The sequence below is a fragment of the Paraburkholderia phymatum genome (genome assembly GCF_040965635.1).
Lineage (GTDB): Bacteria > Pseudomonadota > Gammaproteobacteria > Burkholderiales > Burkholderiaceae > Paraburkholderia > Paraburkholderia phymatum_B.
Genome location: NZ_JBFRCH010000045.1, coordinates 1 through 52,246 on the forward strand (window position 1 = coordinate 1; position 52,246 = coordinate 52,246).

General features: G+C 64.0%; 46 protein-coding genes and 3 pseudogenes. 35 read left to right on the forward strand and 14 right to left on the reverse strand.

What is annotated here, in order from left to right; all coding sequences use genetic code 11:
- The first annotated feature begins 39 nt into the window (after positions 1-39).
- Positions 40-225, forward strand: coding sequence for a hypothetical protein (locus AB4Y32_RS36265; protein WP_368725893.1), 186 nt, complete (start codon positions 40-42; stop codon positions 223-225).
- 712 nt (positions 226-937) lie between these two features.
- Here AB4Y32_RS36265 and AB4Y32_RS36270 read toward each other — a convergent pair.
- Positions 938-1,342, reverse strand: a complete 405-nt coding sequence (locus AB4Y32_RS36270) for a hypothetical protein (RefSeq protein WP_368725894.1) — start codon at positions 1,340-1,342, stop codon at positions 938-940.
- 361 nt (positions 1,343-1,703) lie between these two features.
- Here AB4Y32_RS36270 and AB4Y32_RS36275 point away from each other — a divergent pair, with 361 nt between their 5' ends.
- The 3 genes from AB4Y32_RS36275 (at position 1,704) to acs (ending at position 4,870) form a co-directional block, all read left to right on the forward strand.
- Positions 1,704-2,165 (forward strand): universal stress protein, encoded by a 462-nt coding sequence (locus AB4Y32_RS36275; RefSeq protein WP_368725895.1) that lies wholly within the window; start codon positions 1,704-1,706, stop codon positions 2,163-2,165.
- Between the two features lie 107 nt (positions 2,166-2,272).
- On the forward strand, positions 2,273-2,851 hold the full coding sequence (locus tag AB4Y32_RS36280) for an acetate uptake transporter (protein ID WP_368725896.1): 579 nt from the start codon (positions 2,273-2,275) through the stop codon (positions 2,849-2,851).
- Between the two features lie 78 nt (positions 2,852-2,929).
- Positions 2,930-4,870, forward strand: coding sequence for an acetate--CoA ligase (gene acs, locus AB4Y32_RS36285; RefSeq protein ID WP_368725897.1), 1,941 nt, complete (start codon positions 2,930-2,932; stop codon positions 4,868-4,870).
- A 270-nt stretch (positions 4,871-5,140) separates the two neighbouring features.
- Here the strand turns inward: acs and AB4Y32_RS36290 are convergent, their stop codons facing one another.
- Positions 5,141-5,452, reverse strand: coding sequence for a high-potential iron-sulfur protein (locus tag AB4Y32_RS36290; RefSeq protein WP_342938591.1), 312 nt, complete (start codon positions 5,450-5,452; stop codon positions 5,141-5,143).
- A gap of 454 nt (positions 5,453-5,906) precedes the next feature.
- On the opposite strand from AB4Y32_RS36290, the gene AB4Y32_RS36295 reads away from it, so the two are divergent.
- Positions 5,907-7,727, forward strand: coding sequence for a chloride channel protein (locus tag AB4Y32_RS36295; RefSeq protein ID WP_368725898.1), 1,821 nt, complete (start codon positions 5,907-5,909; stop codon positions 7,725-7,727).
- A 46-nt stretch (positions 7,728-7,773) separates the two neighbouring features.
- Here the strand turns inward: AB4Y32_RS36295 and AB4Y32_RS36300 are convergent, their stop codons facing one another.
- A complete protein-coding gene (locus AB4Y32_RS36300) occupies positions 7,774-8,088 on the reverse strand; it encodes a hypothetical protein (protein ID WP_368725899.1) in 315 nt (104 codons plus the stop codon).
- Between the two features lie 244 nt (positions 8,089-8,332).
- Positions 8,333-9,148, reverse strand: a complete 816-nt coding sequence (locus tag AB4Y32_RS36305; RefSeq protein ID WP_368725900.1) for a DNA-binding transcriptional regulator — start codon at positions 9,146-9,148, stop codon at positions 8,333-8,335.
- Between the two features lie 216 nt (positions 9,149-9,364).
- Here AB4Y32_RS36305 and AB4Y32_RS36310 point away from each other — a divergent pair, with 216 nt between their 5' ends.
- The 10 genes from AB4Y32_RS36310 to AB4Y32_RS36355 all read left to right on the forward strand — a co-directional run bounded on the left by AB4Y32_RS36310 (position 9,365) and on the right by AB4Y32_RS36355 (position 21,404).
- Entirely contained in the window at positions 9,365-11,212 is a 1,848-nt protein-coding gene (locus tag AB4Y32_RS36310) for a bifunctional 3-(3-hydroxy-phenyl)propionate/3-hydroxycinnamic acid hydroxylase (RefSeq protein ID WP_368725901.1), read from the forward strand.
- Between the two features lies 1 nt (position 11,213).
- Positions 11,214-12,209, forward strand: coding sequence for a 3-carboxyethylcatechol 2,3-dioxygenase (locus AB4Y32_RS36315; protein WP_368725902.1), 996 nt, complete (start codon positions 11,214-11,216; stop codon positions 12,207-12,209).
- A gap of 30 nt (positions 12,210-12,239) precedes the next feature.
- Positions 12,240-13,025 (forward strand): 2-keto-4-pentenoate hydratase, encoded by a 786-nt coding sequence (mhpD, locus tag AB4Y32_RS36320; RefSeq protein WP_368725903.1) that lies wholly within the window; start codon positions 12,240-12,242, stop codon positions 13,023-13,025.
- Positions 13,026-13,042: 17 nt separating this feature from the next.
- Entirely contained in the window at positions 13,043-14,005 is a 963-nt protein-coding gene (locus AB4Y32_RS36325) for an acetaldehyde dehydrogenase (acetylating) (protein WP_368725904.1), read from the forward strand.
- Between the two features lie 11 nt (positions 14,006-14,016).
- Entirely contained in the window at positions 14,017-15,054 is a 1,038-nt protein-coding gene (gene dmpG, locus AB4Y32_RS36330) for a 4-hydroxy-2-oxovalerate aldolase (RefSeq protein WP_368725905.1), read from the forward strand.
- Between the two features lie 69 nt (positions 15,055-15,123).
- On the forward strand, positions 15,124-16,377 hold the full coding sequence (gene mhpT, locus AB4Y32_RS36335) for a 3-(3-hydroxy-phenyl)propionate transporter MhpT (RefSeq protein ID WP_368725906.1): 1,254 nt from the start codon (positions 15,124-15,126) through the stop codon (positions 16,375-16,377).
- A 16-nt stretch (positions 16,378-16,393) separates the two neighbouring features.
- A complete protein-coding gene (locus AB4Y32_RS36340) occupies positions 16,394-17,260 on the forward strand; it encodes an alpha/beta fold hydrolase (protein WP_368725907.1) in 867 nt (288 codons plus the stop codon).
- Positions 17,261-17,851: 591 nt separating this feature from the next.
- On the forward strand, positions 17,852-19,291 hold the full coding sequence (locus AB4Y32_RS36345) for a spinster family MFS transporter (RefSeq protein WP_368725908.1): 1,440 nt from the start codon (positions 17,852-17,854) through the stop codon (positions 19,289-19,291).
- A gap of 27 nt (positions 19,292-19,318) precedes the next feature.
- Entirely contained in the window at positions 19,319-20,461 is a 1,143-nt protein-coding gene (locus tag AB4Y32_RS36350) for a porin (RefSeq protein ID WP_368725909.1), read from the forward strand.
- 196 nt (positions 20,462-20,657) lie between these two features.
- Positions 20,658-21,404: a GntR family transcriptional regulator gene (locus AB4Y32_RS36355; RefSeq protein WP_368725910.1), complete on the forward strand. Its 747-nt coding sequence runs from the start codon at positions 20,658-20,660 to the stop codon at positions 21,402-21,404.
- 121 nt (positions 21,405-21,525) lie between these two features.
- On the opposite strand, the gene AB4Y32_RS36360 is transcribed toward AB4Y32_RS36355, so the two are convergent.
- The 7 genes from AB4Y32_RS36360 to AB4Y32_RS36390 form a co-directional block, all read right to left on the reverse strand.
- Positions 21,526-22,860: a 3-hydroxyacyl-CoA dehydrogenase gene (locus AB4Y32_RS36360; RefSeq protein WP_368725911.1), complete on the reverse strand. Its 1,335-nt coding sequence runs from the start codon at positions 22,858-22,860 to the stop codon at positions 21,526-21,528.
- A 24-nt stretch (positions 22,861-22,884) separates the two neighbouring features.
- Positions 22,885-23,688, reverse strand: a complete 804-nt coding sequence (locus tag AB4Y32_RS36365) for a crotonase/enoyl-CoA hydratase family protein (RefSeq protein WP_368725912.1) — start codon at positions 23,686-23,688, stop codon at positions 22,885-22,887.
- Between the two features lie 325 nt (positions 23,689-24,013).
- Positions 24,014-25,009 carry a PDR/VanB family oxidoreductase gene (locus AB4Y32_RS36370; RefSeq protein WP_368725913.1) on the reverse strand — a complete coding sequence of 332 codons (996 nt, stop codon included), beginning with the start codon at positions 25,007-25,009 and terminating at the stop codon, positions 24,014-24,016.
- 32 nt (positions 25,010-25,041) lie between these two features.
- A complete protein-coding gene (locus AB4Y32_RS36375) occupies positions 25,042-26,280 on the reverse strand; it encodes a Rieske 2Fe-2S domain-containing protein (protein ID WP_368725914.1) in 1,239 nt (412 codons plus the stop codon).
- A gap of 2 nt (positions 26,281-26,282) precedes the next feature.
- Complete coding sequence (locus tag AB4Y32_RS36380; RefSeq protein WP_368725915.1) at positions 26,283-27,287, reverse strand: amidohydrolase family protein; 1,005 nt, start codon at positions 27,285-27,287, stop codon at positions 26,283-26,285.
- Between the two features lie 54 nt (positions 27,288-27,341).
- The gene (locus tag AB4Y32_RS36385; RefSeq protein ID WP_368725916.1) at positions 27,342-27,719 is read right to left on the reverse strand and encodes a RidA family protein; all 378 of its coding nucleotides are present in this window, start codon (positions 27,717-27,719) and stop codon (positions 27,342-27,344) included.
- Positions 27,720-27,758: 39 nt separating this feature from the next.
- Entirely contained in the window at positions 27,759-28,502 is a 744-nt protein-coding gene (locus tag AB4Y32_RS36390) for a GntR family transcriptional regulator (RefSeq protein ID WP_368725917.1), read from the reverse strand.
- Positions 28,503-28,809: 307 nt separating this feature from the next.
- On the opposite strand from AB4Y32_RS36390, the gene AB4Y32_RS36395 reads away from it, so the two are divergent.
- The 15 genes from AB4Y32_RS36395 to bktB all read left to right on the forward strand — a co-directional run bounded on the left by AB4Y32_RS36395 (position 28,810) and on the right by bktB (position 46,042).
- Positions 28,810-30,963: an acetate--CoA ligase family protein gene (locus AB4Y32_RS36395; protein ID WP_368725918.1), complete on the forward strand. Its 2,154-nt coding sequence runs from the start codon at positions 28,810-28,812 to the stop codon at positions 30,961-30,963.
- A gap of 13 nt (positions 30,964-30,976) precedes the next feature.
- Positions 30,977-32,170: an acyl-CoA dehydrogenase family protein gene (locus AB4Y32_RS36400; RefSeq protein WP_368725919.1), complete on the forward strand. Its 1,194-nt coding sequence runs from the start codon at positions 30,977-30,979 to the stop codon at positions 32,168-32,170.
- Positions 32,171-32,188: 18 nt separating this feature from the next.
- Positions 32,189-33,334 carry an acyl-CoA dehydrogenase family protein gene (locus AB4Y32_RS36405; protein WP_368725920.1) on the forward strand — a complete coding sequence of 382 codons (1,146 nt, stop codon included), beginning with the start codon at positions 32,189-32,191 and terminating at the stop codon, positions 33,332-33,334.
- Complete coding sequence (locus AB4Y32_RS36410; RefSeq protein ID WP_368725921.1) at positions 33,331-34,494, forward strand: thiolase domain-containing protein; 1,164 nt, start codon at positions 33,331-33,333, stop codon at positions 34,492-34,494. Before AB4Y32_RS36405 ends, AB4Y32_RS36410 begins: the two co-directional genes overlap by 4 nt.
- A gap of 263 nt (positions 34,495-34,757) precedes the next feature.
- Complete coding sequence (locus AB4Y32_RS36415) at positions 34,758-35,099, forward strand: Zn-ribbon domain-containing OB-fold protein (RefSeq protein WP_368725922.1); 342 nt, start codon at positions 34,758-34,760, stop codon at positions 35,097-35,099.
- 14 nt (positions 35,100-35,113) lie between these two features.
- Entirely contained in the window at positions 35,114-36,379 is a 1,266-nt protein-coding gene (locus AB4Y32_RS36420; protein ID WP_368725923.1) for a CaiB/BaiF CoA transferase family protein, read from the forward strand.
- A gap of 59 nt (positions 36,380-36,438) precedes the next feature.
- Complete coding sequence (locus AB4Y32_RS36425; RefSeq protein WP_368725924.1) at positions 36,439-37,437, forward strand: protocatechuate 3,4-dioxygenase; 999 nt, start codon at positions 36,439-36,441, stop codon at positions 37,435-37,437.
- Between the two features lie 35 nt (positions 37,438-37,472).
- Entirely contained in the window at positions 37,473-38,126 is a 654-nt protein-coding gene (locus AB4Y32_RS36430; RefSeq protein WP_368725925.1) for an RraA family protein, read from the forward strand.
- 32 nt (positions 38,127-38,158) lie between these two features.
- Positions 38,159-38,881: an RraA family protein gene (locus AB4Y32_RS36435; protein WP_368725926.1), complete on the forward strand. Its 723-nt coding sequence runs from the start codon at positions 38,159-38,161 to the stop codon at positions 38,879-38,881.
- Between the two features lie 2 nt (positions 38,882-38,883).
- On the forward strand, positions 38,884-39,546 hold the full coding sequence (locus AB4Y32_RS36440) for a 4-carboxy-4-hydroxy-2-oxoadipate aldolase/oxaloacetate decarboxylase (protein ID WP_368725927.1): 663 nt from the start codon (positions 38,884-38,886) through the stop codon (positions 39,544-39,546).
- Positions 39,547-39,553: 7 nt separating this feature from the next.
- Complete coding sequence (locus AB4Y32_RS36445; RefSeq protein ID WP_368725928.1) at positions 39,554-40,342, forward strand: enoyl-CoA hydratase/isomerase family protein; 789 nt, start codon at positions 39,554-39,556, stop codon at positions 40,340-40,342.
- Between the two features lie 62 nt (positions 40,343-40,404).
- Positions 40,405-40,824 (forward strand): PaaI family thioesterase, encoded by a 420-nt coding sequence (locus AB4Y32_RS36450; RefSeq protein ID WP_368725929.1) that lies wholly within the window; start codon positions 40,405-40,407, stop codon positions 40,822-40,824.
- A gap of 468 nt (positions 40,825-41,292) precedes the next feature.
- Positions 41,293-43,083 carry an acyl-CoA dehydrogenase gene (locus AB4Y32_RS36455; RefSeq protein WP_368725930.1) on the forward strand — a complete coding sequence of 597 codons (1,791 nt, stop codon included), beginning with the start codon at positions 41,293-41,295 and terminating at the stop codon, positions 43,081-43,083.
- Between the two features lie 15 nt (positions 43,084-43,098).
- Entirely contained in the window at positions 43,099-44,793 is a 1,695-nt protein-coding gene (locus AB4Y32_RS36460; RefSeq protein WP_368725931.1) for an electron transfer flavoprotein-ubiquinone oxidoreductase, read from the forward strand.
- A 61-nt stretch (positions 44,794-44,854) separates the two neighbouring features.
- On the forward strand, positions 44,855-46,042 hold the full coding sequence (gene bktB / locus AB4Y32_RS36465) for a beta-ketothiolase BktB (RefSeq protein WP_368725932.1): 1,188 nt from the start codon (positions 44,855-44,857) through the stop codon (positions 46,040-46,042).
- A gap of 932 nt (positions 46,043-46,974) precedes the next feature.
- Here bktB and AB4Y32_RS36470 read toward each other — a convergent pair.
- Positions 46,975-47,156, reverse strand: a pseudogene (locus tag AB4Y32_RS36470) (alcohol dehydrogenase catalytic domain-containing protein); the annotation flags it as partial.
- A 143-nt stretch (positions 47,157-47,299) separates the two neighbouring features.
- Here AB4Y32_RS36470 and AB4Y32_RS36475 point away from each other — a divergent pair.
- The 4 genes from AB4Y32_RS36475 to AB4Y32_RS36490 all read left to right on the forward strand — a co-directional run bounded on the left by AB4Y32_RS36475 (position 47,300) and on the right by AB4Y32_RS36490 (position 50,191).
- Positions 47,300-47,551 (forward strand): DUF1275 family protein, encoded by a 252-nt coding sequence (locus AB4Y32_RS36475; protein WP_368725933.1) that lies wholly within the window; start codon positions 47,300-47,302, stop codon positions 47,549-47,551.
- 39 nt (positions 47,552-47,590) lie between these two features.
- Positions 47,591-47,872 (forward strand): CsbD family protein, encoded by a 282-nt coding sequence (locus AB4Y32_RS36480; protein ID WP_368725934.1) that lies wholly within the window; start codon positions 47,591-47,593, stop codon positions 47,870-47,872.
- Positions 47,873-48,306: 434 nt separating this feature from the next.
- Positions 48,307-48,879, forward strand: coding sequence for a DUF2231 domain-containing protein (locus AB4Y32_RS36485; RefSeq protein WP_368725935.1), 573 nt, complete (start codon positions 48,307-48,309; stop codon positions 48,877-48,879).
- A gap of 25 nt (positions 48,880-48,904) precedes the next feature.
- Positions 48,905-50,191, forward strand: a complete 1,287-nt coding sequence (locus tag AB4Y32_RS36490) for a sorbosone dehydrogenase family protein (RefSeq protein ID WP_368725939.1) — start codon at positions 48,905-48,907, stop codon at positions 50,189-50,191.
- Positions 50,192-50,411: 220 nt separating this feature from the next.
- Here the strand turns inward: AB4Y32_RS36490 and AB4Y32_RS36495 are convergent.
- Both AB4Y32_RS36495 and AB4Y32_RS36500 read right to left on the reverse strand, forming a co-directional pair.
- Positions 50,412-50,603, reverse strand: a pseudogene (locus AB4Y32_RS36495) (HlyD family efflux transporter periplasmic adaptor subunit); the annotation flags it as partial.
- A gap of 177 nt (positions 50,604-50,780) precedes the next feature.
- Positions 50,781-51,338, reverse strand: coding sequence for a DUF4142 domain-containing protein (locus AB4Y32_RS36500; RefSeq protein WP_368725936.1), 558 nt, complete (start codon positions 51,336-51,338; stop codon positions 50,781-50,783).
- A gap of 466 nt (positions 51,339-51,804) precedes the next feature.
- On the opposite strand from AB4Y32_RS36500, the pseudogene AB4Y32_RS36505 reads away from it, so the two are divergent.
- Positions 51,805-52,126: pseudogene (locus AB4Y32_RS36505) on the forward strand (NADPH-dependent FMN reductase); the annotation flags it as partial.
- Positions 52,127-52,246 lie beyond the last annotated feature (120 nt).

Below are 52,246 nucleotides of genomic sequence, written 5' to 3' on the forward strand. Positions count from 1 at the left end.
CCCGCGCAAAGCGCCTGCGGCGCGACCAAATGAACCGGAATGACCATTTTCATTGGTGATTCGGAAAGTTTACGCATGCGCCATCGCAATCAGTCGCGTTTACTCGGCTTGATCAGCATTGCCCTAAACGAAAAAATGAGGCTTCATTTTTCTTCATTGCCGGTGGAAACCGCGCTATCCGCTGTCTCGAGTGTTGCCCTGGCACCGACATGTCAGCCATTCTGAAAATGGCAATCCATCCGCGCTGCAAGGCGCCGACGGTCGATTCGTGCTAGCCGGGTCGGGCGGCTGCAATTGCAAGGCCCGGGCAGCGTCTCGAAGTGGTCTGTTTCGATAATTCCTGCATCGGCGCGGTCAGCGCGTGCAAGCTTGTCATGCCGCTTCGCCACGCGTGTCAATGGCTCCCGATGACGGAGACCGTGCCAACGAGGGGACTCCATTTTCTACGCCGGGGATATCAATTCAGCGAGATTGTGGCGCAATATGAGTGTGCTGCAACCGTCGTCGAAGGTGGAGGCAGGCGTGGCAAACTTTCCTCGGCTCGAGCTGTTGTGCCGGTTATTCCTCGGTTTATTTGTGGGCTTTTCCTGCGTAACTGCTGCCCTTTTCTCGCGCTACATCACATTGGCGAACCAGCCGTCGCAAGTCACCGTCGTGCAGTCGAAAAGCGCATCGCAAGCCTTGCCGGGAAGTGCTCCCGCAGTCCAACTTTCATCTGCTTCGCAACATCAATCGACAATGCCTTCGCGAGATACTGAGGAAAAGACACTCATCGCGTCGTCGACCTCCACAATCGTCACATTCATCGCGGCTGCCGTGACCAACTTTCTGAACTGGTGGAAGGAAAGGGCGAGGGCCGGGGCGAGGGCGAGCAGATCAAAGCGGGACGCGTCGCGCTAGTTCGGCGAACCGGCAAGTTGCGACTCGATACGCGACGTCAGCTGTGCGACCTCGTCCGCATGCCGCCCACGCCAACTTTGCCACGCCCGATTTTGCGAGGCGCGGGACGGCCAGCGCGCGGTTTCTTCCTGGAGGCGGCTGTGAGCGTCACGTGATCGGCGGGGTAGTAAGTCGCCCTGTGTGCCGCTGAGCGACAGACGGGAGGATGCCGTTTGAGCGCGAGCTTGACGCTCTTCACGCCGTAAAATTTTCCACTGCCCTTGAGCAGGTTCCCAAGCAGAACCGACAACTGATTGTCATGTGGGACAGGGGCGTTCTGCGATCCGCTCTGGTCGAACCAGACGTCCGCACGCACGATCACAAACCGGGCGCCGTTGACGGTGACATATCTTGCCTTCCCGCCGAGCCCGTCGTCGGGATTCTTGGCCACGATCGCCATCATGGACACCTCACGCGTGATTCCAACGCCGATAGTCTAGCCCCGTGCAGCGATCAACGCCGATTGCCACGTACCAACATGTTTTTCGTTACGGGCGAAACGGTTTCTTGTCGGGTCGCACGGGAGAATGCAGCGCCTGTGCCGTCATGGATCGCAAGAAATAGACACCGCATCGATTTGCATGACTGATTATTAAGCATACCTTTGATACCATAGATATATCATGCCGTGACATATTGCCTATAATGGACATAGGCGGGCGATTTTGCGTTCGATACGTCCCTGCATTCGAGCTACATTAAGGTCCAGCGCATCGCGTAGCAGGAAGACGCAGTTGACCGGCGCGTGACAAAGAGGAGCGGCAATGGCCTCGTTCAAGAGAGTGCTGCTGTGCTACGACGCGACTCGTGAGGGGCGCCAGGCGCTGTGCGAAGGAGCGGAACTGGCGCGGCAATCCCGTGCGCAAACGCATCTGCTTGCTGTGCTGGACCGGTTGGATCAGCGGCACGGCGCAGACGCTATCACGGCAGTGCCGCTCGGATCGGCAGAGCAGGCGGCGAAGGACATACTGGATGAAAGCGTGACCCGTCTGCGCGAGTTCGGCCTTGAGGTGACTGGACACTTCGTCGTGGGAAATCCGATCGATGAAATCGCCCGTTGCTGCAACGAACTGAAGCCCGATCTGGTCGTGCTCGGGCATCATCGCAGAGGCATGTTCGCGCGTTGGTGGGACGGGCGCGACGACAAACGGTTGCTTGACCGCCTGTCGCGCGCGGTACTCGTGGTGCACGCGCAGAAGGACATCGAGGCAGCCGCCGTGTCGTGATTACGGCACGCGGCCGGGTACGGCGGCAGCAGAAGCGCTTGCCGCCCCCGCCGCGAAGGTCTTGGCCTTGGTAATGTAATCGGAAACAACGACCATGGAGGCAAATCATGGGTGGCAATCTTTCCAACCCGGCGCCCCTCGGACTCGCCGGATTTGCATTCACGACGTGGATGCTCAGCATGATCAACGCAGGCTGGTTCAATGCCGATTCACTGGGTCTGGTACTGGCACTGGCGTTCGCTTTTGGCGGCACCGCGCAGATGATCGCGGGCGTACTCGAATTTCCGCGCGGCAATACGCTCGGGACGGTCGCGTTCCTCAGCTATGGCGCGTTCTGGTGGTCGTTTGCGCTGTTCGTCGCGTTTCTCGGCACGAAAGTGCCTGAAATGTTCGTCGGCTGGTACCTGCTGGTCTGGGGTGTGTTCACGTTCTACATGTGGATTGGCTCCATGCACACCAGCACGTCCGTGCAACTCGTGTTCCTCGCACTCTGGATTACCTATCTGCTGCTCGCGATTGGCGCGTGGACGGGATCTCTTCTCGCGACCCATCTCGGCGGTTATACCGGCCTGATTACGGCCTTGTTTGCGTTCTATGCATCCGCGGCGATGGTGATCAACGAGAGCTTCGGGCGTACCGTGCTGCCTACACACCCGTACGTAGAACCTCATCCGCACGCAGCATAGCGGATCGGCGCCGGCGGGGCGGTGTGCCCAAGGGCGCCTCCGCCGGCATGGCAGCGCAACGTCCTCGAGGAGGAAGCCATGTCTGAGCATCAACTCTTTCCTGTGCCCGCGGACTGGGCAAAGAATGCGTGGGCCGACAAGGATCGCTATGAAGCGATGTACCGCCGCTCGACTGACGATCCGGAGGGCTTTTGGGGAGAGCACGGCAAACGTCTCGACTGGATCAGGCCATACACGCGCGTGAAGGACGTTTCCTTCGCCAGCGACGACCTGCACATCCGCTGGTTCTACGACGGCACGCTGAACGCGTGCAGCAATTGCCTCGATCGACATTTGCAGACGCGCGGCGATCAGACTGCGATCATCTGGGAAGGCGACGATCCCGCCATCAGCCGAACGCTGACCTATCGCGAACTGCATACGGAAGTCTGCAAGTTCTCGAACGTTTTGAAATCGCTCGGGGTCGCGCGGGGCGACCGTGTGACGATCTATATGCCGATGATCCCTGAAGCGGCCGTGGCGATGCTTGCGTGCGCGCGCATCGGGGCCATTCACTCCGTGGTGTTCGGCGGCTTCTCGCCCGACGCGCTTGCAAACCGCCTTCAGGACTGCGCTTCGAACATTCTGATCACCGCCGATGAAGGCGTGCGAGGCGGTCGCACGATACCTCTGAAAGAAAGCGCCGATGCGGCGATGGACAAATGCCCCGAGGTCAAGACGTGCATCGTGGTGAGGCGAACGGGAGGCAAGACGGGATGGCGCGAAGGCCGTGATCACTGGTACGGGGATCTGATGAATCAGTCGCCGGCCGAGTGTCCGCCGGAGGAAATGAATGCCGAGGACCCGTTGTACATCCTCTACACGTCGGGCTCGACGGGCAAACCGAAAGGCGTCGTGCATACCACGGGCGGCTATCTCACGTATGTCGCGCTCACGCATCAGTACGTGTTCGACTATCACGATGGCGACGTCTACTGGTGCACGGCCGATGTCGGCTGGGTGACGGGACACAGCTATATCGTCTATGGTCCCCTCGCGAACGGTGCGACCACGCTGATGTTCGAAGGCCTGCCGAACTATCCGGACAGTTCGCGATTCTGGCAGGTGTGTGACAAGCATCGGGTACAAATCATCTACACCGCGCCAACCGCAATCCGTGCGCTGATGCGCGACGGAGACGGGCCGGTCAGAAAGACATCGCGCAAGTCGCTGCGGCTGCTCGGCACGGTAGGCGAGCCGATCAATCCGGCAGCATGGCTCTGGTATTACGAAGTCGTCGGCGAAAAGCGGTGCCCCGTGATCGACACATGGTGGCAAACGGAAACCGGCGGCATTCTGATCACGCCGCTGCCCGGCGCGATGATGCTCAAGCCGGGAGCGGCCACGCGGCCATTCTTCGGCGTGCAGCCGGCGCTGGTCGGCGAGAAGGGCGAGGTGATCGAGGGGGCGGGCACCGGCAGCCTGTGCATGCTCGACTCGTGGCCCGGACAGATGCGTTACGTGTACGGCGACCCCGATCGCATGCGACAGCAGTACTTCAGCCAGTTCGAAGGCATGTACTACACCGGGGACGGTTGTTATCGCGACGCGGACGGCGACTACTGGATCACTGGGCGGATCGACGACGTCGTCAACGTTTCGGGGCATCGGCTTGGTACTGCCGAAGTAGAAAGCGCACTGGTGACGCATCCCGATGTCGCCGAGGCAGCGGTAGTGGGTTATCCGCATGCGCTCAAGGGGCAGGGCATCTACGCTTATGTGACGCTCAAGGTCGGAGTCAAGCCGGAGGAGGCATTGCGCAAGACGCTGGTGGCGCTGGTGCGCAAGGAAATTGGCCCGCTCGCCAGCCCGGACTTCATCCAGTGGGCACCCGTGCTGCCGAAGACACGTTCAGGCAAGATCATGCGTCGCATCCTGCGCAAGATCGCAGACGGCGACTACGACAATCTGGGTGACGTCTCGACACTGGCAGATCCGCGCGTCGTCAAGGAACTGATCGACCATCGGATAGCGCATTGAAACGGTGGCGCTATGAGCTTTCTCGAAGTTCAGCGCCGCTCGACAGATCGTGATGGTCTCGCTACGGTCCGTTGCAGTTGACCGGTCTGAGCGCGCAGCGCTGCAGTCCTATCGTGGCCAGAACGCATGCAGCGAAGGCGATCAGATCGGTGATCCGGGCCATCTGCCACGTGGATGGAAAGAGAAGTTGGACGGCATCGGCATGGATGCTGGTGGCGGTGACGTACATGCGAGCGGAAAGCACCCGGCCATGCATCGCCGCCGCCAGACTCAGGCCTTTTTCACGTAAGCGTTACACCATCCCTTTGCATCGACCAGCTTGCCGCCATACGTCGGACAAGGGCCCATGGCCGAGCCGGGCTTGCCCTGATAGAGCTGGCAATTGGCGCAAGTTTGTCCGGTCTGATAGTGAGGGAACTTGGTCTTGTCTACTTTCGCGGCGTCCGTCTTGTAGCCAAGTGCCTGTGCAGTCGGATCGTTCTCGGCAAGCACAGGGGCGTCAGCTCGCGACTCAGTGGAGAGAACCGTCGTCGATGCGACGGATGCGGCAAGTATCATGAAACGCCGGCGGGAGAATGACATGATATGGATTCCTATATGTGGTGAAACAGACATGAGAAGGCGTGTCGCCTTTTCCGGTCACATCGACTCGTCCCCTGTCAGACCATGAAGAAGCACTTAGCATACGCCGTACCTAACCGTCGAAAAAACGAGCGTCGTCCGCGAGCGATAAACCGCGTTCGGCATCCTATCCAAGATGTCTCGAAGAGCGAGCTTGTAACGCTGGCATCAACGAACAAATAAGGCGATGACATCGCAGGCGAAGTGAACGTCATGATCAGCCGATCGATGTCTCTGAATGTGATGATGGCGCGTTCGCTTTCGCCAAATGCCTGAGCGTTTTGCCCCCATTCGGTCGGAGTTGCACTACAGCCCGTTTTAGTAACTGCCGCTCATTGGTTCAGCGTAGTACATCACGATATGATATATATGACGCTTGAACGCTACATTTTTCGGCGATCTGGCAGGGGGAATCATGGGCGAGCAGAGAGAGCACAAGGGCGATTTCGCAACCGATGTCCGACTTCTGCGGATCAGCGCGATCGCTGCCGCGGGTGGCGTACTGAGCACCATAGCCGCCGACTTCCTGTTGCATCTCATCCGCTTCTTCACGAACCTGTTTTTCTTCCAGACGGTATCGACGGCGAACCATTCTCCTTCGCAGAACACGCTCGGGCTGTTCGTTGTCGCGGCACCCGTGATCGGCGGGCTGCTGGTGGGATTGATCGCCCGCTTCGGGTCGGAGCAAATTCGCGGTCACGGCATACCCGAAGCGATCGAGGCGATCCTGTTCGGCAAGAGCAAGATGTCGCCGAAAGTGGCTGTCCTCAAGCCGCTCGCCTCGGCGATCGCCATCGGCAGCGGCGGACCTTTCGGCGCCGAAGGCCCGATCATCATGACGGGCGGCGCGATCGGCTCGCTCGTCGCGCAGTACTTCCATTTGTCGAGCGCGGAGCGCAAGGCGCTGCTGGTGGCGGGCGCGGTGGCGGGGATGACCGCCGTGTTCGGCACGCCCGTTGCAGCCGTACTGCTCGCGATCGAGTTGCTGCTATTTGAGCTGCGCCCTCGCAGCCTCTTGCCCGTCGCCATCGCGTGTGCGGTAGCCGGATTCACGCGGCCGCTGCTGTTGGGAAGCGGCCCACTGTTCCCTCTGCAAACGATGCCGCTCGGGCCGGTCGGCATCGTATCGTCGGCCATCGCGGGATTGATTGCCGGCGCTCTGTCCTGGGGCTTATCCACGTGGCTCTACAAAGTGGAAGATCTGTTCGGCAGGCTGCCTGTTCACTGGATGTGGTGGCCGGCGCTGGGTGCCATCGTCGTCGGCATCGGCGGATATTGTCAGCCGCGCACGCTCGGCGTCGGATACGACGTCATCGGCGATCTGCTGCAAAACCACCTTGCTGTGCAGGCCGTAATCTCAATCGTCCTTGTCAAGGCAGTCATCTGGGTCATTGCGCTGGCATCGGGCACGTCGGGTGGCGTGCTGGCGCCGTTGCTGATGATGGGCGCCGGCGTAGGCGCGCTTGCCGCGCCTTATATGCCCGGTGGCGAACCCGCCGTGTGGCCGCTCATCTTCATGGCGGCCGCGCTTGGCGGCATGATGCGCGCGCCCGTGATGGCGGCCGTGTTCGCGTTCGAACTGACGGGCGACGCCAACGCATTGCTTCCGTTGCTGGCGGCGGCGGCTGTCGCTTACGGATTTACGGTGCTGCTCATGCGGCGCTCGATTCTCACGGAGAAGATTGCCCGCCGTGGTTATCACATCTATCGCGAGTACAGCATCGACCCGCTCGAAAGACATTACGTCGACGAGGTCATGACCCGCGCTGTGCAGACAATCGATGCTGACGCTAGCGTCGCAGATGTACTTCGCGACTATTTCGGCGCGGGCCAGAAGTATCGCGCCTATCCCGTTCTCGCTTCGGGTGTTCTCGTGGGCATGGCGGACCGTGCGCTGCTCGATCGTATTCCGCTGGCAAAAGCCGATAGTCCGCTCGGCTCATTCTTCGCGCACGCACGGCCCGAGATCGCGCTGCCTGGCGAGACGTGCAGGAACGTGGCCGCGCGCCTGGCCATCACGGGACTCGACCGCGTTCCGGTGGTCGAAAGCGAGAACACGTACCGTCTGATCGGCATCGTATCGCGACACGACCTCGTCAAACCGTCACTGTCGGTGTTCGCCGAGGAGCGACAACTCGAGCAATTTCGCCGCGTGTGGATTGCGCGCCGCGAGCGCTTTGCGCCGACCAACAAGCGACAGGATGCGCCCGGCGAGCATGCCGACGTGGAGCGCTAAAGGAAACATTCCAATGGCGATGACCACCTGCGGGTTTCATCCGCGATCAATACCCGTAGCCGCCCTGACAAGGCACATAGGCGCGTTGATAGCTGTCGTAGCAAGCGGCTGGCGGCGGTTGTGTATAAACCGGTTGTGCATAAGCGGGTTGCTGATAGACGGGCTGTCCGTACGTCGGCTGAGCATTCGCGATCGACGTCACGAGCGCGCCGAGCACCGCGCCCCCGATGAGCGCCCCCACAATCGCGCCTCCATCGCCGCCGCCGTGACCATGGCCCCAGCCGCCGCGCCCGTGCGCCGATGCCTGCTGGGCCACCGACAAACTACCGATTACCAACAAGACAAGTGCTGCGCGTTTCATAAGACTCTCCGTTTTCCGTTTGACGGGTTCATGGAGATCATCCTAAGCAGGCGCCAATGAAATAACTTATGCAGTTGGTAACGGCGCATTTCAAATATTACAATGCCGCGTATCGGCCAATTCTGCGGCAACCATAGCATCGGCATAGCTTCGGGGCGGTACCACTCTTACGACCCAGCCAGCGAGTTATGCTGCAGCCGGCTACGATCGTTTCACTAGCTCACCGTCCCGGCCATTTCGGTCTTTACGAACCATCGCCGGCGCGCGACTTTTGCTCGACGGCATCGAGCGCCGTCACCATCTCGGCAGCCGCCTTCTGCAGTTCCGGCACATAACGCCGCGTCGCGTCCGCAAGGCTCAACGCGCGCGACAGAAACACGACATTCAGGCTCGCGAGCACGCGCTCGTGCGACACGATCGCCACCGCGACGGCGCTGATCTTCGCCTGTGCGGCCCAGTCCCCATGATTCGAACCGAAGCCGTCATCGCGCACGCGCTGGACGAGACTGCGCACGAGCGCATCGTTCTTTGCAAGCGCCTGCTGTTCCTCTCCGCCCGCGCCCGAGCGCAACAGGTCGAGAATATCCTCGCGCTCCTCATCGGGGCACATCGCAAAGTACGCGCGTCCCGCCGCCGTCAGAAGAATGGGAAGGCGCCGTCCGACCATCGCGCGATGAAACGAGAGCTGGCTGAAGCGATGCGTCGTCTCGCGGATGATCATCGCGTCGCCATCGGGTGTCGTGAGGTCCGAAGGCCATGCGACGCGTTGGAGCAGTTGACCCATGATCGGCGGCGCGACAGTCGCGATCCGTTCGGTATCCGTGAAGCCTTCGCTCAACGCACGCACGGCGAGCGTCAGCCGAAAGCTGTCGTCGGAATTGCTTCGGCGCACGAAGCCTTCTTCCATCAGCGTTTCGAGCAGGCGACGCACTGTCGTGCGATGCAGGCCCGTGATGTCCGCGATCTGCTGGCTCGTCGCGCGGCCGTTTTCCATCGCGTTCAGCGCCTTCAGCACCTGTAGCCCGCGCGCCAGTCCCCTCACGTTCGCGTACGTCGTCACGTTAAAAACACCTTTGAATTCAGCAATGTGCATTCTATGCACATTTTCGAGATTTTGTTGAGGGCGTAGCGGGGCGGCCCATAGACTGCCATCAAAACCTGAACGGACAACGCGGCGCACCCGCCGATGCTGTTCCGCGCAGTCCCGCATTCGTTACGCACACATGCGTGACGGTGCGCAAGAACATTCAACACCATCGCGTGGATGGAGACAGTCATGAGTTCCGCCTTCGATACGGCGGCCGGCAACGGTCGCGCTCACCTCATCGAAACCGACGTCGCGATCATCGGCGCGGGCCCCGTCGGCCTGATGATCGGCAACCTGCTTGGCTTGCAGGGCGTGCGCGTCGCAATCATCGAAAAGCTCGATCAGATCATCGACTATCCGCGCGCGATCGGCCTCGATGATGAAGCGCTGCGCGTGTTCCAGTCGGTCGGTCTCGCCGACGAACTGCTGCCGCACACGACACCCAATCACTGGATGCGCTTCACGCTGAAAGGCAAATGCTTCGCGTCGATCGAGCCGCGCACCGACGAATTCGGCTGGCCGCGCCGCAACGCCTTCATTCAACCGCTCGCGGATCAGATCCTGTACGGCGGCCTGAAGCGCTTCGAGCACGTGCAGACGCTGCTCGGCCATGCCATCGACAGCTTCGCGCAGGACGACGAAGGCGTGACGATCGAAGCCACCGATTCAAACGGTGAGAGAAAAACGATCCGTGCCGCGTGGATGGTCGGCGCAGACGGCGGCAACAGCTTCGTGCGGCGCACGCTGAACGTGCCGTTCGTAGGACGCACGAAGCCGAACCAGTGGATTGTGATCGACGTGCGCAACGACCCGATCGGCTCGCCGCACATCTATCTGCATTGCGACGCGAAGCGTCCATACGTGTCGGCCGCGCTGCCGCACGGCATCCGCCGTTTCGAGTTCATGGTCATGCCGGGCGAAACGGAAGAGGAACTGTCGAGGCCCGAGAACATGGCGGCGCTGATGCGCGACGTCGTCGCGGAACCGGACAAGGTCGACTACATCCGCAAACGCGTCTATACGCACAACGCGCGGCTGGCGAGCACGTTTCGCATGAAGCGCGTTCTGCTCGCGGGCGATGCTGCGCACATCATGCCCGTGTGGCAAGGGCAGGGCTACAACAGCGGTATCCGCGATGCGAGCAATCTCGGGTGGAAGCTCGCGATGGTCGTCAAGGGACAGGCTCGCGATGCGCTGCTCGACACGTACACGACGGAGCGCCGCGCGCACGCGCGCTCGATGATCCATCTGTCCGAAGTGGCGGGCGATATTTTTGCGCCGACCAGCCGCGTCGGCATGAAGATGCGCGACGCGTTCGTGCGAACCTTCAACGTCTTGCCTTCCGTTAAGCGCTATTTCGTCGAAATGCGTTTCAAGCCGATGCCGCGCTATGAAGAAGGGGGCGTGCTCACGAGCAAACGGGAGCGGCGCGATGGATGGCTCGCACGTGCGCTCGCCAAAGCCGGGCATTCCGCGCCAGGGCGTCTGCTTGGTTTGATGAGCGAGAAGCGCGAGTCGTTCATTGGACGCGTCGTGCATGGGCGCGATCCTTCCGCGGCGACGCCCATCGGCCGCATGTTCATCCAGCCGCTCGTGCGGCTCGAAGACGGCAGCATCGTGCGTCTCGACGATGCGGTCGGCAACCGATTCGCGATGGTCGGCTGGGGCGCGGACCCAACGTTCGGACTGACGCCCGAAGCGCGCCGCATCTGGACATCGATTGGTGGCTGCTTCGTGATCGCGAAGCCCGATCCGCAACTGAAGTTTCATGACGATGTGCCCGAAGGCGTGATTGCAATCGGCGATATCGACGGGCGCATGAAGGACTGGTTTGCACGCGTGCCGGAGTCGGTGGTGCTGTTGCGGCCCGATCGCTTCGTCGCGGGGATGTGCTCGCCGCAGCGCATATCGGAGCATGTCGTGCGGCTCGCCGACAAGCTTTCGTGGCCGGGCGTTGTCGCGAAGTGCGAAAGCGATGAGCGCGCGATGCCGGAAGACACGCTGCCGGCGCGCGAATCCATCGCAGCGGGAGCGTGACATGACGAAGATCCAGCTCGAATGCATGTCGCACACGCCGCTGCACGGCTACTTCGATCCCGCGCCGGAAGTCGTCGCCGAAGTGGAGCATGTGCAGCGCGCAGCGCAGGATCGGGTCGCCGCGTTCGATCCCGAACTGGTGATCGTGTTCGCGCCCGACCACTACAACGGCTTCTTCTACGACGTGATGCCGCAGTTCTGCATCGGCGTGAACGCGACCGCGATCGGCGATTTCAACAGTCCCGCCGGACGGCTGCCCGTTGCGCACGAAGCAGCGCTAGCACTCGCGGACGCCGCGTTGACGAGCGATATCGACGTCGCCGTGTCGTACCGGATGCAGGTCGATCACGGCTGCGCGCAGGCGCTCGACGTGCTGACGGGCGGCATCGATCGCTATCCCGTCGTACCCGTGTTCATCAACTCGGTCGCGCCGCCGATGGCGTCATGCCGGCGCGCGCGGCTTTTCGGCGAGGCGATAGGCCGCTTCGTCGCGCAAATGGACAGGCGCGTGCTGCTGATCGGCTCGGGCGGCATTTCGCACGAGCCGCCCGTGCCGGAGATCGCGGGCGCGGATGCCGTGGTCGCCGAATGCCTGATCGCGGGACGCAATCCGTCACGTGAATCGCGCGATGCGCGCCAGGCTCGAACAGTCGCCGCCGCCACGTCATTCGCTGCCGGCGACAGCCATCTGCACGCACTCAATCCCGCGTGGGACCGCGCGTTCCTCGATCTGCTCAAGAGCGGCGAAGTCGCGGCGGCTGACGGCTTCACCAACGATGCGATCACGCGCGAAGGCGGCAAGTCCGCGCATGAGATCCGCACGTGGGTCGCGGCATTCGGCGCGCTCGCGGCGTGCGGACGGTATGAAGCATCGCTCGATTATTACCGGGCGATTCCCGAGTGGATCGCGGGCTTCGGCGCGATGCACGCGCGCTCGCTCGACGATCAGCACGCGGCGCGGCATGTGTCGATCGCCACGACGCGCGCGATTGCATGACAACAGATAACCGATAACAGGAGACTTCCCATGATGAACCAACAAGCCGCTCAGTCGATTGCTGCGCGCCTGCGAGAAGCGGAAGCGTCGCGCCAGCCCGTTGCGCCCGTGCGCACGGAAATCGCAGCCGACGACGACGCCTTCGCTTACGCGGTCCAGCAAGCCAATGTCGATCTGCGCTGCGCGAACGGCGAGCGGATCGTCGGCAGAAAGATCGGGCTGACGTCACTGGCCGTGCAGCAGCAACTGGGCGTCGATCAGCCCGATTTCGGCACGCTGTTCGCGTCGATGGCTTACGGCGATAACCAGCCGATGCCGCTCTCGACGCTCATTCAACCTAAGGTGGAAGCGGAGATCGCGCTCGTGCTCGAACGCGATCTGACGGCGGACGAGCACACGTTCGCGGACCTGATCGGCGCGACGGCCTATGCACTCGCCGCGATCGAAGTGGTCGACAGCCGCGTGCAGAACTGGGACATCCGCTTCGTCGATACCGTCGCGGACAACGCATCGAGCGCGCTCTTCGTGCTCGGCAGCCGGCCCGTGCCGTTGCGCGACGTCGACCTGACGGCCTGCGCGATGACGCTTGCGCAAGATGGCGAAGTGCTGTCGCGCGGCAACGGCTCGGCGTGCCTCGGCAATCCGCTCAACGCGGCGGCGTGGCTCGCGGACCGCATGGTGCAGCTCGGCACGCCGCTGCGCGCGGGCGACATCGTGCTCACGGGCGCGCTCGGCCCGATGGTGGCCGTCAGGCAGCCGGGCACGTACACGGTGCAGATCGAAGGACTCGGCAGCGTGCGCGCCGCGTTCGCCTGATTCATACGGAGACACAGATGGCAATGGACACATCCAGACGCAAGGCCGCGATCATCGGCTCGGGCAACATCGGCACGGATCTGATGATCAAGATCATGCGCCACGCACAGCATCTCGAGATGGCGGCCATGGTCGGCATCGATCCCGCATCCGATGGCCTCGCGCGCGCCGCGCGCCTGGGCGTTGCGACCACGCACGAGGGCGTCGAAGGGCTGACGCGGCTGCCCGTTTTCGATGAGATCGACTTCGTGTTCGACGCGACCTCGGCGGGCGCGCACGTGAACAACGATGCGTTCCTGCGCAAGCTCAAGCCCGGCATCCGCATGATCGATCTGACGCCCGCCGCGATCGGTCCGTACTGCGTGCCAGTTGTCAATCTCGACGCGCATCTCGATGCGCCGAACGTGAACATGGTCACGTGCGGCGGCCAGGCGACGATTCCAATGGTCGCTGCCGTGTCGCGTGTCGCGAAGGTGCATTACGCGGAAATCGTCGCGTCGATCAGCAGCAAATCGGCGGGACCGGGCACGCGCGCGAATATCGACGAGTTCACCGAGACCACATCGAAGGCGATTGAAGCTGTCGGCGGCGCGGGCAAGGGCAAGGCGATCATCGTGCTGAACCCCGCCGAGCCGCCGCTGATGATGCGCGACACCGTCTACGCGTTGTCGGAGGCGGCGGACCGTGCGCAGATCGAAGCATCCGTCGAGCAGATGGCAGCGGCCGTGAATGCGTACGTGCCCGGCTATCGCCTGAAGCAGAAAGTGCAGTTCGACGACATTCCCGCCGATGCGCCGCTCAACCTTCCGGGCCTTGGACGTTTCAGCGGCCTCAAGACGTCGATCTTCATCGAAGTGGAAGGCGCCGCGCATTATCTCCCCGCCTATGCGGGCAATCTGGACATCATGACTTCCGCTGCGCTCGCGACGGCCGAGCGCATGGCCATGAGTTTCGCCGCGCTCGCGAATGCAGAGGCGTGAGGAGCACACACATGAGCAAAAAACTCTATATCTCCGATGTGACGCTGCGCGATGGCATGCACGCGATCCGTCATCAGTATTCGATCGAGGACGTGCGACGGATCGCTCGCGCGCTGGATGACGCGAAGGTCGACAGCATCGAGGTCGCGCACGGCGACGGCCTGCAAGGATCGAGCTTCAACTATGGCTTTGGCGCGCACAGCGATCTCGAATGGATCGAGGCTGTCGCCGACGTCGTGAAGCACGCGCAGATCGCGACGCTGCTGCTGCCGGGCATCGGCACGATCCACGACCTGAAGGCCGCGTATGACGCCGGTGCGCGCGTCGTGCGCATCGCGACGCACTGCACGGAAGCGGACATTTCGAAGCAGCACATCGAATACGCGCGCGAGCTAGGCATGGACACCGTCGGCTTTCTGATGATGAGCCACATGACCACGCCGGAGAACCTCGCCATCGAAGCGAAGAAGATGGAAAGCTACGGCGCGAACTGCGTGTACGTGGTCGACTCCGGCGGCGCGCTGAACATGAGCGACGTGCGTGAGCGTTTCCGTGCGATCAAGGGCGTGCTGAAACCGGAGACGCAAACGGGCATGCACGCGCATCACAACCTGAGCCTGGGCGTCGCGAATTCGATCGTTGCAGTCGAAGAAGGGTGCGAGCGCATCGATGCGAGTCTCGCGGGCATGGGTGCGGGTGCGGGCAATGCGCCGCTCGAAGTATTTATCGCGGCGGCCGCGCGTCTCGGCTGGAATCACGGCACCGATCTCTACACGCTGATGGATGCCGCCGACGATATTGTGCGTCCGTTGCAGGACCGTCCTGTGCGCGTGGATCGCGAAACGCTCGCGCTCGGTTATGCGGGCGTCTATTCGAGCTTCCTGCGCCACTCGGAAATCGCCGCGAAAAAGTATGGGCTCAAGACGGTCGATATTCTCGTCGAACTGGGCAAGCGTCGCATGGTCGGCGGCCAGGAAGACATGATCGTTGACGTCGCGCTCGATTTGAAGAAGCGCGAACCCGAAGCCCAACACCACGCGCAACCCTAAGCGCTGTTTACACGCGAAACGAAGCAAGGCGTCATCAAGAGCGCCGCTCGACTCACATTGGAGACATGGATGAAAGCGTCAACGAATCGGCCCACGCGCAAGAGCGGCGCACTCACGATCGGCCTTTGCCTTGCGGTCGCACTGCTGGAAGGGCTCGACCTGCAATCGACGGGCATTGCCGCGCCGCGCATGGCGCGCGAATTCCATCTCGCCGTCGCACAGCTTGGCTGGGCGTTCAGCATCGGCGCGCTCGGGCTGCTGCCGGGCGCGGCCATCGGCGGAAGGCTCGCGGACCGTATCGGGCGCAAGCGCGTATTGATGCTGTCCGTCGCGTTGTTCGGCATCTTTTCGATCGCGACGACGCAGGTCTGGGACCTGAACAGCCTGCTTGCCGCGCGCTTTCTCACCGGCCTTGGGCTCGGCGCGGCGATGCCGAACCTGATCGCGCTATGCGCCGAAGCCGCGCATCCCGATCATCGCAGCACGGCCGTTGGCGCGATGTACTGCGGCATGCCGTTCGGTGCGGCGCTCGCGGCCGTGATCGGCATCGTCAGTCCCGGCGACGATAGCTGGCGGCACATCTTCTATGTCGGCGGCGTCGGGCCGTTGCTGACCTTGCCGCTGCTCGCGTGCTTCATGAAGGAGTCGGCGCACTTCGTCGCGCTCGGCCAGAACGCGCATCGCGCAACGTCGTCGGGCGTCGCGCAGGCGCTTTGGAAAGAGGGCCGCGCGAGCACGACGCTCGCGCTGTGGATCAGCTATCTCGGCACGCTGATCGTGCTGTACTTCCTGATCAACTGGCTGCCGTCGATGGTGATCGCTCGTGGCCTCACGCGAGTCCAGGCGGGCGTCGTGCAGATGATGTTCAACATCGGCGGCGGCATCGGCGCAATCGTGATCGCGGGGCTGATGGACCGCATCGGCAAGAAGCCGACCGTGATGGGCATGTACGTCGGCATCGCGGCTGCGCTGGCGGCGCTCGCTGGGGCGACGGGCAGCATGTCGATGGCCTGCGGCGGGCTGCTCGCCGGGCTTTTCCTGGTCGGCGGACAGTCGGTGCTGTATGCGCTTGCCGGCAACGCGTATCCGACGCAGGTGCGCGGCACTGGCGTGGGTGCCGCCGTCGCCGTGGGACGCCTGGGTTCGATCGTCGGTCCGCTGATCGCAGGGCAACTGTTCGCGATCGGACAAAGCCCGTCGATGCTCGTCACCGCGAGCATTCCGTTGATCGCGATCGCGGCGCTCGGCGCGCTCGTGGTGGTCGCGAAGTTTCCGCGCGAGACGCTCATTGCGTCTGGCGCCGTGAGTACCGAATCAATCTGAATCGAAGGAATCCGATATGACTACGACGCAAGTACAAAGCGAAGCCGCGACCAGCAAGTTCGTGAGCGTAATGGAAGACGGCACGGAACTGCGTCTGCACTACAACGACACCGGCGAGGGCAAGGAAACCGTCGTGATGCTGCATGGCTCGGGTCCAGGCGCGAGCGGCTGGGCAAACTTCAACCGCAACGTCGAGCCGCTCGTCGCGGCCGGGTATCGCGTGATCCTGCTGGACTGCCCGGGTTTCGGCAAGAGCGACGCGATGCTCAATACAGGCTCGCGTTCGGACCTGAACGGGCGCGTCCTGAAGCGCGTGCTCGACGTGCTCGGGATCGAGCGCGTGCATATCGTCGGCAACTCGATGGGCGGACATAGCGCCGTCGCGTTCGCGCTCGCGAACCCGACGCGCGTCGGCAAGCTGATTCTGATGGGCGGCGGCACGGGTGGCCCGAGCCAGTTCGTGTCGATGCCGACGGAAGGCATCAAGCTGCTGAACCTGGTCTATCGCGAACCGACGCTGGAGAATCTCAAGCGCATGCTCGACGTCTTTGTGTACGACCCGAGTTCGCTAACCGAGGACTTGATGAAGACCCGCCTGGACAACATCCTGGCCCGGCGCGATCACCTCGACAACTGGGTCAAGAGCCTTGCTGCCAATCCGAAGCAGTTCACGGACTACGGCCCGCGCCTCGGCGAAATCGCAGCGCCGACGCTCATCATCTGGGGCCGCGACGACCGCTTCGTGCCGTTCGACGTGGGCCTGCGTCTCGTCTGGGGTCTGCAGAACGCCGAATTTCATGTCTTCAATCGCTGCGGCCACTGGGTGCAGTGGGAACATGCGGAGAAGTTCAACCGCATGGTGCTGGACTTCCTTCAGCATTGAGGCGGTACGGCGCGTTGCTCCCCGACGCATCTAGTCGGGGAGAACAACGACGCCATGCAATATCGGCATCCGTCCGCGCGGATGTGAAGCACTGTTCACCGCGCTGTTCACCCGCTGTTCACCTTAAACGCGATGACGGCAGCGGCCCTCACAAGCGCCTCACACGACTGTCTCGCCGCAACGCCGCTTTCCGGCTCCGACTTCAGATCCCCGTTCCGCGTGCGCGTGGCTGCGCTCGCGATCGCACAACGCAGCGGGAACCAGGCACGTGTCCGAGCGAAGACCCGCAAGCGAGACCTATCCGCCGCCACCCGTTCCAGCTTCCAACCTTCCGCTCGCAAAAGCTATCTACGCGACCTTTCGCGCGCGCTCCTCTTCGCGTCAGCTTTATTTCGTTCACCGAATCTCGCCTGATTTCGCGTGCCAGTTCGCTTAGGTGAAAACGATGATGCGTTTGCCGCGAGTTGTTCTTGCACACCCCCAAATTATGCTAGAGAATCCTTTAAAAATTCCACAAACAGCTTTGTGGCATACAAATAGCGAACGATTCGCTACTCGAAGCTCATTCCGGAGACACCACGAATGAAGGAAATGACAGCCCAGAATGTGGAAGCCAGGTCTGCACCTGGCTGGTATCGCAGCTGGTTCCTGCTGGTACTGGTCCTGATCTACGCGTCGAGCTTCATCGACCGGATCATCGTCGCGGTCGTCGGACAGGCGATGAAGGTCGAGATGAATCTCAGCGATTTGCAGCTCGGCCTGCTGAACGGGCTGGCATTCTCGATTTTCTATTCGCTGCTCGGGCTGCCGATCGCGCGGCTCGCGGAGCGCTTCAATCGCGTCGTGCTGATCGCGCTGTCGATCGGCGCGTGGTCGGTGATGACGACGCTGTGCGGCACGGCCGGCGCGTACTGGCAACTGATGATCTACCGGCTCGGCGTAGGTATCGGCGAGGCGGGCAGCACGCCCACCGCGCATTCGCTGATTTCGGATCAGTTCGGCCCGCGCCGCCGCGCAAGCGCGCTGTCGATCTACGCGCTGGGACCGCCGCTCGGCGTGCTCGTCGGCGCGCTCGGCGGCGGCTGGATGGTGCAGCACATGGGCTGGCGTCCCGTGTTTTACGTGGTCGGCCTGCCGGGGCTCGTATTCGGCCTGCTCGCGTGGATCACGCTGCGCGAGCCGCGGCGGGGCGGCGCAGAGGAGGGCGGCGCGCAACTCTCCGACGACGTCCCATCGCTGCGCGAAGTGCTCGCCGTTCTGTTCGGGAGCCGCGCGTTCGTGCAGATGCTGCTCGGCACCGTGATCGGCGCGTTTGCGCAGTACGGGATCAACCTGTTCATCCCCGTCTACCTGACGCGCGTCTATGGCCTCGGCTATGCGCAAGCGGGCCTGATCTTCGGGCTCGTGATCGGCGTGGGCGGCATTCTCGGCAACACGCTAGGCGGCGTGATCGCCGACTGGGCGGGGGCGAAGAACCGCCGCTGGTATGCCTGGATACCCGCGATCGGCACCGCGATCGGTTTCCCGCTTGTCGCGACCGCGTTCACGCTGGGTCAGTGGCCCGTCGCAGTGGCGCTGATCTTCATCGCCACGGTGATGCTGAGCATGTGGAACGGTCCGACCTTCGCCGTCGTGCACAGCATCGTCGAGCCGCGCATGCGCGCCACTGCATCGGCCTGCGTATTCCTGATCATGAATCTGGTCGGCCAGGGACTCGGGCCGACAGCTGTCGGCCTGCTGAGCGACCGATTCGCCGCGCGTCTTTTCACGCAAGGCCAGTTCAATATGGTCTGCGCGTCGGGTGGCGCGCACGGGGCGCATGGTCCCGCTGCGGCCGTTCATGGGCCTTTCGCGGCCGCCTGCCACGACGCATCGGCCTACGGCGTGCGCTACGCGATGCTGGCCGTCAGCATCGCGCTGGTGTGGTCGTCCGTGCATTACTTCCTTGCCTCGCGTCACCTGTCTTGCAACAGCAGTTCGAAGCCGGCCGCAGCCGATGGCACCAACGCGGCAATAAAGCGGGCAGCGTAGCCCGCAATCCATGGAGGAGATCGTCAAGTGAAGAAGAAGTTAGTGGTGAGCGCGCTGGCAGCCGCATTGGCAGGATCGGCGCACGCACAGAGCAGCGTGACGCTGTACGGCATCATCGACAATGGCATCACCTATGTGAGCAACGCAGGTGGCCATTCGCTGTGGAGACTCGATGACGGCATCAACCAGGCATCGCGCTGGGGTTTGAAAGGCGTCGAAGATCTCGGCGGCGGCCTGAAAGCGCTCTTTACGCTGGAGAACGGCTTTTCGCTGAACACGGGCACGGCGAGCCATGGCGGCGCGCTGTTCGGACGCCGGGCCTATGTCGGTATTTCGAGCGACAGGTTCGGCACCTTGCTGGCCGGCTACGACTACGATTTCATCTACGACTACGTCTCCTACTACACGAACGTCGCGCAGTTCGCGCCTTCGTACGCGTTTCACGGCGCATACGACATCGACCGTCTCGCCGGCGAGCCGGTCAGCAACATGGTGCGCTACGAAACGCCGAACTGGCACGGCTTCGGCGCTGGCGTGATGTACGGTTTCACGAACATCCCGAACGGCTTCGCGGGCACGCCGACGGGAAACCCGCGCGTGATCAGCGCGGGCATCAAGTTCAGTCCGACGGGCTCGTTCAATGCGCCGTATTCGATGGCCGCCACCTTCACGAAAACGGATGGCGGCAACGCGGCACGCGGCGTCGGGACGATGGCGCAGGTCGCGCTCAACGCGAAATCGATCTATACGGTCGCCATCGGCGGCATGGTGAACGTGACCGACGCCTGGTCTGTCAACGGCGTGTACACGTACACGAATGCTTCGCAGAGCCCGCGAGGCGTGGTCACGGTCGGCGCTTACGAGGTGGGCACGAGCTACAAGTTCTCGCCTTTTCTCACCGTCGGCGGCGGCTTTACTTACGTCGATCAACATAAGCTCGGCAAGTACGATCTCTACACGGCCGGAATCGACTACCGCCTCTCGAAGCGCACCGACGTGTACATGTTCGGCGTCTGGCAGCACGCGTTCGCAGGCCAGAAGTTCGCCGACAACTTCCTCGTCTCGACGCCGTACTCGGTGCCGGGTGCGGGCGGCTCGCTGTTCGGCAATCTCGCTTCCACCACGTCCAACCAGGTGGCCGCGCAGATCGGCATCCGCCATCTTTTCTAGTTCAGCCGCGCCGGCATGACGCCCCTTCGCCCGGCCGCAAGAGCCGGGCAGGGGCGTTTTCCCGTTGTTCGAGACAAAGGATGTGACACAAGGTTGGGCTTTTGGTATACCTGCACGGTAGCATATGAATTTCAAGCGCCTTCGCTGGCCTTTCCCCGCCATCGTCGGCCTTCCAGAACCCACTGTTTGTCATTCAATGAGTCAGCCTCCCAAACTGAGCCGTTCGGTCGAAATCAAGGCGCTCCTCGAATCGGAAATCGAGCGAGGCGAGCTGGTCCCCGGTGCGGCGCTCGACGAGCGCGCGCTGGCCGCGCGCTTCAACGTGTCCCGCACGCCGATTCGCGAGGCGTTGCAGCAGCTTGCCGCGCAGCAGTACGTGCAGATCGTGCCGCGCCAAGGCGTGTTTGTCACGAAGATGACCATCCCGCAATTGCGCGACATGCTCGAACTGCTGCACGAACTCGAATCCGTGTCGGCGCGACTGGCCGCGCGGCGCATGAACGACGAGCAGCGGGTCGAACTGCAGCGCGCGATCGACGAAGGCGTCGAAGCGCTGAACCAGAGCGACGCACGCCGTTTCGCGCGCACCAACGCGGAATTCCACGAAGTGATCTGCCAGGCTTGCCACAACGACTACCTGGCCGATCAGATCCGTTCGATCCGCCGCCTGGTCTCGCGCTACCGGCCCAAGCTGTTCCTCGCGCCCAGCCGGCGCGAGAAGGTCATCGCCGATCACAAGCGGCTTGCGCAGGCGTTGCTCTCGGGCGACGAGGTGACGGCCGAAGAAGTCATGGCGCAGCATTCGCCGGGCGGCGACGCGGGCTTTTCCGAATTTCTCGCGACGTTGCCGGCCGAGTTCTTCAACGACGCGCCGCCGGGCATGCCGCGCGAAGCGGCGGCAGCCGGGGCGGATGCCGAGGACGACGCGCACGGCGACGAGTAACCGCAGCGCTGACTCTGCGCTGGACTTGCAACAGGTGCGCTTAACCACGTGAAACGCGCATGTGAAACGCGGGGCGCACGGCCCCGCATCCTGCTTTAGTCAGACACCCGGTGAGTAGCGATCAAAGATCGGCGAACCGGCCATTCGTCGCCGCGAGCTTTTCGAGCAGCGGCGCCGGCTTCCACCAGTAGCCATACTCGTCGTAGAAGCGCTTCACGTCGCGATAGACATCGGCGACGCCGATCTGGTCCGCGTAGTACATCGGACCGCCGCGATGAGAGGGGAAGCCGTAACCCGTCACATAGACCACGTCGATATCGCTCGCGCGCAACGCGATGCCCTGTTCCAGCAGCTTCGCGCCCTCGTTGATCATGCCGTACACGCAGCGCTTGACGATCTCGTCTGCGGAAATGGGGCGCCGCGCGATGCCGAGGCGGCCCGATTCCTCGACGATGAAGCGCTCGAGGTCGGCATCGCGCAGCGGCTCGCGGCTGCCCGGCTCATAGCGATACCAGCCCTTGCCGCTCTTCTGGCCGGGGCGGCCCATCTCCACGAGCTTCATGATGAGGTCGTTCCAGCGGCGGTCCGTGGGCCGCGTCGCCATTTGCGCCTTGCGTGTCTGATAGCCCACGTCGTTGCCCGCCATGTCGTGCACGGCGAAGATGCCCATCGCGTAGCCGAAGTCCTTGAGCGCCGCGTCGACCTCGTGCGGCAACGCGCCGTCCTCGACGAGAAAGTGCGCTTCGCGGTTGTAGTTGCGAAAGAGCGCATTGCCGATGAAGCCCGGATAGATGCGAGCCAGCACCGATACCTTGCCCATCCGGCGCCCTAGATCCATCAGCGTCGCGATGACGTCGTCAGCGGTCCGTGCGGCGCGTACCACTTCGAGCAGGCGCATCACGTGCGCTGGGCTGAAGAAGTGTGCGCCGACCACGTCGGCGGGGCGTTGCGTGACGGCGGCGATTTCGTCGATGTCGAGACCCGACGTATTGGTGGCGAGCACGGCGCCCGGCTTCGCATGCCGGTCGAGCTCGCGGAAGATGTTCTGCTTGAGCGCGAGATCTTCGAATACCGCTTCGATCACGATATCGGCGCGCTTCACGTCGGCGATCGAGAGCGAGCCCGTGATGCGCGCGATGCGCTCGTCGCGCACTGCGGCGTCGAGCTTGCCGCGCTTCACGCTGCTGTCGTAGTTGTCGCGAATGCGGGCGAGGCCGCGCTTGAGGCCTTCGTCGCTCGCATCGACGAGCGTGACGGGGATGCCCGAGGCAGCGAGCGCCATCGCGATGCCGCCGCCCATCGTGCCCGCGCCGATCACGGCAGCGTGTGCAATCGGGCGCGGCGCGGCATCGCCGACGGGAATTTGCGCGGCGGCTCGCTCCGCTGCCTTGACGTGCGCGAGCGCCGCTTCACGCGCGGCTTCTTCTTGCGGATTCAGTTCGTTTGCGTTGTTCATGATTCGTTGCGCCTCATACCCGGCTCATGCCGTGGTCTTGTGAGTGTCGGGACGCTCGAGCGGCTTCGCCTTGCCGTCGACGAATTCCTGCAGGCGCTTCGCAGACTCCGGCGAGCGCGCCATGTTCGAGCTCATGTATTCGAGGAAGAGGCCGTCCTCGTGCGAGAGATCGTTCACACGCGGCAGCAGGTTCGTGATGCGCCAGTTGGTGTCGGGCGCGTTCTGCGCGATCTTCGCGGCCAGTTCTTTCGCCTTGCCGAGCGCTGCGCCAGCGGGCGTCAGATACGTGATGACGTGCTCGCGCAAGCCCTCTTCGGCGGACAGCAGACGTCCCGTGAGCATCAGGTCCGCCATCAGGCTGTAGCCGATCACGCGCTGGATGCGCACCGTGCCGCCGCCGCCCACGAAGATGCCGCGCTGGCCTTCGGGCAGGCCGAAGAACGTCGTGTCGTCTCCGACGCGCACATGCGCGGCCGTCGCTAGCTCCAGCCCGCCGCCGACCACCGCGCCGTGCAGCGCCGCGACGAACGGAATCGGCCCGCGCGCGATGATGTCGAACACTTCGTGCCACGAGTGGCGGCGGCGCTTGCGCGGCGGCGCGCTCTGTCCGGTGGCGCGCGCGAGCGCCTCGCGCAGGTCGAGGCCCGCGCTGAAATTGCCGCCGTGCCCGAACAGCACGCCGACATCCGCCTCTTCGCCGGCGCGCACGACGGCCTCGCGCAGTTGCGCGATCAGGTCGTCGTTGATCGCGTTGCGCTTGTCGGGGCGGTTCAGGCCGATCAGCGCGACCGGGCCATCGAGTTCATAGGTAACGAGGGTTTCGCTCATTGGAGTTCCGTTGACTGAGGGTCTGTTTGCATATGAAACGTTCATGCGTTGCCCCCGCGAAGGACCGCCCGCAAGGATCGCGACGCAGCAAATACTGGACGTCCCCCAAGGGGATTTCCTTCGGGGCATATTTGCAAGGAGCACTACGCGCGGGCGGCCCTTCGCGGGGCGACCCTGATCTGAATTCAATTGTGGCGAACGTCCGGTCCGGGCCGCATGGCGGCGTCGATCGTCGCCTGTTTGGCGGGGCCAAACGGCGCTCCTTCCTTCTTGCCCTGCAGCCCGGATCGGACGTTCGCATGTACGTTTCATACGCAAGCAGACCCTAGATGTCGAGCACGAGGCGCCCGCCCTTGCAGCGCGATACGCAGACCTGCATGACCTTGCCGCCCGCCTTGTCCGCGTCGGACAGATACGTGTCGCGGTGCTCGATGTCGCCGCTGCAGACGCGTGTCGAGCACAAACCGCAGTAGCCGGAGCGGCAGTCGTACATGACGTCGGCGCCGTGTTCGATGAGGGTGTCGAGCAGCGACTTGTCGGCGGGCACGGTGAGCCGCTCGCCCGACGAACGCAGCTCGACTTCGAAGGCGGCGTCGCCTTCCTGCGGCGCGGCTTCCGAGAACAACTCATAGTGCAGGTCGCATTCGTGCCAACCACGCTTGCGCGCCGCGTCGAGCACCGCGTCGATCATGCCCGCCGGGCCGCACACGTAGATCGGCTGGTTCACCTGCGCATCGTCGAGCAACGCGTCGACGGACAGGCGCGTGACGGGATCGTCGTCGGCGTGCAGCACGAGCCGTTCGCCCGCGAGCGCGCGCAGCTCGTCGACGAACGGCAACGCGTCGCGCGTGCGGGCGCTGAAATGCAACTCGTAATCGCGTCGCTGCGCGACGAGCGAGGCGGCCATCGAGACGATCGGCGTGATGCCGATGCCGCCCGCGATCAGCAGCACGCGCGGCGGCGCGGCCAGCGGGACGTGATTGACGGGCGCGCGGACGTTGAGCGTCGCGCCCGCTTCGAGCGCGTGCATGTGGCGCGAGCCGCCACGGCCTCCGTCCTCGCGACGGATGCCGAGCCGGTACGCGCGCACGCCGTCGCGCGGATCGGCGCGCGTGTCCATATGGATAAGCGAGTACGAGCGCCACTGCGGCGCGCCGCCCCCGCCACCCGTGGCGGACGGAATTTCGACCTGCAGGTGCGCGCCCGGCTCGAAGCCGGGCAGCAGCGCGCCGTCCGCAGCTTCGAGCGTGAACGTCTTGATCAGCGAAGTCGGTGCGTCGATCGCGGCGACGCGCAGCGTGAGCAGCATGGGAGCAAGCATCGAAGTCATTCCAGCGTCGAAGTCATTTCGGGTTAAGCGGTTTCGGCGAGCACGCGCCAGTCCGTGCCCGCCGGCACCACGCCGCCGATCGAGATCGCGCGCGAGTAGTCGAGTTCGGGGTTGTCGGCGAGCGTCGGCGTCTTGCCGGCGATGAACTCGCGCGCGGACTTCAGCAGCAGCGCGCGCACACGCAGCACGGCGCCGTCGGCGGAGCAGAGCTGCTCGTTCGTGCGGTCCGCAATCGGGCCCTGGCCGAGGAACATCGCGAAGTCTTCCGTGCCGAGATGCTGATGAAAGCCCGTCGCGTGTCCGCGCTTCATGAGGTCGCGGTTCTGGCCGAAGGCCGTCTCGCGCGTGCCGGGCGGCAGCGGCGGAAAATTCCACACATCCGGCGTCGCCGACATCACCGTCATGCCGAGCTTGCGCGTGGGGTTGAAGTGCACGAACCACGCGCGATGCGTGACGTCGTCGACGGGCGTCGAGAAGAACACCGTGCTCGGTCCGTTCGCATCCGGCGCGCAGATGATGCCGTACCACGGCATCACGAAGTTGTTCACGCGCGCATACACCTTGTCGTCGGGCAGATCGCGCAGCGCTGCGTAGCGATAGCCGTACGGCCGCTCCTCGAATTCCAGACGCGGCGCGAGCGCTTTCGTCATGTGCATGCGCTCGTTGCCGCCGCCCGCCGTGATCTGCGTGGTCGATTCGTGCAGCACGCCCACGTGCGACGAATCCATCGACGCCTCCACGCCCTGCACCCAGTTGGTCGGCACCTCGACGCTCGTCACCGAGCGCTGGTCGGCGGGCAGGTTCGTAAAGGGCAGGTCGGGAAAGCGCGGCGGCGTGTCGCCCTTGCCGAGCCACACCCAGACGATGCCGCCGCGTTCCTCGACGCCGTACTGGCTCGTCTTCACGCGCTTGCAGAACTGCGCCTGATCGCCGACCTGGTTCGGCGCCTCGACGACCTTGCCCTCGACGTCCACCTTCCAGCCATGGAAGATGCAGCGCAGGCCGTTGTGCTCGTTGCGCGCCATCATCATCGACGTCTTGCGATGCGGGCAGCGCTCGTCGATCAGCCCCGCGCGGCCATCCGTCGTGCGAAACGCCACGTAGTCCGAGCCGAGCAGGCGCATGAGCACGGGCGCGCCATCCGCTTCGAGCCTGGCCGACGGCACGGCGGGAATCCAGTAATGCTGGCGGATCATCTCGCCCATCGGCGCGCCGCGTTCGACGCGCGTGAGCAGGTCGTTCTCTTCGACGGTCATCGCCATGATCAGGCCTCCTGGTAATGGCGGAACGCGCGCGGATAGACGCGCGCGCAGTTGCACTCGAACACGTTCCTGCGCTGCTCGTCGGTGAGCCATTCGATGCTGTCGATCACCGGCTTCATGTCGTCGAAGTCGCGGCCCGAGACGGGATCGCGCGCGCTACCCGTGCCCGGCTTTTCGGTGCCGAACAGCACGTTGTCGGTGCCCGCCACCTTGAGCAGCAGCTCGATCGACTCCTTCGAGTAGTTGCAGGTATCGAAGTAGAGCTTGCGCAACTGCTCGTCGAAGCTCTGCGGATGATTGCGGCGCACCGCCCACGCGCGAAAGCGGCCCATCTGGTAAGGAATCGCGCCGCCGCCGTGGCCGACCACGATCTTCAGTCCCGGATACTTCTGGAACACATCCGATTCCAGCAACGAAATGACCGCGATGTTTTCCTCGTTGATGAACTTCAGCGTGTACGACTCGCGCGGGCTGCAACTCCCCGCCGAGTGGATCAGCGCGGGGACGTCGAGCGCCGTCATTGCGTCGTAGAGCGGATACCAGAACGGATCGCCGAGACCCGGCGGCGTCGGGCCTTCGGATTCGGTCGGGTCCGGATTCAGCAGGCAGCCGACGAAGCCCAGTTCCTTCACGCAGCGCTGCAGTTCCGCGACGGCGCGCACGGCGGGCGATTCGTTCATGAACTGCGGCAGACCCGCTACGCCGCGAAAGCGGTCAGGGAACATCTCGACGAAGCGCGCGACCAGATCGTTGCAGTGGCGCGACCAGAGTTCGGTGACGCGCGCGGGCTTGACGGAATGCATCTGCAAATAGGGTCGCGGCGAGATGAACTGCACGTCGGTGCCGACGGCGTCCATGCTGCGCACGAGCTCTTCGGCCACCTTGCGCACGGAGGCGTCCGGCACGTTGGGCTTCGTCGACGGATTGGCGCGCCCGCCGATCAGCTCGGCCATGTAGCGGAAGCTCTCGGGCGGCATGACGACGTGGGCGTGGGAATCGATGATCACGTTGGGACCTCTGTGGTAAGCGGTTGCGTTGCGTTGGAAGGAACCGCCGGGCGCTCAGCACGCGACGGCGAGGATTTCGAGTTGCAGCGCCATGCCGTGCTGCAGGTCGTGAACGACGACATGGCGCGCGGGCCGCTGCGCCGGGTCGGGCCAGAGCGCGAGCCAGTGCGCGTTGATGCGCTCGCGCACGGAGTCGTCTTTCACGTAGACCGTGAGCTTCACGACGTCGGCGGGCGTCGCGCCGCCTGCATCGAGAAAGCGCCGGAGGTTGTCGAACGCGAGCCGTGCCTGGTCGGCGGGATCGGCGGCCAGGTTGCCCGTCGCCGGGTCCTTGCCGGCGATCGCCGACGAGCACAGCACGTTGGCAACGCGCGCGCCGACGGGAATCGGAGCGTTGTGCGCGAGACCGGGGACGTCGATGGAGCGAGGCATGTTGTCTCCGTTAAATCTGTTGGTGGACGGCTCGGCTTGCTACTCCGCGCCGAAGTCGAAAAAGTGGCGCGGCACGGCGGCGAGGAACTCGGAGAAGCCGGTCGTGCCCGCCGGCACGTGGCGCCGCATCACGTCGGCGGCCTTCGCTTCGTCGCCGGCCTGGATCGCGCGGGCAATCTCGAAGTGCTCCTGCAGCGATCGGCTGATCTGGCGGCGATTGCTCAGATCCGCCACGCGATAGCGCTCCGACTGGCGCCGCGCCGCGCGAATCTGCCCGGCAAGGCACTCGTTGCGGCTGCCCTCGTAGATCGCGTCATGGAATGCCGCGTTGGCGCGCGCGTACTCGCTCGCATCGCCCTCGACGGCGGCCTGCTGGCAGGCCATCAGCGCGCGGTCGAGTGCCTCGCGCTGCGCATCGCTTGCGCGCCTTGCGCAGAAGCGCGCGCACAGCGCCTCCAGTTCGCCGATGTACTCGAGCATCGAGCGCACCTTCGCGATCGACAGCCGCGCGACGGCAATGCCCTGGCGCGGCGAGATCACGACCAGCTCGCGCGCCGCGAGATGCTGGAGCGCCTCGCGCACGGGCGTGCGGGACACGTTGAAGCGCGCGGCGAGCGCGCGCTCGTCGATCGGCATGCCCGGCGCGAGCTGGCCCGTCTCGATCTCGGCCTGCAACGCCTCGCGAATGTCGTTCGCGAGACTGGCCCGGGTGCGCGGCGCGACCGGCTGCCCGTCGTGCGTTGCGCTTTCATGCTCGACGGAGAAGTCGACTACAGGTTTCATGGGGTCACGAGTCGTGTTCGGACGGTTGAAATATACCAATATGTAGTTGTGGCATTCAATATAGAATTTGCAGAATGCCTGTCATGGCTCGACGCGATTTTCTCGTGACCATTCCAAAAATCACGAAAAATCAAATAGATAACTGGCGGTGCGTGGATCTTTGGCATGAACGTAGGGGAAAACACTAGCATGGTAAAAAAGGTTCTGGTGTATTGAGAACGGCGTTTGTGTATGCCAGAATGGTCAACATCCGAACTGATCCTGGCGTGCGAAGTCCGGGGTCTCTATCAAGAAGAGGCATGACCTGATGAACAAGTCACTCTCCGATGCGTCTGGCGTATTGCCCGTCGAACGCGTGCTCAAGCCGCGTTCGATAGCGATCGTCGGCGCGTCCGCCGACCCTCGCGCGTTCGGCAATTTCGTGCTGCAGAACCTGGAGCGTTTTGGCTATGCGGGCGAGATCCATCTGGTGTCGCGCAGCAGCAAAGAGATCAACGGCCGCGCGTGCGTGGAAAGCGTCGATGCGCTGCCCGAAGGCATCGATCTCGCCGTGCTCGCCATTCCGGAAGCGGGCGTGCTCGACGCCGTGCGCTCGCTGGGCGCGCGTGGCACGGGCGCGGCGGTGATCTTCGCGTCGGGCTACGCGGAAGCGGGCGACGGAGGCCGCGCGAAACAGCAAATCCTCACGCAAGCCGCCGACGCCTCGGGCATGCTGCTGGTCGGCCCGAACTGCATGGGCTTCACCAATTTCGAGGCCGGCGTGCCCGTCACCTTCGAGGCGATCGCGCCGTATCCGTGCGCGGGGCGCAAGGGCGTCGGCGTGGTCGCGCAAAGCGGCGCGATGGCCGCGAACCTGCGCGACGCGTTCATGGGCCGCGGGCAACCGATCACGGCTGCGGTCTCGACGGGCAACGAGGCGGTGCTCGGCATCGAGGACTACCTCGCGTGGTTCATCGCCGATCCGCAGACGAGCGCGATCGCCGTCTACGCCGAGCAGGTGCGCCGCCCGCAGACCTTCGTCGCGCTGGCGCGCAAAGCGCGCGCAGCCGGCAAGCCGATCGTGATGCTGATGCCGGGCAAGAGCGCGCGGGCGCGTGAAGCGGCGCAGTCGCATACGGGCGCGCTGGCGGGCGATCATGCGACGGCGAGCGTGCTGCTCGCGCGCGAAGGCGTAGTGGTGGTTGATTCGCTCGACGAGCTGTTCGATACGACGACCATCCTCGCGCATTTCCCTGTGCCGCCCGCAGCAGGCACGGCCGTGATGACGGCGTCGGGCGCGGTGAAGAACATCACGCTCGACTTCGCGGACGACATCGGCCTGACACTGCCGCCGCTGACGGCATCGACGCTCCAGAAACTGACGGAGCTGCTGCCGGACTTCGCGGTCGCCGACAATCCGCTCGACTACACGACGATCGGCGTGCGCAACCCTGGGCTGATCGGCGAACTGATCGACACGATGCTCGCCGATACCAACGTCGGCAGCCTCGTGGTGTCGATCATGGGCGGCCCGCCGATCGCGCAGCGCGACAAGGCCGATCACCTCGTGCCAGCGCTCGCGCGCGCGACCAAGCCGGCCGTGCTCGCCGTGATGGGCGACAACAATCCGCTCGAGCCGTTCTTCGTCGACGCAATCGCCGCGAGCGGCGTGCCGTTCTTCCGCTCGCCGGATCGCGCGCTGCGGGCCTGCGCGCGCGTGGCCGCTTACGGCGAATCGCTACAGCGCGCGAGCCGCGCATCGACTGCGCAACCCGAAGCGATTGCGCTACCGGGTCCTGTGCCCGCCAACGGCATCTTCGCCGAGTATCAGGGCAAGCAATGGCTTGCCGCCGCCGGCCTGCCCGTCCCGCCGGGGCGTCTCGCAACGACGCTCGACGAAGCGCTCAGGATCGCTGATGAAATCGGTTATCCCATCGTGCTCAAGGCGCAGGCAAGCGAGCTGCCGCACAAGAGCGACGTGGGCGGCGTGATCGTCGGACTCGCGGATGCGAACGCGCTGCGCACAGGTTGGGACGCACTGCATACGAGCGTGGCCTCGCATCGGCCTGGTCTGCAACTCGACGGCGCGCTCGTCGAGGCGATGGAGCCGCGCGGCCTCGAACTGGTCGTCGGCGCGAAGCGCGACCCGGAGTGGGGCCCCGTCGTGCTGGTCGGCCTCGGCGGCATCTGGATCGAAGCGCTCAAGGACGTGCGCCTGATTCCCGCTGACATGGCCGAAGCCGACATCGTCGCCGAGTTGCGGCGCCTGAAGGCCGCGGCGCTGCTCGACGGCGTGCGCGGTGCCGCTGGCGTCGACGTGGCGGCCATCGCAAAGGCGGTGGCCGCGATCGGCGCGCAGATGCGTGCGAATCCGCAGATCACCGAAATCGACGTGAACCCGCTCGTCGCGTATCCCGATCGCGTGCTCGCGCTCGATGCGCTCGTCGTGTGCGGCGCGCGCGATGGCGCGCACTCGTCATAAGGACAATGAACCCATGAGACTGGAATTTTCCGCAGAGGACGAGGCGTTTCGCGCCGAGGTGCGCGAGTTCGTCAGGCAGAACCTGTCGCCCGGGCTCAAGCGCAAGGTCGAGCTTGGCTTGCGGCTGGAGCGTGCCGACTATGTCGAGTGGTACATGCGGCTCCATGAATGCGGCTGGATCACGCCGTCCTGGCCGAAAGAGGCGGGCGGCCCGGGCTGGACGCCGCTGCAACGCTACATCTTCGACGAGGAAACGCTGGTGGGAGGCGCGCCGCGCATCATCGCGAGCGGCATCAACATGCTCGGTCCCGTGCTGCATGCGTTCGGCACGCCCGAGCAGAAGGCACGCTACCTGCCCGCGATCCGCCGAAGCGAAACCTGGTGGGCACAGGGCTTCTCGGAGCCGGGCGCGGGCTCGGATCTCGCGAGCGTGCGGACCACGGCCGTGCTGGCCACGGACAAAGACGGCGATCACTTCGTCGTGAACGGCCACAAGGTGTGGACGTCGTACGCGCACTGGTGCGAGATGATGTTCGCGCTCGTGCGCACCGATCCACACGCGAAGCCGCAGGAAGGGATTTCGTTCCTGCTCATCGACATGAAGTCGCCGGGCGTCGAACTGCGCCCGATCCGCATGCTCGAAGGCGGCACCGACCTCAACGAGGTCTATCTGGACAACGTGCGCGTGCCCGTCGAGAACCTCGTCGGCGAACTGAACAAAGGCTGGTCGTACGGCAAGTACCTGCTGGGTCATGAGCGCACGGGCATCGCGGGCGTCGGTTCGTGCAAGCAGCAGCTTGCGCGCGTCAAGACGCTCGCGAGGCAGCAGGGACTCGCGGGCGACCCGCTTTTCGAAGCGCGCGTGAGCCGCCTCGAAATCGAACTGATGGCGCTCGAATTCACCGGCTTGCGCATGTTGAGCGCGAATCAGCAGAGCCGTGTGCCCGCCGTCGAGGCGTCGATGCTGAAAGTGCGCGGCACGGAATTGCGACAGGCGATCTACGCGCTGCTCGCGGAGATCGCCGGTCCCGACGGCATTCCATTCGACGAAGCCGCGCTGCTCGACCACGCGGGACACGAGCCGCCGAGCCCGGAGGAATTGATCGCCGTCGCGACCAATTACTTCGACGCACGCAAGCTGTCGATCTACGGCGGCACGAACGAAGTGCAGCGCAATCTGATCAGCCGCGCGTTCTTCAACGCTTGAAGCGGGACACGACCCACTATGGATTTTTCTCTCACTGAAGATCACGTCGCGCTGCAAGACGCGGTACGCCGCTTCTGCGACGGCGAATATCCCGCGCATCAGCGTGGCAATGCAGAAGACCCGGCTCTCGCCGCACGACGTCGCGAGGCGCTCGCCGAACTCGGCGTGACGGGGCTCGTCATCGATACGGAGCACGGCGGCAGCGGTTGCGGTGCCGTCGAGACGATGCTCGTCGCGCAGCAACTGGGCCGCGCGCTGGGCGGCGCAGGATGGCTTGCGAGCGGGCTGCCGGCTGCCGCGCTGATCGGCGCGGCAGGCAGCGCACAGCAGCGCGCGCAATGGCTGGAAGCCGTCGCAGCGGGCAAGAAGGTGCTCGCGCTTGCGATCGGCGAGGCGGATGCGCGCTATGACGTCACGCGCCTCCCGGTGCGCGCGAAAGAAACGGGCGACGGCTGGCGTATCGACGGCACGAAGACGCTCGTGTTCGACGGCGCGATCGCGGACGCGTTCGTGGTAGCCGCGCGCACGTCGGGCGAGCGCGGCGACGCGCATGGCCTGTCGCTCTTTCTCGTCGACGCGAAAGCGGAAGGCATCGCGTTGCGCAGCTTCGCGACGATCGACGCGCGTGAAGCCGCGCACGTGAGCTTTACCAACGTCGCCGTGAGCAAGGCCGATCTGATCGGCGGCGCGGGCGCGGCGCACGCGTTGATCGAAGCCGCGCTCGACCGTGCGAACGCCGCGCTGTGCGCGGAATCGGTCGGTGCGCTGGAGGCGTTGCTGGAATTGACGACCGAGCATCTGAAGACGCGCACGCAATTCGGCGCGCCGCTCGCGAAGTTTCAGGCGCTGCAACATCGCATCGCGGACATGCTGATCGCGCTCGAACAGGCCCGGTCGATGGCGTGCGCCGCCGCGATGGCCGTCGACGCGAACGATGCGGCGCGTCGCAGCCGCTTCGTGTCGGCCGTGAAGGTTTTCATCGGCGAGACCTGCAAGAGCGCCGGCGAATGGGCGATCCAGCTGCACGGCGCGATGGGCATGACGGAAGAGTGCCGCGCGGGCCACTACGCGAAGCGGATGTTCGCGATCAACATGACCTACGGCGACGCGAGCTGGCATCTGAACCGATTCACGGCGCAGCGTCTCGCGCGGGAGGCCGCATGAGCCTGAACGGACAAGCGTATATCGTCGGCGCGTTCGAGCACCCGACGCGCGAGGCCGACGATCTCTCCGTCGCGCGCCTGCACGCCGATGTCGCGAAAGGCGCGCTGGACGATGCGGGCCTGACGAAGGACGACATCGACGGCTATTTCTGCGCGGGCGACGCGCCGGGCCTCGGCACCACGACGATCGCCGAATATCTCGGCCTGAAACTGCGCCACGTCGATTCGACGGAATGCGGCGGGTCCGCGCCGATCCTGCATGTCGCGCACGCGGCCGAGGCGATCGCGGCGGGCCGCTGCAACGTCGCGCTGATCACGCTGGCGGGACGTCCGCGTGCGGCGGGCGCCGCGCTCGCGCTCAAGGCGCCCGACCCCGACGCGCCCGACGTGCAGTTCGAGCTTCCGTTCGGCCCGTCCACGCAGAATCTGTACGGCATGGTCGCGAAGCGGCATATGCACGAATACGGGACCACGAGCGAGCAGCTCGCGTGGATCAAGGTCGCGGCTTCGCATCACGCGCAGCACAATCCGCACGCGATGCTGCGCAACGTCGTGACCGTCGAGGATGTGATGAATTCGCCGATGGTCGCCGATCCGCTGCATCGTCTCGACTGCTGCGTGATGAGCGATGGCGGCGGCGCACTCATCGTCGCGCGTCCCGAGATTGCGAAGCAGCTCAAGCGGCCGCTCGTCAAGGTGCGCGGCAGCGGCGAAGCGCCGAAGCACGCGGCGGGCGGCAAGATCGATCTGACCTGGTCGGCCGCGAAATGGTCGGGCGCGGCGGCGTTCGCGGAGGCGGGCGTCACGCCGGGCGATATCAAGTACGCGTCGCTGTACGACAGCTTCACGATCACGGTGCTGATGCAACTCGAGGATCTCGGCTTCTGCAAGAAAGGCGAGGGCGGCCGGTTCGTGCAGGACGGCGGCCTGATTTCGGGCGTCGGCAAACTGCCGTTCAACACCGACGGCGGCGGACTGTGCAACAACCATCCCGCCAACCGCGGCGGCGTCACGAAAGTCATCGAAGCAGTGCGCCAGTTGCGCGGCGAAGCGCATCCCGCCGTGCAGGTGCCGAACTGCGACCTCGCGCTCGCGAACGGCATCGGCGGCGCGCTTGCGTCGCGTCATACGGCTGGAACGCTTATTTTGGAACGGACTTGACGATGAGTACGACTAATCAGAATCCAGCAGCGGATAAAGCCGCGAACGCGGCCTCGAATCAGGCTGCAAATCAGGCCGCAAATCAGGCTGCAAATCAGGCTGCAAATCAGGCTGCAAATCAGGCTGCAAATCAAGCCGCAAATCAGGCTGCAAATCAGGCTGCAAATCAAGCCGCAAATCATGCTGTCACGCGGCCTCCATACACGCCCTCAAAGCCTGGCGGTCCACGCCGCATTTCTGCGCCGCGCGCGCTGCCCGAGGCATTGCCGTTCTGGGAAGCGGCAAAGGAAGGGCGTCTGCTCGTGAAGCGCTGCACGGATTGCGGCGAGACGCACTACTACCCGCGCGACATCTGCCCGCACTGCCTGAGCGCGAACACCGCATGGGTCGAATCGGCGGGCAAGGGCGAGATCTATTCGTACAGCACGATGGGAAAGGACGACGCCCGTTACACGCTCGCCTACGTGACGCTCGACGAAGGCGTGACGATGCTGACCAATCTCGTCGATTGCGATCCGGCCACGCTTGCAATCGGCCATCGCGTGCAGGTCGTGTTCAAGCCGAGCGACGGCGGCTATCCCGTTCCCATGTTCACCGCATCCTGAGAGAGAGGGCGCTCATGAACGTCGAATGTAACGATAACCAGCGCGATAACCAGCGCGATAACCAGCGCGATAACCAGCAAGCGGCCACCGCGCGCAAAGGCGCGCTGTCGCGCTTCACGATCATCGATGCGTCGCGTGTGCGCGCGGGTCCGACCGCGATGCGTCTTTTCGCCGACATGGGCGCGCGCGTCATCAAGCTCGAGATTCCGCCCGGTGCGCCGGGCGGCGATGACATGATCGGCGGGCGAGACCACAATCGCGCCGACTATGAAAACCTGCATCGCAACAAGGAAAGCCTCACGCTCAACATGAAAGATCCCGCGGGCCGCGAGATTCTTTTCGATCTGGTCCGCCGCGCCGACGTGTTCATCGAGAACTTCCGGCCCGACGTCAAGGACCGTCTCGGCATTGGTCCGGACACGCTGCGCGCGATCAATCCGCGCCTCGTCTACGCGAGCATTTCGGGCTTCGGCCAGGACGGCCCGTATGCGAACTGGCCCGGCTTCGACTCGATCGCGCAAGGCATGGGCGGCCTCATGAGCGTGACGGGGAAACCGGGCGAAGGTCCGATGCGCGTGGGCATTCCGATCGCGGACCTGTGCGCGGGGCACTTCTGCGCGATGGCGATCCTGACCGCGCTGCTCGAACGCGAAGCATCGGGCGAAGGCCAGTGGGTGCAGACCTCGCTGCTCGAAGCACAGATCGCGATGCTCGACTTTCAGGCCGCGCAATGGCTCGTTGACAAGCAGGTGCCGCAGCAGGTGGGCAACGAGCATCCCCTCACGGTGCCGACAGGCGTATTCGCGACCCAGGACGGCTACCTCAATCTCGCCGCGATCGGCCAGACGATGTGGACACGCTTGTGCGAGGCGCTCGGTCTCGATCATCTTGCGCGCGCGCCGGGCTTCGACTCCGATCCTGCTCGCGTGGCGAATCGCGACGCCGTGAATCGGGCGGTCAGCGAAGTCTTCAAGACCCGCACGACAAACGAATGGACGGCCATCCTGCTGAAGGCCGGCGTGCCTTGCGGCCCGATTCACCGCATCGACGAGGTGTTCGAGGACCCGCAGGTCAAGCATCTCGGCATGGCCTGGCCCGTCGATTTGCCGGGCCTTGAAGAGGGCGCGTTCGTCGGTCAGCCGTTCCGGCTGTCGCGCTATCCGCGCGAGGCGTCGCCGCGCCTGGCACCCGGGCAGGGCGAGCACACGCACGCCATTCTGCGGGAACTCGGCTACGCGGACGAGCAGATCGAACAGTGGCGCGCGGCGTTCGTCGTCTGAACGCGGCGCAACAGACAACACCGACACGCAACACACAACACACAACGAAAGGAGACGAAATGGCACGCCTCGTAGCCGCATTCGGCTCGTCGCACAGCATCATGCTGGTGTCGCAGCGCGAAGACTGGCAGCACGGTTTTCGCGCGGTGGACCCGAAGAATCCGCATTACTTCGACAAGGCGGGCAATCACGTCACCTACGGCGACCTGCTCGAACGCGCGCCCGCCGTCGCAGACGCGCTCGTCACACCGGAGCGCATGGGCGAACGCTTCGATCAGGCCGAAGCGGCAATGGATGAATTGCGCGAGCGCATTCGGGCCGCGAAGCTCGACGTGCTTTTTGTTGTCGGCGACGATCAGACGGAGTTGTTCAGAACCACGAACAATCCGGCCTTCGCGATCTATTACGGCGAGACGATCCGCAATGCCAGGCGCGAGACGAGCCCGAACGACAGCTGGTATGCACGCGCGCGCACGATGCGTCAGGAGCCGGATGCCGACGTGCACTATCCCGTCCAGTCCGCGATGGCGCGCTGGATGATACGCGAGCTCTGCGAGCGCGACTTCGACATCGCGGCGATGAATGGCCTCGAGCGCGGCCAGTACGAGGGCCATGCGTTCTCGTTCATTCATCGACGCTATTTGCAGGGTCTCGACTTGCCCGTCATCCCTGTGATCGTGAACACCTTCGATCCGCCGAACCAGCCGACGCCGCGCCGCTGCATTCAGCTCGGCGCCGCGCTGCGCGAGCTGATCGAAGCCTATCCGGAAGACCTGCGCGTGGGCGTGCTCGCATCGGGTGGGCTCTCGCACTTCGTGGTGGACGAGGAACTCGACCTCGGCATCATCGACGCAATTCGCCGCAAGGACAGCGCGTGGCTCGCCGCGCTCGATCCGAAGCAGCTTCAGGCGGGCAGCTCGGAGATACGCAACTGGATCATCGCCGTCGAGGCGGTGAAGTCGCTCGACCTCGAATGGGTGTCGTACACGCCGGGCTATCGCAGCCCCGCGCTGACGGGTACAGGGCTGTGCTTTGCCGCGTGGCGCACGCTGGCGTGACCCGGCCTGCTGTGAAATTTACGGAGAAGAACCCTATGGCTGACCAAAACGTACAGCGCTTGCGCCGGCTCGATTGCTGCGCCGTCTCGGACGCGCTCGACAAACTCAAGCTGCCCGGTGTCGTGAGCGGACTGCCGCAGCGTGCCGGCGCGGGCCGCATCGCGGGCCGCGCAATCACCGTGAAGCTCGGTACGGGCGAACCGCCGCCCGGACCGCCCGTGCATCTCGGCTGCACGGCGATCGAACAGGCCGACAACGACAACGTGATCGTCGTCGAGCAGCGCAGCGGCGTCGAGGCCGGCTGCTGGGGCGGCCTGCTGTCGCTCGCCGCGAAAGTACGCGACGTCGCGGGCGTCGTGGCCGACGGGCCGGTGCGCGATATCGACGAAGCCGTCGACTACGAATTGCCCGTGTTCAGCCGCGCGACCACGGCGCGCACGGCGCGAGGGCGCGTCGTCGAGCAGGGTACGAATGTGGCCGTGCAGATCGGCGACGTGACGGTGGAAGCGGGCGACTACGTCATGGCCGACAACAGCGCCGTGATCTTCATTCGCGCCGGCGACATCGAGCGCGTGCTCGAAGCCGCCGAGATCATCGTCGCGAAGGAAGCCGCGATGGCGAAGGCGATTCTTTCAGGCACGCCCGTGGGCCAGGTCATGGGCGGCAACTACGAACACATGCTCGCATGAGCGCGATCGCAACTCACGGAACAACCGACACCATGACTGCAAACGACAAGCGCAACGACAACCGCAACGACAACCGCAACGTCGAACGCGATGACAACCGCGACGACAACCGCAACGTCGAACGCGCCGGCAAGCTCGACACGGCGACGCTCTCCGATGCGCTCGACAAGCTCGGCATCAACGGTCAGTGCTACAGGATCAAGGCGCGCAGCACGGACTTCCGGCTCGCGGGCCGGGCCTGGACGCTCAAGTACGGTCCGGCCGCGAATCCGCCCGGCACCGTGGGCGACTATATCGACGACGTGCCGCCCGGCGCGGTCGTCGTGCTCGACAACGGCGGGCGCGAGGACGCGACCGTGTGGGGCGATATCCTGACCGAGATCGCGCACCGCCGTGGTCTCGCGGGCACGGTGATCAACGGCATCTGCCGCGATGTCGCGTTGTGCCTGAAGCTCGGCTACCCGATCTTCAGCCGCGATCACTGGATGCGCACCGGCAAGGACCGCGTGCAGGTCGAGGCGACCAACATTCCCGTCAATATCGGCGACGCGCGCGTGCAGCCCGGCGACATCCTGCGCGGCGACGCCGACGGCGTGATCGCGATTCCGCGTGAACACGAAGAGGCCGTGCTCGACGCGGCGGAGGCCATTCATCACGCGGAGGAAGCGATACGCGAAGCCTGCCGCGACGGCATGCGTCTGGATGAGGCGCGCAAGCAGTTCAAGTACCACCAGTTGCAGACGCGGGGGAAATGATCATGAGAGAACACGATTCGGCGGCGACGATCCGCACATCCATACAACGCGTCGAGCCGGGCGTGGTCGAGACGGCGCGCGGGCTCCCTGCGGCGACACTGCACGAAGCGGGCGGCAAGACCGGCGCGCTGCCCTCCGCGATCAAGCCGGTGGCGCCTGGCTTCAGGATCTGCGGCACGGCCGTGACCGTGCATTCGCCGGGCGGCGATAACCTCTGGCTGCATCGGGCCATCGCGCTCGCGCAACCGGGCGACGTGCTGATGGTCTACGCGAGCGGCGTGTACGAGCACGGCTACTGGGGCGAAGTGATGACCACGGCCGCGAAGGCGCGCGGGCTCGCGGGCCTCGTGATCGACGGCGCCGTGCGCGATGCGGACCTGCTCGAAGCGATCGGCTTTCCGGTGTTCTCGCGCGGGCTGTCGATTCGCGGCACCAGCAAGGATTACGGCGCAATCGGCTGGATCAATGAGCCGGTGATGATCGGCAACGTGACGGTGAACGCGGGCGATCTGATCGTCGGCGACCGTGACGGCGTCGTCGCCATTCCGCGCGCGCGGGCGGCCGACATCGTCGGGAGGGCCGCGAAGCGCGAGGCCGACGAGGCAGCGATTTGCAAGCGCATCGAGGCCGGCGAGACGACCATGCAGATCTACAACTTCCACTGAGCCGACAATGACCGAGAAGTCCGACCAACCCTCCGCTCGTTCATCCGGCCTCGCGCCGGAACTCGTCGTCGCCGGTCCGATCGCGACGATCACGCTGCGCCGCCCCGAGATGGCGAACCGGCTCGACCCCGAAGATCTCGCGACGCTGCGCGGCTTCATCCGCGAGGTCAACGCGCGTTCTGACGTGCTCGTGCTGCGGCTATGCGCCGAAGGTCCCAACTTCTGCGCCGGCTTCAACATCGGCCGGCTCGCGGACGGCAACGCGGGGGCGAACTTCGAGGCGCTCGCGAATGAACTGGAGTACGCGCGCCCGGTGACGATCGCCGCGATCAACGGCGGCGTGTACGGCGGCGCGACCGATCTCGCGCTCGCCTGCGATTTTCGCATCGGCACCGAAACGAGCCAGATGTTCGTGCCTGCCGCGCGCCTCGGCCTGCTGTTCTATCGCGGCGGCTTGCAGCGCTATGTGTCCCGGCTCGGTCTGAACATGGCGAAAAAGCTGCTGCTCACGGCCGCGACGCTCGATGCCACGCAGATGCAGGCATGCGGCTTTCTCGATTCGGTCGTGGCGCCCGCGGCGTTGCGCGATGAAGTGGAGCGTCTGAGCGGCGAGCTGGCGGGCATGGCGCCGCTTGCGCTGCTCGGCATGAAGAAGCATCTGAACCGGATCGCAGACGGGACGCTCGATAAAGACGAGTTTGCGCGCGACGTCGCCCGTGCGGATGCTTCGCACGATCTGCGCGAAGGCGTGCTCGCGCGAAAGGAAAAACGCAAGCCGGTGTTTCGAGGCGAATAGGCCGGTGAGACACGACGGCTCCGATGGCCTGGCTTCGTGCCCGACAACAAGGTGACTGACGCATGAAAATCGACGATACCGAAATGGGCCGGCGGATATACGGCAGCAACGGAGGGGCGCCGCCCATCACGACGACGCTGGGCGGCGAGTTTGTGTCGCTTGCGGATAACGCGATCGAAATCGCTTACGCCGGGACGCCGGCGTTCCTGAATCCGGCGGGACATGTGCAGGGCGGCATGTTGTCCGCGATGCTCGACGACGTCACGGCTACGCTCGTCACGTCGACGTTGGCGAAGGGCGAACGCTGCGCGACGCTCAGCCTCAACACGACATTCCTTCGGCCCGCGAGTGCCGGCCGGCTGCTGGGCCGCGCGACGCTGGTGCGCCGCGGACGCGGCGTGTGCAATGCCAATGGCGAGTTGTGGCAAGGCGACAGGCTCGTGGCGACGGCTTCGGCCGTCTGCATGATCGTCGCCCTGTGACGAGCGGCCAGGCGCTTTCGTCGATGGAGAAACGGTTGGATTGCGCAAGACAGATCCGGCAAAGCGCGGCGTATGCCGAAGATGCAACGACCGATCGACGGACACCCAACAAGCCGCGTAGGAGAGACGCTGCGGCGACCGGTCGGCATTTCGCACGGGCCGAGCCAGGTAACCGTCGAGCATTGGACGCCAGGCTCCGAAGCGATCGCAGCGATGGATGGTGCTTCCACACGGATGGTTACTGACTGACGGGGCATCAAATGGTGCGTAGTTGCCTATGGCGCATACCGAACTCCGAGCGGCGCAGGTTCGCCCGCTCGCCATGGCCAGATTTGTCAGTAGGTGGGCAACTTTGGACAGCTTGTGCGCGGCATATGCCGGTACGATCGTTTGCAGTGTCACGGCCTGGCCATTTCCTTTCGGGCGTCGTGGCAGTTATCCATCGACCGCTTGATTGGACGAATCACCATGAGCTACACCGCCCCCGTCAAAGACATGCTTTTCGTGCTCAGCGAACTGAGCGGCATCGAAGACATTGCAAAGTTGCCCGGCTTCGAAGAGGCCGGCCTTGAAACGGCCCAGGCCGTGATCGAAGAATCCGCGAAACTGTGCGGCGAAGTGCTGGCGCCGCTGAACGTCGAAGGCGACCGGAACCCGAGCAGCTGGAAGGACGGCGTGGTCACGGCCACGCCCGGTTTCGCCGATGCGTTTCGCCAGTTCGCCGCGGGCGGCTGGCAGGGCGTGCAGCATCCCGTCGAGTACGAAGGCCAGGGGCTGCCCAAGCTGATCGCGGCGGCCTGCATCGAGATGCTCAACGCGTCGAACCTGTCGTTCGCGCTGTGCCCGCTGCTGACGGACGGCGCGATCGAGGCGCTGCTCACGGCAGGCAGCGAAGAACAGAAGCGTACCTACGTGCCGAAGCTGATCTCCGGCGAGTGGACGGGCACGATGAACCTCACCGAGCCGCAGGCGGGCTCGGATCTCGCGCTGGTGCGCACGCGCGCCGAGCCGCAGGGCGACGGCTCGTACAAGCTGTTCGGCACGAAGATCTTCATCACGTGGGGCGAGCACGACATGGCCGGGAACATCGTCCATCTGGTGCTCGCGCGCACGCCGGATGCGCCCGAAGGCGTGAAGGGCATTTCGCTTTTCATCGTGCCGAAGTTCATCGTCAACGAAGACGGCTCGCCCGGCGAGCGCAACGACGTGCATTGCGTGTCGATCGAACACAAGCTCGGCATCAAGGCGAGTCCGACGGCCGTGCTGCAGTTCGGCGATCACGGTGGCGCGATCGGTCATCTGATCGGCGAGGAGAATCGCGGCCTCGAGTACATGTTCATCATGATGAACGCGGCGCGCTTTGCCGTCGGCATGCAGGGCGTCGCCGTGTCGGATCGCGCGTACCAGAAGGCCCTCGCATACGCGAAGGAACGCGTGCAGAGCCGGCCCGTCGATGGCTCGGCGAAGCAGGCGGTGTCGATCATCCAGCATGCGGACGTGCGCCGCATGCTCGCAACGATGCGCGCGCTCACGGAGGCGTCGCGCGCGCTCGCGTATGTCGCGGCGTCACACTGCGATTTCGCGCACCGTCACCCCGACGACGCGAAGCGTGCCGAACATCAGGCGATCTACGAGTACCTCGTGCCGATCGTCAAGGGCTGGAGCACGGAGCTGTCGATCGATGTGGCGAGCCTCGGCGTGCAGGTGCATGGCGGCATGGGCTTCATCGAGGAAACGGGCGCGGCGCAGTACTACCGCGATGCGCGCATCCTGCCGATCTACGAAGGCACGACGGCGATCCAGGCGAACGACCTGATCGGCCGCAAGACGGTGCGCGATGGCGGCGCGGTCGCGAAGGCACTGCTCGCGGAGATCGCGCAGACCGTCGAAGCGCTGAAGCAGCACGATGACGCGGCGTTCGGGGCGATGCATAAGCACCTGTCGCGTGGACATGATGCGTTGCAATCGGTGGTGGCCTTTGTCGTCGCAAATGTGAAGCGCGATCCGAATGCGGTGTTTGCGGGCAGCGTGCCGTATCTGAAGCTCGCGGGCATCGTGCTCGGTGGCTGGCAGATGGCGCGCGCGATGCTCGTCGCGCAGCAGAAGCACGCGGATGACCCGTCGTTTTACGGCGCGAAGATCGCCACCGCGCAGTTCTACGCGGAACATGTGTTGCCGCAGGCAGTCGCGCTGGAGGCGTCGATCGTCAGCGCGAAGGGTGCGGAGGGCGTGCTGGCGTTGTCGGAAGATCAGTTCTAAAGCAGGGACGCACGCATGACAGCAAACCAGCAAGTCGATCCGTCGCAGGGATGGATCGAGCAGTATGGTCCGCGCGAGTCGATGGAATACGACGTCGTGATCGTCGGCGGCGGACCTGCGGGTCTCGCTGCGGCGATCCGGCTCAAGCAGCGCGCGGCGGAAAAGGGCGTGGAGATCGGCGTGTGCGTACTCGAAAAGGGCTCTGAAATCGGGGCGCACATCCTCTCGGGCGCGGTGATGGACCCGCGCGCGTTGAATGAACTGATGCCGGACTGGAAGGAAAAAGGGGCACCTCTGGAGGTTGAAGTGACGGAAGACCGCTTCCTGTTCCTCTCCGAAACGGGCGCCAGGGCCGTGCCGAACTGGGCGCTCCCCGACAACTTCAAGAATCACGGCAACTACGTGATCAGCCTCGCGAACGTGACGCGCTGGCTGGGTCAGCAGGCCGAAGCGCTGGGCGTCGAGATCTTCCCGGGCTTTGCAGCGGCGGAAGTGCTGTACAACGACGACGGCTCCGTCAAGGGCGTGGCAACGGGCAACCTGGGCATCGGCAAGGACGGCGAGCCGACGGAAAACTTCCAGCTCGGCATGGAACTGCACGCGAAGTACACGTTGTTCTGCGAGGGCGCGCGCGGGCATCTCGCGCGTCAACTGTCGGACAAATTCAAACTGCGTGACGGCGCCGATCCGCAGGTGTACGGCATCGGCATCAAGGAACTGTGGGAAATCGATCCCGCGAAGCACAAGCCGGGGCTCGTGATCCACACGGCCGGCTGGCCGCTCGATATGCAGACGTACGGCGGCTCGTTCCTCTATCACACGAGCAACAATCAGGTGATGGTGGGCTTCGTGGTCGGTCTCGGCTATTCGAATCCATACCTGTCGCCGTTCGAGGAATTCCAGCGCTACAAGACGCATCCGGAAATCCGCAAGTTTCTCGAAGGCGGCAAGCGCGTGTCGTACGGTGCACGCGCGATCACGGCAGGCGGGCTGATGTCGCTGCCGAAGCTCGTGTTTCCGGGCGGCGCGCTGGTCGGCGACGACGCGGGCTTTCTGAACGCCTCGCGGATCAAGGGCTCGCACGCGGCGATCAAGACGGGCATGCTCGCCGCCGATGCCGCATTCGATGCGGTTCAATCCGGCCGTCAGTCGGATGAACTCGCCGCGTATCCCGAGTCGTTCAAGACCTCGTGGCTGCACACCGAGTTGCACAAAGCACGCAACTTCAAGCAGTGGATGAGCAAGGGCCTGTACCTCGGCACGCTGATGGTCGGCATCGAGCAGAAGCTGCTGGGCGGCAACGTGCCGTGGACGCTGCATCATCAGCACTGGGATCACGAGATGCTGAAGCCGGCGTCGCAGTGCAAGCCGATCGACTATCCGAAACCTGATGGCAAGCTCACATTTGACCGGCTGTCGTCGGTGTTCATCTCGAACACGAATCACGAAGAGAACCAGCCCGCGCATCTGACGCTGGAAGACCCGTCGGTGCCTATCAAGGTGAACCTGCAAACCTACGCAGGTCCGGAAGCGCGCTTTTGCCCGGCAGGTGTCTACGAATTCGTGAAAACGGACGAAAACGAAGACCGCCTGCAAATCAATGCGCAGAACTGCGTGCATTGCAAGACCTGCGACATCAAGGACCCGACGCAGAACATCGTGTGGGTCACGCCGGAAGGCGGCGGCGGTCCGAACTATCCGAACATGTGAGTCCCCGACGGGTGCAACCGCGCCCGGTCGAAAAGACGCGTCAACTGTGGAGAAGAAAACTATGAGCAGGGAAGTGGTGGTCATAGGCGGCGTGCGTACAGCGATCGGCAAGTTCGGTGGCAGCCTGAAGGACTTCGCGCCGACCGAACTGGGTACGGCCGTCGTGCGCGAAGTGCTCGCACGGAACCGCGTCGATGCAAAGGATGTCGGGCATGTCGTGTTCGGCAACGTGATTGCCACCGAGCCGAAGGACTTGTACCTGTCGCGCGTCGCCGCCATCGATGCCGGCATCCCCGACTCGACGCCCGCTTTCAACGTCAATCGTCTGTGCGGCTCAGGCCTGCAGGCGATCGTGTCCGCGGCGCAGACCATCATGCTCGGCGATGCCGACGTCGCAATCGGCGGCGGCGCGGAGAACATGAGCCGCGCGCCATACATCTCGACCGACGCGCGTTTCGGCTCGCGCATGGGCGACTCGCGTCTCATCGACATGATGCTCGGTGCGCTGGACGATCCTTTCCACACGGTGCCGATGGGCGTGACGGCGGAAAACGTCGCGCGCAAGTTCGGCATTTCGCGCGAGCAGCAGGACGCGCTGGCGCTCGAATCGCATCGCCGCGCCGAACGCGCGATTGCCGAAGGGCGCTTCAAGAGTCAGATCATGCCGATGACGCGCACGGTCAAGGGCCGCGAAGTTGCGTTCGATACCGACGAGCACGTGCGCAACGACGCCACGTCCGACGACTTCACGAAGCTGAAGCCCGTCTTCGCGAAGGAGAACGGGACGGTGACGGCCGGCAACGCATCGGGTATCAACGATGCGGCCGCCGCTGTCCTGCTGATGTCGCGCGATGCGGCCACGCAGCGCGGTATCGCACCGATGGCTCGGCTTGTCGCCTATGCGCACGCCGGCGTCGATCCGCAGTACATGGGCATCGGCCCCGTGCCGGCGACGCGTCTCGCGCTGCAACGCGCAGGCCTCTCCATCGGCGATCTGGACGTGATCGAAGCGAACGAGGCGTTCGCGGCCCAGGCGTGCGCCGTCACGCAAGAGTTGGGTCTCGATCCCTCGAAGGTGAACCCGAACGGTTCCGGCATTTCGCTCGGCCATCCGATCGGCGCGACGGGCGCGCTCATTACCGTCAAGGCGTTGCACGAACTGCAGCGCATCAACGGACGGTATGCGCTCGTCACGATGTGCATCGGCGGCGGCCAGGGTATTGCCGCTATCTTCGAGAGCCTTTGCTAAATGCACGATGCGCGGCGCTGGCCGCGCACGACAGAGTCACGTGCTGCGCGTGCCGAAATCAGAGGCTATTCAGCCGCACGTCGTCGAGCTGCGAGCCACCAGCTTGCCAGCAGTGCATTCACAGAAATCGTTTTTAAAATGCACAAGCTGTGAAAACCTTATCCAGCAAGGCTCCGTGCACCTGACCTCCGTTCCCCGCGACACAAATTCCGACCTAACTTGCATAGGCAATGCGTCGAAACGGCTCTTTGCACCCGCTTTTTAACGTAAATCGGTTGCAAATGCAGCGTAGGTTTTCCAAAGCGCGAAGCGCTAACAAAATTGATTTGGGAATACCGCGAAGCGAAGTGCTTGCGCGGCCGCCCCGCGCAACCGGTCACATCCGCAACGACACAGCCCCAAAGCCTGACCTGCCTGCACAATCGCCGAGGAAGAGCAGGCGCCGCGCGACGCAGGGTACGAGCACCACGCATGACGAAGCGAATCAGTAGTCCAGCATATATCGCGAGGCTCTCTGCATCCATTCTGTTGCCGTTGCTCGCGCATCGCCTTGCCGGTGCCGAGGGTAAGCATCGCACCGGACGGCTTTGTTAAAGACCTGCAACGCACCTTCGCGATCGCGTGTGACCAGTTGCGGCAGGCCCAGCCGATCGGCTGGCCGGTGGAATTTTGTTTGAGGTCGTCCACGAAACCGACGCAGACCCAACCTGTCTGAGGGGCGAGTCAGGCGCGACGACCGTCACACCGTGTTCCGCGATGATCGCAGCCAGGGCGTCGCGCATGTTCGGATCGTCATCGACAATCCATGCGTGTGCCATCAAAAACGGATATGCAAAAAGACGCGCGCCCGCTTCATCAGAGCATCGCGCGTCGCTTGCGCAACAAGTCGTAATTGGCCTTTCACTTGAGCGTGTTCCAGCGCGGCAAGGTGCTTCGTGTCCGAGAACTGTTCCCGGCTGCATGAAAGCAGCGTCCCGCGCACCATACGCAGGTCAGTTCCGCAAATGGCGCTCGACGTGATGCGCACGACAGCGTCCGTTGGTTGCTCGATGGCAGGGTCGGCAACCGAATCGAGACGGATGTCGCCGATGTCGTGAAACACGACCGCTTTCATGATGCCCTCTCCTTGAGGGGTCTCGTGGCCAGCTCCTTCGTATCGCGAGCAAGCGCGGGTCCAGCAGACTGTCGGCCCGATGGAGTGCGGTTACTGAAGTGATGCCAGACGTCCCCTCGCCAGCGCGACTTCGGGCCAGCCGTTTGCTCGAAGCCGGACAGAGGGCGCAGCGCTACGTCGACAGCAGGCGGAACGTCCGTCAGGGAGGAAATGTGTGGAGGGCGAAAGTTCTTTCGGCGGTGGCAGGTTTTGTCGATGCAGCCTGCTTTCTCGGCCTGTCGCAGGTGTTCACCGCTCATGTGACGGGAAATCTGGCCGCGCTGGCGAGGGCGCTCGTGATAGCCTCGAATGTTGTCGAACTGCGTGTCGAAGATGCGCGGCATGTCGGATGCTGAGACATACGATATCGAAAGTAAGTCACTGGCGAGCGCCAGATGGTTACCACCGATGCGATGAAGACCAATCCAGACGAAGTGGGAGGCATTGTGCACAAGGTAGTTGGAAAAGTCCGAGAAACCGCCGAGTCACTTGTCGGCGATCCGGCAATGGAACTCAAGGCTAAGGCGCAACATCTCGGCGGCCAGTTGCAGGGGCAGGCGACGGACAGACTCGACGACATACGCGAACTGGCTACGTCGAGACCCGTGGGCTCACTCGTTGTCGTTGCTGCCGCAGGCTTCCTGCTTGGCTCGTTGTGGTCGAGCAGGCGCCACTAGCTGAGAGCGCGATTCGCCTGTATCGGCATGGAGTCCGGACCATTCGGACCATTCCTGTCTGCGCCCGTTTATCTCCCGTTACGTCGGCGATCGCTCCGCGGCAGACTATCGACGATTTACCGGAACGTCCGGGCGGTGGGCATCTGTCGAGGCGGGGTCGCTTGCCGCAGCGACAGACCCACTTGCGGCGACAGGCGTTTCGAGCGCCGCTCCGGACCGCTCCGATTGCCCGACCGGGCGCGCGCGTTGTCCCACAGGTTGCCCATCCACCGTCGTAACGCTGCCGTGGCCCACGCTCATGCTGTCGTTGCCCGCGTCGTGCGCCTTCTTGCACGCGGACATGCCGAATGCGAGCACAGCCACCGCGAGTGCGACAGACCCGAATCGTTTCATGCTTGCTCCCCGTCGTACGCGGTCATGGCCTGATGCCTGGCATGACTAAGATAAAAAGACATTCTGGTTCGGCAGCAGACGCCATGCCAGGCATCCCATGCGATCGTCCGATTCAAGCTTCGCGTTCAGAAGAGGATTCACCCATGACAGCCACTCCGATTTATCGATCAAGATTCGCCACGACGGTCTTCGATGTGCTCAACCCGATTCCGTATGGGCTTTTCGTCGGCACGTTGATTTGCGACATCGTCTATGCGAGCAGCCGCAACGTTTTCTGGGGCAAAGAGGCTGCTTGGCTGGTCACGATGGGCGTGCTGTTCGCGATCATTCCGCGCCTGATCAATCTCTGCCATGTGTGGATTCCGTCGCGCTATCCGGTGCTCGGCATCGAGCGCCTGGCCTTCCTGCTGAACTTGCTGGGCATTGCCGCGGCGATCGTCAATGCGTTTGTGCATAGCCGGGATGCGTATGCGATGGTGCCGCTGAACATCGTGCTGTCGGTTATCACGGTCGTGCTGCTGTGCATCGGACAGATCGTCCTCGCATCCGTCAAGGTCGGCGTGAGGGAAATCAAGGTCCGCAAGGTCGGCCTCAGGGAGACGGCTCGTGAATAACTCCATCTTCAGTTGCGTCCTCGTGATGACGCTCGCGGCGTCGCTCGCCGGCTGCAACGAGCGGGCAGAGTACGAACCCGAGCAGCAGGCAGGCAGCAATCCGCCGCTACCTGTCTCGCGCAATTCCTTCGCCCCGCCGATGCAGGTGCCGGATTACGTCGGCTGGCAGAAAGGCAAAACGCCGAAGGTGGCAGATGGCCTGAAGATCGAGGAGATCGCCTCGGGGCTCGGGCATCCGCGGCAGGTGTATGTGCTGCCCAATGGCGATATTCTGGTCGCGGAATCCAATAGCCCGAACGAGGAGGCCGTGACTACGCCGAAGCAGCTGGTCGCCGGGATGATCGGGCTTCGCTCGGGCAAGAAAGAGGAGGGCGCCAATCGCATCACGTTGCTGCGAAAGCGTACGGACGGCAACGGGGCATGGGACAAGCACGTGTTCATCGATCATCTCCATTCGCCGTTCGGCATGCAGCTCGTCGGCGATACGCTCTATGTGGCGGACACCGATGCGATCCTGAAGTATCCGTACAAGACAGGCGAAACCCATATCGCCGCACGCGGCGTCGAGCTCACCGATTTGCCCGATACCGTCAACCATCACTGGACCAAAGCGCTGCTCGCGAGTCCCGACGGCAAGAAGCTGTATGTCGGCGTCGGCTCGAACAGCAATGTCGGCGAAAACGGCATGGACGTCGAGTACCGCCGCGCGACTGTGCTCGAAGTGGATGTCGCGACGGGCGGCAGCCGCATCTACGCGGCCGGCATCCGCAACCCGACGGGATTGCAATGGGAACCGAAGACCGGGCAGCTTTGGGCGATCGCCAACGAGCGCGATGAAATCGGTCCGGACCTGGTCCCCGACTATCTGACCTCGGTGCATGAAGGCGCCTTCTATGGCTGGCCGTACAGCTACTACGGACAGCATGTCGACGGGCGCGCGCAGCCGCAGCGCCCCGATCTCGTCGCGAAGGCGATCAGGCCCGACTACGCGATCGGCTCGCACGTCGCAGCGCTCGGCCTGCTGTTCTACACGGGCAACGGTCTGCCGGAGGAGTATCGGGGCGGGGCCTTCATCGGCGAGCACGGCAGCTGGAACCGCTCGCCGCTCAGCGGATACGAGGTCGTCTACGTCGCGTTCGACAACGGTAAGCCAGTCGGCGCACCGAAGCCTGTCGTCACGGGTTTCGCTTCCGGCGACCAGAAGCAGCTATATGGCGCACCCGTCGGTCTCGCGCAGGATCGCGACGGCGGGCTCGTTATCGCCGACGACGTCGGCAACGCGGTTTGGCGCGTGACGAAGACGGGCAGGTAGGAAGCTGCGGTTTGTTGCGTGACCAGAAGCGGCAGCCAGGTGCGCCGGGCACTGACGCCAGATTCACAGATTCCTCCTTCCGCAAAACTGGGAACACTGCTCGAATCGTCGATGGTCTATCCGTGCTTCGGTTCACCGGATTGCTGCTCTTCACGTCTTCGGGAAGGTGTCGAAAGAATGGAACTGGCGCCCGGCCGCGAACCCATGGCTGATCGCGGTGGTCGCCGGGCCGCATCCGTTCGAGTTGCGATTCCTTGAAGTTGGCCGTGATCCGGACTTCAGGCATGACGATTGAGAACAGCGACGCGCCCGCCTGGAGAAAGCCGCCGAGCTGGACGTTGCGCTTCGTGATCCAGCCGTCCGACGGCGCGCGCACTTCGCAATAGGACAGATTGAGCCGCGCCCGCTCGAGGCAAAACCGGCGGCCCGCGATTTCCATCGCAGTCTTAACGCGTATCGCCAACCGGTTCAGCAATTTCCGAGCTTGCCCGCCGTCTAGCGGTTCAGGCAGACGCAACGCCAGATGACGTCACTCGCATCGGACATCCTTTGCCGCCGACACGAGGTGCTTCAGAAACCCGCTTGCTCTCTATTGCGTCCCAGCGGTTACGCCTTTCTTCGAGGCCAGATCCTGAGCCATCTGATAGTGCTTCTCGATGGTAGGCAGCGCGTCGTGGGCGGCTTTCTTCAGCTTTGCGTTCTGGCCATTCGAGCTCTCCTTCTCGAACGCGGCGATTGCCTCCTTGTGACCTTCTACGCCGAGCTTCGAAATATAGGCCTGATCGAACGCTTTGCCCTTGAGGCCTTTCAGCGAATCTAGCGTGGACGTGTCAGAGTTGTCCTTGGGCACCGTCACGCCATGAGGCGCAGCCATTTTCATTTGCAGCGCCAGTTTGGTATGGTCGACGAGCATGTGATGTGCAAAGGACTTCACGTCCTTGTCCTGTGAGTTGTGCATTGCGAGTTTTGCCGCGTCGATTTCGGTGGAACCCGCCATCGACGCCGTCTGCACAAAATCCTTGTCCTGCTGCGCAAGCGGATTGGCCCCTGTCGTCGAGGCGGCTTCCGTCTGCGCGCTTGCGAGCGTCGGAGCGGCGAGCGTGGCGACGTAGAGTCCGGTACAGACGATGACGTACGTGAATTTCATGCTGTTCTCCCTGTGTGTTCGGTTACGTGAGCGAGTCACCTGATTGCTTGACTGGATCATTAGCTGAGTGAGTTGTGATTGAGCGTTCAACCTCGTTCCTTGCTCGCCAGTACACCGGCTTCGCGCAGCGCGGCGACAACGTCGATGCACGGCCCCTCGCAGCGCGCCGCATGGCGTACGAACGTGCGTCGCAAACGCCGTTCCCAACAGCATTCGACGCGGGAACGCTGGATGCGAACGAGGACAGACAAGCGTTCTCTTGCAAGGAGCCTGTCATGCCACTCAGGCACGGTAAGTCTCGCGAAACTGCGTCGCATAACCAAAACGGAGAAGAAGCACGGGAAGCCGCAGTCCGACCATCGATAAAGCAGTGCGTCTCATGGCAATCTCTAAAGCAACGGAAACATCCGGAAAGCCTGGCGTAAATGTTCTGAACGTCGAGAGGAAAGGGCAAATTACCGAAGGCATGTCACGCGAGGCGTTTCGCGAACGCTTCAAGGCCCGCTTTTATGACCCGGCGTTCCGGGCGGAAGAGGCGGCCATCGAGCGGCTCGAAGCCATCGCATGGCAGGCCTACGCCGAGGGCCGCAAAGCGCCCGTGACGAAGAATGCGGGCGCGAGCTCGCGGGCTACGATCTCTCTGTTGAATGGCGAAGCGCGTGTGAACGTGTCAACGCGGCGCGGAAGCGTCAACAGGACCGGTCGACGCGCTCTCGTGTGCTGATCATCAACGGATCGTCGCGCACCGGCTACACGTGTGTCCCGGAGAAATGTCGAAGACTCCTCGAGCAGTGTGCCGTCCTTGTCGATAAAGACGGCCGACTGATGAAGCGTATCGGCGGGCGTGACGGAGGGCGTGAGCATGGCAACCTCGGCTGGATCGAACATTGGATGTGACTCGGCGTGCG

What these genes read in the sequence shown, in the direction of transcription:
- AB4Y32_RS36405 (WP_368725920.1), top strand. Translation starts at nt 32,189, where the DNA reads ATGGATTTTTCTCTCACTGAAGATCACGTCGCGCTGCAAGACGCGGTA.
- AB4Y32_RS36385 (WP_368725916.1), bottom strand. Translation starts at nt 27,719, where the DNA reads ATGCCTCGCTCCATCGACGTCCCCGGTCTCGCGCACAACGCTCCGATT.
- AB4Y32_RS36355 (WP_368725910.1), top strand. Translation starts at nt 20,658, where the DNA reads ATGAGTCAGCCTCCCAAACTGAGCCGTTCGGTCGAAATCAAGGCGCTC.
- AB4Y32_RS36325 (WP_368725904.1), top strand. Translation starts at nt 13,043, where the DNA reads ATGGCAATGGACACATCCAGACGCAAGGCCGCGATCATCGGCTCGGGC.
- AB4Y32_RS36340 (WP_368725907.1), top strand. Translation starts at nt 16,394, where the DNA reads ATGACTACGACGCAAGTACAAAGCGAAGCCGCGACCAGCAAGTTCGTG.
- AB4Y32_RS36280 (WP_368725896.1), top strand. Translation starts at nt 2,273, where the DNA reads ATGGGTGGCAATCTTTCCAACCCGGCGCCCCTCGGACTCGCCGGATTT.
- AB4Y32_RS36425 (WP_368725924.1), top strand. Translation starts at nt 36,439, where the DNA reads ATGGCACGCCTCGTAGCCGCATTCGGCTCGTCGCACAGCATCATGCTG.
- AB4Y32_RS36485 (WP_368725935.1), top strand. Translation starts at nt 48,307, where the DNA reads ATGACTAAGATAAAAAGACATTCTGGTTCGGCAGCAGACGCCATGCCA.
- AB4Y32_RS36310 (WP_368725901.1), top strand. Translation starts at nt 9,365, where the DNA reads ATGAGTTCCGCCTTCGATACGGCGGCCGGCAACGGTCGCGCTCACCTC.
- AB4Y32_RS36390 (WP_368725917.1), bottom strand. Translation starts at nt 28,502, where the DNA reads ATGAAACCTGTAGTCGACTTCTCCGTCGAGCATGAAAGCGCAACGCAC.
- AB4Y32_RS36435 (WP_368725926.1), top strand. Translation starts at nt 38,159, where the DNA reads ATGACTGCAAACGACAAGCGCAACGACAACCGCAACGACAACCGCAAC.
- AB4Y32_RS36295 (WP_368725898.1), top strand. Translation starts at nt 5,907, where the DNA reads ATGGGCGAGCAGAGAGAGCACAAGGGCGATTTCGCAACCGATGTCCGA.
- AB4Y32_RS36440 (WP_368725927.1), top strand. Translation starts at nt 38,884, where the DNA reads ATGAGAGAACACGATTCGGCGGCGACGATCCGCACATCCATACAACGC.
- AB4Y32_RS36365 (WP_368725912.1), bottom strand. Translation starts at nt 23,688, where the DNA reads ATGAGCGAAACCCTCGTTACCTATGAACTCGATGGCCCGGTCGCGCTG.
- AB4Y32_RS36420 (WP_368725923.1), top strand. Translation starts at nt 35,114, where the DNA reads ATGAACGTCGAATGTAACGATAACCAGCGCGATAACCAGCGCGATAAC.
- mhpD (WP_368725903.1), top strand. Translation starts at nt 12,240, where the DNA reads ATGATGAACCAACAAGCCGCTCAGTCGATTGCTGCGCGCCTGCGAGAA.
- AB4Y32_RS36345 (WP_368725908.1), top strand. Translation starts at nt 17,852, where the DNA reads ATGACAGCCCAGAATGTGGAAGCCAGGTCTGCACCTGGCTGGTATCGC.
- mhpT (WP_368725906.1), top strand. Translation starts at nt 15,124, where the DNA reads ATGAAAGCGTCAACGAATCGGCCCACGCGCAAGAGCGGCGCACTCACG.
- AB4Y32_RS36270 (WP_368725894.1), bottom strand. Translation starts at nt 1,342, where the DNA reads ATGATGGCGATCGTGGCCAAGAATCCCGACGACGGGCTCGGCGGGAAG.
- AB4Y32_RS36410 (WP_368725921.1), top strand. Translation starts at nt 33,331, where the DNA reads ATGAGCCTGAACGGACAAGCGTATATCGTCGGCGCGTTCGAGCACCCG.
- AB4Y32_RS36360 (WP_368725911.1), bottom strand. Translation starts at nt 22,860, where the DNA reads ATGAACAACGCAAACGAACTGAATCCGCAAGAAGAAGCCGCGCGTGAA.
- AB4Y32_RS36275 (WP_368725895.1), top strand. Translation starts at nt 1,704, where the DNA reads ATGGCCTCGTTCAAGAGAGTGCTGCTGTGCTACGACGCGACTCGTGAG.
- bktB (WP_368725932.1), top strand. Translation starts at nt 44,855, where the DNA reads ATGAGCAGGGAAGTGGTGGTCATAGGCGGCGTGCGTACAGCGATCGGC.
- AB4Y32_RS36490 (WP_368725939.1), top strand. Translation starts at nt 48,905, where the DNA reads ATGACGCTCGCGGCGTCGCTCGCCGGCTGCAACGAGCGGGCAGAGTAC.
- AB4Y32_RS36455 (WP_368725930.1), top strand. Translation starts at nt 41,293, where the DNA reads ATGAGCTACACCGCCCCCGTCAAAGACATGCTTTTCGTGCTCAGCGAA.
- AB4Y32_RS36500 (WP_368725936.1), bottom strand. Translation starts at nt 51,338, where the DNA reads ATGAAATTCACGTACGTCATCGTCTGTACCGGACTCTACGTCGCCACG.
- AB4Y32_RS36450 (WP_368725929.1), top strand. Translation starts at nt 40,405, where the DNA reads ATGAAAATCGACGATACCGAAATGGGCCGGCGGATATACGGCAGCAAC.
- AB4Y32_RS36395 (WP_368725918.1), top strand. Translation starts at nt 28,810, where the DNA reads ATGAACAAGTCACTCTCCGATGCGTCTGGCGTATTGCCCGTCGAACGC.
- AB4Y32_RS36460 (WP_368725931.1), top strand. Translation starts at nt 43,099, where the DNA reads ATGACAGCAAACCAGCAAGTCGATCCGTCGCAGGGATGGATCGAGCAG.
- dmpG (WP_368725905.1), top strand. Translation starts at nt 14,017, where the DNA reads ATGAGCAAAAAACTCTATATCTCCGATGTGACGCTGCGCGATGGCATG.
- AB4Y32_RS36300 (WP_368725899.1), bottom strand. Translation starts at nt 8,088, where the DNA reads ATGAAACGCGCAGCACTTGTCTTGTTGGTAATCGGTAGTTTGTCGGTG.
- AB4Y32_RS36375 (WP_368725914.1), bottom strand. Translation starts at nt 26,280, where the DNA reads ATGGCGATGACCGTCGAAGAGAACGACCTGCTCACGCGCGTCGAACGC.
- AB4Y32_RS36400 (WP_368725919.1), top strand. Translation starts at nt 30,977, where the DNA reads ATGAGACTGGAATTTTCCGCAGAGGACGAGGCGTTTCGCGCCGAGGTG.
- AB4Y32_RS36445 (WP_368725928.1), top strand. Translation starts at nt 39,554, where the DNA reads ATGACCGAGAAGTCCGACCAACCCTCCGCTCGTTCATCCGGCCTCGCG.
- AB4Y32_RS36290 (WP_342938591.1), bottom strand. Translation starts at nt 5,452, where the DNA reads ATGTCATTCTCCCGCCGGCGTTTCATGATACTTGCCGCATCCGTCGCA.
- acs (WP_368725897.1), top strand. Translation starts at nt 2,930, where the DNA reads ATGTCTGAGCATCAACTCTTTCCTGTGCCCGCGGACTGGGCAAAGAAT.
- AB4Y32_RS36370 (WP_368725913.1), bottom strand. Translation starts at nt 25,009, where the DNA reads ATGCTTGCTCCCATGCTGCTCACGCTGCGCGTCGCCGCGATCGACGCA.
- AB4Y32_RS36480 (WP_368725934.1), top strand. Translation starts at nt 47,591, where the DNA reads ATGGTTACCACCGATGCGATGAAGACCAATCCAGACGAAGTGGGAGGC.
- AB4Y32_RS36265 (WP_368725893.1), top strand. Translation starts at nt 40, where the DNA reads ATGACCATTTTCATTGGTGATTCGGAAAGTTTACGCATGCGCCATCGC.
- AB4Y32_RS36315 (WP_368725902.1), top strand. Translation starts at nt 11,214, where the DNA reads ATGACGAAGATCCAGCTCGAATGCATGTCGCACACGCCGCTGCACGGC.
- AB4Y32_RS36430 (WP_368725925.1), top strand. Translation starts at nt 37,473, where the DNA reads ATGGCTGACCAAAACGTACAGCGCTTGCGCCGGCTCGATTGCTGCGCC.